Source organism: Lactobacillus sp. IBH004, from assembly GCF_026185255.2.
GTDB classification, from domain to species: domain Bacteria; phylum Bacillota; class Bacilli; order Lactobacillales; family Lactobacillaceae; genus Lactobacillus; species Lactobacillus melliventris.
The window spans coordinates 515,857-573,527 of sequence record NZ_CP110217.2 but is presented as its reverse complement, the minus strand read 5'-3'; the positions used below and the strand labels follow the sequence as shown (position 1 = coordinate 573,527).

The window sequence follows — 57,671 nt, the reverse complement described above, 5'->3', positions numbered from 1 at the left end:
TTCATCTACAATCCAAACTACTTGGCGTGAATTAACAGCAACATTTTTTTCCATTGTTAAGGCACCGCCACCGCCCTTGATGCCATCAAAATTAGCGGCTATTCTGTCTGCACCATCAATAGTTAAATCAAGTTGATCCACAGTTGCCAACTCATCAACCTGGAAGCCATAGCTTTCCAGCTGCTTTTTACTTCTGCTTGAAGTTGTCACCACTGCTGCTAGCTCAAGGCCTTCTTCTTTTTTTCTTCTGCCTAATTCAGCAATTAAAAAAGCAACTGTAGAGCCGGTTCCGACTCCCAATTTCATTTTCGGCTTAACTAATGCAGCAGCCTTTACTGCAGCCAGTTTTTTCAACCTATCCTGTTCTTCTTTATCCATGATCTGTGCTTTCTAAAATTAAATTATTAACCAGTAGTTCAATTTCATTATAGCAGAAAAAGAAGATATAAAAAAAGCAGTCCTAGACTGCTTTTTGCAATTGACTTAATTATTCAGGATCAATTTCAGGAGCTTTGTTAATTTCGCCTGACATCATCCAAATACGTTTTTCAACATCTGAGTGGAAGCCAGTCAGCATATCATTAGTTGAGTAGTCTCCCTCTTCATCACTAACCTTGATCCCTTCCTCATAAAGTTGATCGAGATAATGGTAATCAGAAATAATTTTTGCATAGCGCTCATCAATAGTTTCATCCCAATTACCTTTTTCATCAGGAATCTTAGTTTTAGCTGCTATTTCGCTTAGTGTAGAAACTGGAGAACCATCGAGGGTAATTAAACGTTCAGACACTTCATCCAGTTGGTCAGCTAGTTCATCCATTACCTTGTCTAAGTATGGGTGTAATTTCAAAAAGCGGTTACCACGCATATACCAATGATGTTGGTGAACAACCATATGTAATTGGGTCAAATCAGCGACCAATTGGTTTAAAACTTCTTTAGTTTTTGGATATTTCATAAAAAATTCCTCCACAATTAGATAATACGACTACACTTTTATTATAACGAGTAAGCGCTCTTAATACTAAAATATTGTTTAGTATTTTGTTAATCATACATGAACAATTAACAAAAAATCTGCCTCTTACAAGACAGATTTTTAAAGACTAACTAATATTTATGCGGCATCTGGAGTGGCGTTACTCTTTTCATTCTTGAGAGTGACGTTATCAAAATGCTTAATGAACGGATACCAAATCAAAAAGGCTACTATTGCACAAATAATTGAAACTAAGCCACCTTGCCAGCTGGTAGTGGCAAGATAACCACCTAAACCAACAGGTGTTGGCCAAGGCTGTTGTACTCTAATAACTGGAACAATTCTTAGAGCGATTGCTAAATAACCTATGAGCCCTGAAGCCATCGGGGCACAAATAAATGGGATAAACAAATCAATATTATACACAATTGGCAAACCAAAAAGAATTGGTTCGTTGATATTGAAAATAGCTGGCACAATTTCTACTTTACCCAGTTCTTTTAATTGTGTTGAACGTGCCCGTAGTACCAGCCAGATAGCCAAACCTAAGGTAGCACCAGAACCGCCAATTGTAACAAAGGCATTTAAGATTTCACCAGCAAAAACGTGGTGAGCACCTTGATTAACATTGGCTTGCATATTAGCTAAGACAATTGGGGAATAGAAGGAGCTGATAATCGTTGCGCCATGAATTCCAAACCACCATAAGAAGTGAATAAGGAACAGAATGATTAAAAAGCCCCACCAAGTATCAGCAATATCGCTAATAAATGAGAATGGAATAAACAGTACATTGAATAAATCGGTCCCAGCCATAACTAACGCAATATTAATTGTAGACATTACAACTGCAATACAGAAGCCTGGAATCATCGCACTAAATGAGTTGGCAACGCCTGATGGTACTGAATCCGGCATTTTTATTTGCCAGTTATGCTTGATAGTAAAGCGGTAAATTTGTACCGTTATCCAAGCTACAACCAGACCGATAAAGATTCCGACCGCACCTATTCTATAGATACCAGCAGTTGATGCTTGATAACCACCAGCTACCATTTTATTTTTTGTAAAAACTTGTAAAAATTCAACTCTACCGTTTTTCCATACTAATTCAGCTACAGTAATGAAGAAACCCATTAAAAACATCATTAACCCATCAATAGGAATTAAATTTAAGTGCTCTTCATCACGATAAATTTTGGTATAAGAATAAGCAAAAGTACCAGAGAAAACCAGCGCAATAATACCCATCGTGGCGTTGTAAACGGACTGAAACAGGTTGGTAAAACGTCCTATTGTCCCCGCATACCAAGCAGCAAATCCGGGAACAGGTATAGCTTGTGGCAACACTGTCAAAATTAAGAAAATGGACCCAATAATGGAGAATGAAATCACACTATAACCGGCATCCATAATAGCCCTGACGAATCGCGTGGCAGCAAACTTACCCGCCACTTCAGCAATTCGATCTTTTATTGGTTTTTTATTTGGTTCAGCCATAAAAACTACTCCCTCTATATAATTATTAATCAACTATATTTAATTGATTATAATAGCTATTGTAAGCGTATTCAATAAAAATGTAAACATTAATCATTTTTAAATGCTTTAATTGCCTTTAAATATTTATCTTTTCCAATATTAATATTATGTATTCTGCGCTCACAAAAATAAGCCAGCAAAATACCCGCTAACAGAAACGCAACCATAAAATAGACTGAATTCTGATCAGTGATAAAGGGCATAATTTGTTTTTTAAAAGGTATAAATAAGCTGCAAGCCAGCAAAATATTAACGATAATTTGAAGCCATAAATAAATCCTGGTAATCGGTACATCGCTTTTGCGGTTATGCATTTTAGTCAGCTGTTCGATGGCAGCAATCCCAGACAAAATAGTCATTAGACCGGCTAAAATTATTCCTGGTAATTTTTGGTATTCAACTAAAATTAACAACCAAAACAGATTGGCAAAGAGAAAGATGACTACGCTATAACGAACCATTAAATAGCGGCTAAAATAAAGATATTTGATACTATCTTCATGTTTTTTACGCTCAACATCACTTTGATTAGAAGATTTGCTTGTCATATGTTTCAGTCCTTTACGATATTATATTAACAATTATAGCCTTATTTTTTGCAATAAAGCTAGTGTTAATGTTACTTGAAGATTAAGTAGCAATTGTATAAAATATAACTGTTAACGCTATCACAAAAATATTAAAAAGGAGATAAAAATGTATTCAGCAAAAATGCCAGAGGGATTTTTATGGGGCGGTGCCGTTGCTGCTCATCAATTAGAAGGCGCCTGGAACGAAGATGGCAAGGGGATGTCAGTTGCCGATGTCATGACTGTTGGCTCTGCCACTAAACCTCGCGAAATTACTGATGGGGTTATTCCCGGCAAGAACTACCCTAACCACAGTGCTATTGATTTTTATCACCACTATAAAGAAGATATAAAATTAATGGCCGAAATGGGCTTTAAAGCCTTTAGAACTTCAATTGCCTGGACCAGGATTTTTCCTAACGGTGATGACGAAAAACCTAACGAAGCAGGCTTAAAATTTTATGATGATTTGTTTGATACCTGCCACCACTATGGTATTGAACCGGTAATTACTTTATCTCACTTTGAAATTCCCTTTAATTTAGTGAAAAAATATCATGGTTTTACCAATCGCAAATTAATAGATTTCTTTGTCCGCTTTGCAACAGTTTGCTTTAAGCGCTACAAGAATAAAGTAAAGTACTGGATGACCTTCAATGAAATTGATAATCAGTCTGCTTATAACGAAGACTTTTTAATGGCAACAAATTCAGGAATAATTTTTAATGGCATGACTGACAAAGAAAAAGAAGCCGCTATGTATCAAGCAGCCCACTATGAGTTAGTAGCTTCCGCTTTAGCTGTTAAAGTTGGACATAAAATTAATCCTGATTTTCAAATTGGTTGTATGATTAATTACTCTCCTGTTAGACCGCTAACTCCATCTTCAGACGATGTGTTGTTAGCTGATAAGTTTGAACAGCGTCGTGACTGGTTCTCTGATGTTCATGTCTTTGGTGAGTATCCTAAAGAAGTTGAAGCATATATTGAACGAAATGGTTATCGTCCTGACATTACTGATGAAGACAGAATTGTTTTGCAAGAAGGCACTGTTGACTACGTAGCTTTCAGCTACTACCAAACAACTACTGTTTCAGCTAAAAACGTTAAGCCGGACGAATTAAACGACTTATCTAAAGCAATAACCCAAAACCCAACTTTAGAAAGAAGTGATTGGGGCTGGGAAATTGATCCAGCTGGATTAAGGATTGCTCTAAATCACTTAACTGATCGTTATCACAAACCTTTGTTTATCGTTGAAAATGGTTTAGGAGCTTATGATAAAGTTGAAGCAGATGGCTCCATTCATGATGATTACAGGGTTGACTATTTAAGAAAGCACATTTCTGAGATGGAAAAAGCAGTTGCGATTGATGGTGTTGACTTAATGGGCTATCTGCCATGGGGACCAATCGATCTTGTATCTGCTGGAACTGGTCAAATGGATAAACGATACGGCTTTATCTATGTTGATAAGAATGATGCTGGTGAAGGTACTTTGAAACGTTCACGTAAAGATTCATTCGACTGGTATAAAAAAGTCATCAATTCAAACGGTCTAGATTTGGATTAATTTCATAGTAAAGCACAATAAAATACACGATGCCAATTTGTTGGCAATCGTGTATTTTTTTATTTTAACATTTAAAAGTTAAACTATATTCTTAATTTTTATCAAAAGCTACTGAATAAGTGATCAATTTGCTGATATTCACTTGAAGACAATTCAACTTCTAGAGCTGCAGCGTTACTTCTAACTTGAGCAGCATTACGAGCTCCAGGAATTACAACACTTATTGCTGGATTGGCCATGTACCAAGCCAATACAATTTGCGTAACAGTTGCCTGATGATCTTCAGCGATCTTTCTAATCCCATCAATTCCTGTAATTGCTTCATCATATTGTTTCTTGTCAAAATTACCTAGTAGTTTACCACCATCACTATTTTTAAACTTGTCCCAGTCTGCTAAAGCATATTTACCCGTTAAAAGTCCTGATGCCAGTGGGAAAAATGGCACAAAGGAAATATTATTTTTCTGTAAATACTTTAATTCTTCTTTAACTGGAGACTGGTGAACCAAGCTGAATTGATCTTCAACAATATCAACTTTACCGTTTTTATTGGCTTCTTTAATTTGATCCAATGAGAAATTAGAAACACCAATTGCTCTTATTTTTCCAGCTTTTCTTAAATCGGACAAAGTTTCGACTGCTTCATCTTTAGGCGTTTCTTTATCCGGAAAATGCAAATAAAAAATATCAATGTAATCGGTCTTCAGTCGTGATAATGCTTCGTCAACTGCCTTTTTAATAAACTCGGCACTGTTATTGATGGCCATATCTTGCGACTTATCTTGGGCAGCTTTAGTGGCAATTATAACTTTTGAACGATCATAATCTTGCAAAACATCACCAATAATTTCTTCTGATCTACCAAGACCATAGACATAGGCTGTGTCCAAGAAATTAATTCCTAGATTTAGGGCTTCTCGCAGGAGGTCATATCCATCTTTTTCGTTTAAATTATTAAACAGATTATGTCCTCCGACCTTATTCGTCCCTAAACCTAACTTACTGGTATAAACGTCACTTTTGCCTATTTTTACTTGTTTCATATTTCACTCCAAATAATAGATCTAAAATGCGCAATGTAAAAAAGTACAATTATAAAACCTACCTAATAAAGACAATGATGCAAAAATTGATCACGATTAATTAACCGCGCCTTGTTTTTCAAAAACAGTATCGTTTATAAATTCATCAATTTGCTTTTGTTCATTAAGTTTATTCGTCTGCTTCTTTCTTTAATACATTCGCATTAAAGAGCTTTTCATAAAGATCAACCATTTCTCCAGCTAAATCTCTAAATGTAATAGCATTCATCAAATGGTCTTGTGAATGAACAACAAGCAGAGTAACTTTTGTATGGTCTCCTTGAGCTTCTTTGGTAAGCATTCCAGTTTGAGAATTATGTGCTTCGTTAAGAGATTTATCAGATTCTGCTAGCTTAGCTCTAGCACCTGCAATGTCGCCTTTTTTAGCCAGTCTGATAGCTTCAAATGCAAGACTCTTAGCATTACCACCATTGGCAATAAGGCCCATAGCTGCTTCTAAAGTTTCTTGCTCTTTCTGTTCTGGTGTTTGTTTTTCTGCCATGGTTATCCCCTTATCCGTTAATCAAGTCTTCAGCTTGTTGCAATACTTTTTTACCGTCCATCATGCCGTATGAACGCATATCAATAACTCCAAGAGGAATATCGTTACCATCTTTTCCTTGACCTTTTACTTTATTCTTAAAGTCATCTTCCATGTACCGAATTTGTGGTCCAAGTAAAATGCAGTCTGGATGATCTTGCTCAATATGTTGCGAAGCTTCTGAAGCTGGGCATGCAAAAATATTTGCATCAATACCTTGATCCTTTGCAGCTTGCTGCATTTTGGTAACCAATAAAGATGTACTCATTCCGGCGCTGCAATTAAGCATGATAGTTTGTTCTGCCATAATAATAATTTCCTCCTAAAATGTATCCTAATATTTATTTCTTCTATTATAGCACTTTTAAAATAGCGCTTACTAATAAGTCTATTAATTTTTCCACTATTTTCAGAAAATTTAATGAAGGCTTACTTTTTGTCTGAAAATAAAATATACGTGGTCGGTATATCTTACCGACTACGTATATTACATAATATAGTTCAATTGTATCTATTCAATTTCACAATGATAACTGTTATAGCCTTATTTAAAAACCTTTAAAAGCTAAAACAATTGCAGCGATACCAACAATTAACAATGATAAACCAATAACTAAAGAAGTCCACATTGCCAGAGGCATAAAGCCATTATTAGTACCCTTATGTAAAATTCCGTGGATATAAACGACACTATTAACTACTTGATAAGACCCTAAAGCCATCATAATCGCAGCGATAATCATTAAAAATGCTGCACTTGTTAAAAAGCTTGCCATTTTAACACCCTCTTTTAAACTAATAACTATACTATACAATGATTTTACCACGTTTTTAAATTAAAGTGGATAATAACTTATAATTTTTTTCTATTCAAAATTTAAAAATGATAGAACAAACAAATAATTCCACCACAAAATAAAACAAGCCCAAAAAAGAAAGCAAAAGCAATTGCCAAAATTGAAAAGCCATTACTAGTCCCATTTTGGAGAATACTTCTAGTATATTTATAACTAGATACTAGTTCAAAACCAGCTAGCAAAAGCAAAACGACACCCATAATTTTCTGGAATATTATGCCGTTGAAAAAGTTACTCATTACTATCGCCTTCTTTAATTTTAAAGCCCTTTCACTTTTATTTTGCCTAATTATAAATCCTTTAATAAAAAAAGTATAGCAAAATTGCTATACCTCTTTATTTTAGAATTCATCATCTTGGATAGAAGATTTTATTCTTTGATAGCGATAAACACCACTTTTACCGGCTTCAATTATTGCGGAAAGTAATTGTTCCTTTTCTAATTGATCACGATTGATAAACAATTCAAGTAGCATTGGAATATTCACACCAGTAATGATTTCTATTTCTGGATATTTCTTTAGTAAGCCAACTAAAGTATTAAACGGTGTGCCTCCTTTTAAATCTGTTAGGCAAATAATTATCCCTCTCAGCTGATTAATTTCCTGAACCAGCTCTTTTTTTAGCTGGTCTAAAGACTCTCCGTTTTCAAAATTCACAGTCAGACAGTTTTCCTGTTTACCACAAATCATTTCTGCTGATTTTAAAATTTCTGGGGCAGAACTGCCATGCGTACAAATAATTACTCCAACCATTAGTTTACGCTATCTAATTAATAATCTAAGCAGCGGTAGTAACGCCGAATATCCATTGGATGACGGTTAAGGTGCTCTATATGAACATCAATTCTATTATTAATTGCATGGAAAACAAATGGTGACAAAGTGCCACGATATTTTTCTGAAAATCCCGGTAAATCATAGTCTTTAGAATCTATAATGGTATAGTTGCCACAGATTTCTGGCAAAAACTTTGCAACACGTGCACTAAGTTGCCTTTGACTGTCTTCGCCAACATAAACTGTAACAGGAGTGTCACGATCAACCACTTCAAACATACCGTGGAAAAATTCTGCTGCTTCAACAGCTCTAGTTCTAATCCAGTGCTGTTCTTCCCAATAACACATAGCATATGAATAAGTGGCGCCCCATTGATTACCAGCTCCGACAAAATAATGAATTTCATCATCATGATGTTTTTCAGCAAATTTTTGAGCAAATTCATCTGCATTTTCCTCAATGTCTGCGATGTCTTGAGCAAAATGAGCATCCATTTCCTGATAAAATTCGTCATAATCAGAGAATTCACCATTTAAATACATTAAACGGTCTCCTACCATGAAAAATTTTAGCTGTTCGTTTTCAGGATAAGAAATACAATATGTTAACATTGAAGCTAACTTAGCCTTAGGATCGTCCATAAAGCCCAGAATTGTAGCACCAGTTTTATTCAACTTTTTTACTGCATCAACCATCTCTTTAGTGTTGCCAGTAACGGAAGAAATGATTACTAAAGTTTTTGTGGTAATTCTTTTATTACCTGTAACAACATATTCAGCTGCATTTTGATAAAAGGTTTCTAAAGCACTCCTTTCTTTCATGTGAATGTTAGCCTGCATTCCAGAAGCATAAGTGCCTCCAATTCCCAGCCAACATATATTATCTATTCCTTTTTTAAATAATGGATCAATAACATTGTTAATTTGGCTTCTTAATTTAAGAGCTCCGGTCATACTGTTAACTAATTTTTGCTTGTTAAATTTACGCATTCTTTAAATCTCTTTCTTGCTCAACAATTTTAATTCCTGCACTTGCACCCATTATTGATGCACCAGCGTTTAAAAAGCCCATTGCTTCATCGTAAGTATGTATACCACCCGCAGCTTTTATTTTTATTGCAGGATCCAGAACTCTTTTCATAAGTTTTACATCTTCAATCTTAGCTCCGCCAAAGCTTCTTCCAGTTGAAGTTTTTAAAAAGGCCGGTTTAACCCGATTTGCAATTTCACAAATTTTTTCCTTGGCGGCATCATCACCATCTAATTTACACATCTCAACGATTACTTTGTCGCGAATATTGTGTTGCTTACAAAATTGGGAAATTGTCGACATTTCCTTTTCTATAGCGTCAAAATCTTTATTTTCAACGTTTTTTTGGTTTAATGGATAATCTACTTCTTCATAATTTTTGGCAGCATAATCTTCAAACCGCTTCATTTTCTCATCAAGTTCCATTTTGCCTTCAGGAAAATCTATCGCACCAGCAATAATGATGTCAGTATCTTTTAACGATTCTTTAGCGATATCATATTCATTTTCCGGTTTGGCAAAGATTGCTCTAAAATTATATTTCTTTGCTTTCTCCAAGTATTGTTCAAAAGTATCATTTGGATCATCAATATAGTCAATTTTCTTATTAATCATTTTCATACCTCAATTTTTAAATTAATTTAAACACCTAATACTCCCCAAACAGTGAGTAAAACTCCAATGATGGTAGCACCCAATAATTGCCACAAAACATTAATTTTCTTTTTGTTCAGGACATAAAATATATAAAGAACTAATAACGAAAGCACGCCTGGTAATATGCCATCTAAAACACTTTGCAAAGAAGTTGCTGTTTTTCCCGTACCAAATTTTGCTACGACTTTAACAACTACCATGTTTTGAGTCATTGCTCCTATGACCATAACCCCGAGAATACCAGCAGCCTCCTTAAACTTATCCATCAAGCCTGATTTTTGAATTTTATCAAGATAGCTGGTTCCCATATTGTATCCAGCCTTGACTCCAAAATACCTAACGAGGTATGCAGGAATGTTGTATATCAGCAAAAATAAAATTGGTCCGAGAATACTGCCTTTCATCGAAAGAGATGCAGCTACACCAACTGCTAGAACTCTCAAAGTGCCCAGAAACAGAGAGTCTCCTATTCCTGACAATGGACCCATCAATGCAGTTTTAATAGCACTAATAGTAGAAACATCAAAATCTTTATCTTCGGAATTCTTTTCTTCCATTGAAGCCACTATGCCGCCAATAAAAGGAACTAATTGTGGAGTACAATTAAAAAATTCCATCTGCCTTTCAAGTGACTCGGTGTATTCTTTTTGATTTTTATGATAAAGCTTTTTCATTAAAGGAGCCATCATATAAGCAAAAGCCAAGTGCATTTGTCTCTCATAGTTCCAACCAAATTCCATCGGTAAGGAACGCCACATTATCTGTCTTAAATCTTTATTAGTTATCTTATTTTCTTTAGAAATCGTCGTCATAGTCCGTATCCTCTTTTGCTGAAGTAGATGTGTTTAAAACAGTCTGTTTTTTATCTGAATGAAATTTAACAATAACAATAATTAGCCCGAATAAAGCAACACCTAATACAGGTACTTTCAGATATGCTGAGAGCAAAAATCCTAGAAAGAAATATGGCAATATGGTTTTATTAATAATCATTTCTAACAAGATAGCAAAACCGATAGCGGGCAACATATTTGCTGCTACTTGTAAACCGTCAATAATGTTTTGCGGAATGACGTTTAATAATGCCTTCATTCCTGCACTTCCAGCATAATAGCCTAAAAAGCACAAAATTCCACGACGCGTACACTCAATCAAGCCAATTCCCCACATAGAAGCTGTTATACCGCCAGGTTTCCCTTCTTTTGCATATCTATCACCAATATGGGCAATTGCTGGAAAAATTACACTTGTTAAATTCCCTATAGCTAATGAAAGCATTGCAATGGGCATGGCAATGGCGATTGCTGCACCAACGCCCTTTCCCAAAGTAATTGCAAAAGCTGTACCTAAAACTCCACCTACAATTACATCTGGAGGTAAATATGCCCCAACTGAAATAGCTCCCATAAATACCAGTTCTAGGGATGCTCCAATAATAATACCTTGAGTTAAATTTCCTAATACTAGACCTACCAAAGGGCCTAAAATAATCGGTCTATTTAACATGTTAGAACCGATTGCAAAATCTAAAGGACCAATAAAACCTACTAGTCCAATCAGTAATGCAGTACCTAAATTACTCATTTTTTCTCCCATCTTTTACTTTAAAAAAGGACTTAGAAATGCTAGTGACTTTCTTTCCACTGCTGCAGGGTTCAAAAAGTATTCAGATTGCCCAAATTCAAATGTAAAATTCCCCTGATAATTATTTGAATTAAAAACCTGAAAATCGTCACCAGGATTTCTTTCACCCTCACCCCAACAACGATGACCAACTGGGTTGCCGTCAACAAAATGACAATGGATGACTTTAGAGCCAAAAGCAGTAAAATACTGTAAAATGGTTTCCCTATTTCTAGCCATTGCTCCCAAATCGATGTTTACTCCAACATTATTTTCAGCAACATCGTCTAAATAGGTTTTCAGATCAACGATTGAATTAACCAAATGAGACTCATCGGGTTGTAAAGCTTCAACAGCAATTTTAATTTGACAACTGGCAGCGTATTCAGCTACTGTTTTCATCATTTCCACCGATCGCTCCCAGGCTTTTTTAGGGTCTTCATCATAAAAGTCCCAACCAGAATTTAATGCAATCATATGAACACCCAACTCTGCTGCAGCATCGATTAAATTCTTAAAATATGCAATGGATCCATCCCTTAAGTGCTTACTTTTTGCAGCCAAATTATATAAATTGGGATTACTCTGTTGTGGTGTTAAGCAAATTATTTTTAAATTATGATCGGCAACATTCTTTTTTATTTGAGAAACATTTTGATATCCTGTGTCCTCAATCCAAAAGTGTTGTGGGCTTGTCCAAAGTTCTATCTGAGTTAAACCGTTTTGGCTAACCGAATCTAAAAAATATTCAAAAGAATAATTTCTATAATAATAATTCATGGCTGCCAAACGACTCTTTAAAATTTTATTATTCATTATTTAGAACCTACATCATTTCCTTGTATAATTCTTTTTTATCATTTGGCACTTGCCTAATCTCTATTTCACAACCTTGATTTACCAGCTCCTTTAATTTACTCTCATCCTCATTTGTGACATTGATAGCTTTACTTATTTGCTTTGTACCATCTGCCGGTTTTGTTCCTCCTAAATTGATATGATCAATCTGAGGATATGCAGTAGCTAAAGAATAAGCATCTGCAACAGATTCAACAACAATAAATAATTTGTATTTATCGGTCACGCCACTTTTTAGGGCTTTAATTGAATCAGAAATATTTTTAATCACCAATTTAACTCCTTGGGGTTTAGCAAGTTTCATGGCTGTCTTACGGATCTCGTTATTCGGGACATCATCATTAGCAATCAAAATACAATCAACTCCTAGTTCCTGAGTCCAAGAAAAAGCTACTTGCCCGTGCAGCAACCGGTGATCGACTCGCAATAATTTAATCAAATTAATTCCTCCTTATCTGAATATTGTCCTTACACCAAACTATTAGCAATTAATGTGCCAACTAAGTGTCAAAAAAAAACAACCGCATAAGGTCGCTTTTCCGCTTAATTTTGAAGTATTCTTTGACAGTATTTTTAAATAATTTATTTCTGTCAAAAGTCTTCGGTATTTGTAATCTCCAAATTACTGTTTTGGGTATCAAAAATTAAATCATAAATGTATTTAATTTCAGTAATCGGAATTTTGATATTATATATCTTTTCTAATAGTCGCAGTGATCTTCTAATATTTTTTATAGTTTCCAAGCTTTGAGCTGTTTCCTTAAAATTATTGGGTGGTGTTTCTAACGTTTGGTTACGAATAATTCTTTCAATCATACAACTGATATGAACGAATAAGGCCATCATAGTTGTATTAGAAAGTGTTACGTTTAGATATTTGTCCATTAACTTAATACATGAATCAATATTTTTGATGACTTCTTTTGTATCTAAAATTGTTAATGAATTAATAACGCGTTCAATAGTAAAATTTCTTAGAATAGACTCATTAAAGTGATCAAGATCTTTATCAGACAAGATTCCCTTCAATATTCGTTTTAAAAATGATAGTTTTGATCCACTTACTAATTCTTCTAAGGAAATATAAGGAATATTGCAGTATTTTGGGTCCGCGGTTCCAATTACGACTAAAACGTTATATTTTCTCTTGAGAGCATTTTCTTGATCCTCTAATTTTAGCCAATTATAGGAGCACGACATTACTTGAACTTTACTTCTCAAAGGTAGACTTTCCTCAACCATTTTTTTAATTTTGTTTGCAGTGCCTACACCCGTTGTACAGCATACTAAAATTACATTTTGTTTAACCATCTTAGGATAAATAATCCGGTAATCATTATGAATTGTCTCATCCATTTTATTGATAATGGATTCAATAGGCTTTCTCTCTTTTATATAATTAGCTACAAATAAGGCTAACTGTGTGGAGACATTATTTAATATGACTACTGGAAAATTCAAGTCCATTTGCAGTAGTTCAGGAATTTTTTCTAAGGAACCCATATCCACCATTAGAATTAAGCCATTTACCACATGTCTGACATGGATATAGTTGGATACCTTTTTTGCTATCTCCTCCGGTAAAATATCAATTGGCATATCAAAAGAATCAAGTAACGGTTCACCGGCAATTTTATTAACAGTATCAGCAATACTGCTTGCTGTCGAATAACCATGAGCTAGAAGAATACAATGAACTAAGTTTGAACTCTTTTTTCTTTGTGCCCCACTTAGGTAAATAGCTAAAAATAATTTATCAACATCATCGGTATACAAGTTAAGCATATTATTTACGACATTTAGAATTGTATCTAAAACTTCACCTGTATAATTTACTTCATTAATTTCGCTAACAATTCTTTTTATTGTTTTACTTTGATCCTGTGATAATTGCCAATGTTTTTCCTGGCGAAAATAAAAATAATAAGAAATAGCTACAATAATATTGCCATTAAAATCATTTCGTAAATCATCTTGAAGATAACCAACTTCTTGATTAAGCATTTTTTTAATTAGATTAAGGGGTAATTCACCTTTGTCCATTGTTTTTTTCTTAAAAATAAGATAATCACACAAGTTATTTAATTTTGCAAAAGCCTTTGAGATAAAAGAATTATAAGAAACTTTGTCATATAAAGACAAAATTTCATTCATTGTCTTCTCTATGTAGTTAGTGCTTTCGTAATTATCAACAAAATCTTGAATTTTACTATTTGGCTTAATCAATATATTCTTTTTATTTAGAGACCAAATTTCTTTTGAGAAGGAAATACCAGATAATAAAATTTTCTGTGGTAAGTCTGCTAACTTAACATAAATATTATTTTGATCATTTTTTTCTGCTTTACTAAGAGCACTTGCAACAGAAAGCAAGACATCATTTTTTAATTGACCGATATTACTTTCATATTTAGTATTGGCCAAAGTTAAAAGCACGTGGTTATTAACATTGATATTTTTCTTTATTTTTTTTGCATGTAATATAAAGAAATATATTATTAAAGACCTAATCTCATTAGTTGTTCGATCAGAAAGTGGCGGCATTGTAATTTGAACTGGAATTCGACGAATAAAAGTGGCTAAGAAGCTACTCTTAATATCTTCTGTAGTAGCACAAATTAGTCTTACATTTAGCGATTTCTTTTTAGCTGCTTCACCTAATGGTGCTATTTTTCCGCTATCTAAATAAGAAAATAGTTTTTCCTGTCCTTTAGGATCCAATCTATGAACTTCATCAAGAAATAGCATGCCATTATTTGCTTCATCAAAAAGACCATTGTGGGCAGTTTCAGCACCCGTAAATGAACCTTTAGCATAGCCAAAAAGCGTACTAGTCAATAACTCTGGATTATCAGCATATTCTGCGCAATTAAAACTAACAAATTTACCATTTGAAGGTATATATCCTTCAGCTACGCAGTAATCAAAGAACTTTCTTGCTATGTAGCTTTTACCTGTTCCTGTTTGACCATTAATCAAAACGGGAAGTCTGCCTGGGTAGGATGCAGCTGCTTTTAGTTTCCTAATCTGACCATATAATGATTGATCATGTCCTATGACACTGGAAAATGTATCAGTTTTTCTTAAGCTTTTAGTTAAGTCCTCTATACTGTCATATTCTTGCTTTAATACTTTATTTGTAGTCTTTTTAAGGTTTTCTCGATCTAAAAAAATCACAGGTCTTGTTTTAATCTTAATAATTTTATTTTCATTGACTAACTGGTTAAGGTAATGACTAACTGTGTTCCTTTTAACTCCTAACTTATCAGCCAACTTAGAAGTTGAAAATTGTTTGATATCTTCATATTTTGCCTGATGTATTAAGTTAAACAGCTCTTGTTTTAAATTCATGACAACCCTCCTCCTTTACTATTAAAAGTTATGGTAACGGTTTTACAAAGTCCGTTCAAGAGGAAAAAATAAGTCTTTAAAACTATGATGAAAACTAAAAGACTAACTCCGATTGAATATCGAAAGTTAGTCCTTAGTTATAAGCGTCCTAATTTTAGGGTTCACATCACTATTGTCTGTTTTTGGTCTGCTAAATTTTGCAGTCAAAATTATTTATCTTTTTTATTGTTCTTTCACAGCTAAAACTAAATTCTTTTGAAATTTAACCACTAAACAAACTACGGCTAGCATTAGTGCCAGCAAACCGCTTAAAGAGAAAACATTAAAGCCTATATGACTGACTAAACTAGTCAAAGGATTAATTATCAGCGGACTAACGACCCCACCTACGGAATAAATTGCAACATAAATTCCTAGAGCCATTGAAACACTGTTATCATCAACAATTAAGGAAATCAAATAAGGAAATTGTCCCATTGCAATACTCATCGCTGCTCCTACTATAAAACTGCCAATAAAGACAATTAACAAAGAATGAAACAGACCAATTAATAAGTATGCAATGCCATAAAAACATAATGAAAGAGCAATTGAAGAGTAGCGAAGCCTTTTGCCAATTTTACCCACAAATAAGCCACAGATCATCCCACCAACAAGAGAAATAGTAGATGTTAGAGCTGCTTGTGCAGTGGCACCAAGATTTTCTCTCACTACAAACAAAGAGATATTATTATTTAAAACATTATTAAGTAACATTATCAAAAACGCCCAGAAGGCACTATAAAACACGAATTTGTTTAAATGAATTTTAGTATTACCTGCTTTAGTGTCATTCTGAGAAACGGTTCTGTTTTCAAAGGGCAGAAGAAGAAATACAATTAGCAGTATTAGCAGTGAAAACAAGTATATCCAGTAATTATTAATCCAGCTGCTTGAAGCTGCCAGTTGACCTCCGCCCATGATAAAGACCATGCCACCAATATTAATAAAAGTTGTAGATAACCCCATAGTAGATTCACGTTCACTTTGAGGCAGCAATTGTGCGATTAAAACTTGAGTTAAATTGGTGCAGGCTCCTTGACCTAAGCCCACTAAGCATGAACAAAAAAGTAAAAACGTAAAATTCGTGTGCAGCATTAGTGGCAATAACCCACCAATTGTGACCAAACAAATTGAAACAAGGGTCAACACTTTTAAATTAACTTTATTTGCTGTCAATTTACCAATGATTATTCCCGCAAGCATCATAAATAAATTTGGTAAAGATGTCAGCATTTGTACACTAGTATTATTAAGGGTAAAAAATTTAGCAATGGCAGCGTAAGATGGAGTAATAGCTAAAGATGCCATGCCAATCATACTAACCGCTAAGATACCTATACGAGTTTTTGAAACAGAAACTCTTTTAGCACTATTCATTGATATTTACCGGATCTTAGTAATACTTTGAACGGCATTTCTACCTGAAAATACAGCATACCCTGCTGTACTTCCTGGTAAAGTGACAGCGTAAGTATCACCAACAAGCATTCCTGCAGCATCATTGCCAACAGCATAAACTCCGGTAAGTGGATAACCATAGGAATTTAAAACGGCATTATTATTATCAACACGAATACCACCAATTGCACATGCCATACCAATACCCAATTCTACTGCATAATATGGACCATCTTTTAAAGCTGTCATGTATGCGGGAGCTTTACCAAAATCGGTATCAGTTCCTTTAGCCACTAAGTCATTATAACGCCCAATTGTTTGCGGCAAATTGGGCAAATTCAATTTTTCTGCTAATTCAGCCAGAGTGTCGGATTTGGTCAAGTACTTATCACCATTCTGTAAGTCACACGTAATTTCTTCTTGTAAATGTTCGAATTTTTCAGGTGAAACCGGTGAATTGCTTACTTCCTTGTAAAGACCGACATTAGTTAAATGGTCAACCGTTTCTTGATTAAGGATTGAAAAGGTTCTTGATTGGGTTAAAAGAGCGCTGCCGGCATGACACATGTTGTCATTGACATCTTCATTAACAAAGCGTTCACCTTGCTCATTCACCCATAAAATTGCCTCCTGAGTCGCTGCTGCTGCCAATTGTTCAGGCATATGAACAAAAGGTGGACGGGTTTTATCCAAAATGGCGCCGCCACCATATTGAATAGCACCCATTTGATAGTGTTCAGCTCCGGCCTGCCATGCTAGTTTCATACCGTCTCCGGTAGATTTGCCATCACTAACTGATAACAAGCGTTCAGTCGCAGGAGCCCGTTTCTTAATTAAATCAGGATTATCCACATAGCCGCCTGTAGCTAAAATTATGTTATTTGCAGTTAATTCTCTTAACTGTCCTGTAGCCTCATTTTTAATAACTAGACCACTGACATGACCATTATGTTGTAAAATTTTTTGCGCACTAATGCTAATCACAATTTCTACGCCAAGAGCTTTAGCTTTAGGTATTAACTTTGCAATCACAGCATGACCACCACCGGCAAAAGTGTGAATAGTAGGCCAGCTCTTGCCTTGAGGACCAACTTTACTAAACTCAACTCCAAGAGAATGAAGCCAGTCAATTACTGAACCACTTTGACTAATATATTTTCGTAAATGAGGGGCACTGGCTTCATAGTGCGAATAGTTCAGTTCATCTTGGAGCAATTGGGTAGGATCAATCTTAATGCCTTTTTCTTTTTGCAAAAAGCTGTCGACTCCCATTGCGCCTTCAACATAGTTGCCGTCACCGCCAAGTGTCCTGCCTTTTTCAATTACCAAGGTCTTAATACCCTGCTCGCCAGCACTGACAGCGGCTGCCAAACCGCTAAGGCCACCACCAACGATTATTAGGTTATATTCGGAATTTTTAGGAAACATGAATTTTTTCTCCTACTTCAAGCCGACTGAAACACCGCCATCGCTTAAAACGGTTTGGCCTGTCATAAATGTGGCTTCACTAGCTACAAAAACAAAGACTTTAGCAACTTCGGCAGCGGTTTCTGCCCTCTTCATTGGTACAGTCGGTAAAACTTTCTCCAAAAAGCCGCCTTCGTTAAGTGGGGTTTTAGTTAGGCCGGGAGCAACACTATTAACACGAATATTTTTATCAGCATAATCAATCGCCGCAGCTTGAGTCATACCAATAATGCCATTTTTGGCTGCATTATAAGCGCCCATACCACCAGGATTATAAATGCTGCCTAAAGCACTGGTATTGACGATTGAGCCATAACCTTGCTTTAAGAAAAGTTTGATTTCTTCGCGCATACATAAGAAGGTCCCACGCAAGTCCAAATTAATCGTATTATCAAAATCTTCATCAGTCAGTTCGGCAAATGGCTTCAAAACACCACCGCCGGCATTATTCATCACGTAATCAATCTTACCGTAATCGGAAACGATAGTTTGTAAACCGTTCTTGATACTGTTTTTATCCATGACGTTCAAAATCAAGCCGGTAATCTTACCGTTGTATTTCTCATTCATTTCAGCAGCAACATCCAATACTTTCTTGTTATAGTCAGTTAAAACGACATCACTACCTTGCTTGGCAAACTCTTCACTAATAGCGTAGCCAATACCCTGAGCAGCTCCAGTAACAACAGCAACTTTTCCTTCTAACAATTTACTTTTCCTCCTGATTTAAACTCTTAATTGCTTCTTCTGCAGCAATCCAGCCAGAGACAAAGGCAAAGCCATTAGCAATACCTTCATAACTGGGGTAGCCATCAGAATATAAACCGTTAACATTATTACCAACAATATATAAATCTTTTAGTGGAGTGCCATCTTCTTTTACCGGCTGACAGTTGCGGTCAACATTGACACCGTCTAACGTTCCTAAAATCGCACAATGTTCAATTATTGCGTAAAACGGTCCTTCTTGAACGTCAAACAATAATTCAGCAGCCGGCTTTAAGAAAGTGTCGTCCTCTTTCTGCTTAACGGCCTGGTTATAGGCATTGACACTCCTTGTGAGTGAAGAATAAGGCAGTTGTAACTTTTGGGCTATTTCTTCCAGGGTATCTGCTTTTACTACTTCACCCGTTTTAACCGCTTCGTCAAAGTCTGTTTGAATATTAGGTAAAGGCCCCACAGTTGTTCTAGGCGTTTGGCCCACATCACAGAACTGTCTTTCAAAAGTGTCTTCAAGATTAACCTCTTTTTGCTTAAAAGTGTCTAAAGTCTTTTGGTCCAGTAAAACGTAATACATACCATTAACGTTATGGGCAGCATTGCCCCACATAGCAAAATCATAAACAACGTCCTCGTTTACAAAACGATTAGCGGTCTGATCCAGCCACAGCAATGGTAAATTGGTTAGAGTTTCAACAGCACTATCTCTTTTCATAGGATTAATACTCATGCTCGGTGCACAGCCATGGGCAAAAAGAACTGGACGGTGACGACAATCTGCTCCTAATTTATGCGTTAATCTAATTCCCGTACCCGTAGATTTGCGCTCTCCCAGGTTCAAAAGTGCTTTAGTATCTGAGAAATTGGCTGTCATCATTTCCTGACTGCCGCAATAGCCGCCATCAGCAAATATTACTTTTTTAGCAGCAATTCTAATCTCTGCACCAGCTTTATTTTGGGCAATAACGGCTTTTAAGCCATTATCATATTCCAGATCGACGGCTGCAGTTTCCAACATTACCTTATTGCCAGCTGCGGTAAATTTATCCGGTAATTTATCCCAGTTAGTCATTTTCTCTTTAAAATTATTAAATTTATGGTAAACCAGTGGATCATTTAAGTGTGCTTTTTGTTCGCTTTGTTCCACAGTTACCGGTAAACCCATTTCTGCTAAACGATCGATATTGGCACCTGATTTTTTTAAAAATCGCGCCAATAGTTCACCATTAACAAAGAAGTGGTTGTAATCTGTTAATCCGTTAAAAGCTTCACGATAGCCATAATTTACGTGCCGCTTTTTTTGTTCAGTGGAATTAATAGCAAAAACTCCATGAGCACCAAATTTGCCGGCACCTCCGACTTTGTTACCTTTTTCTAAAAGTACAAATGGCACATGCTTTTGATAAAGCTCAAAGCAAGCTGAAATTCCAGCCGATCCTGAGCCAACAACTACGACATCAGTTGAAAAAGAATTCAATGTAACTTCACCCTTTCTGATATTTTGTGATTCTTATTACAATTGAATTCTATGTCATTTTTAATAAAAGCGCTAACACATAAAAGTTATTAGCGATAAGTTAAAGTTGTCACATGCTTAAGCATTTTGCTAAATTTAGTTGAAACCATTGGATTCATTGCTATTACCACATTAAAAGTTTTTTGCAATTGAACTGGCGATAAACGCTCAATATTATTGCAGTTTTGCGGTAAACTAAATGATTCCGGTACGATTGTGATGCCACCATTAAAGTTTACATTTAAACATCCAGCGGCAAAGCTGTTGACCTCAGACACTTCTTTATATTTCCAACCATTTTGACAGTAGATTTTAAGCATAGCAAGCTGAATATCAGTAATACCAGTTGATTTCCAGTTTTGCATATAAAGCATACTGTTCTCAGCGAGCTGCTGCTCATCCCCGTGATATTGTCTTAGTTCATCTTTATTTAGCAGTAAGTCAAAACTAGTTTTCCTAAAAGGTAGACAGTCTATTTTATTATTACCGGCAAAAGCTAAGTCAAAGCCAACCAGTATGTCATAATTACCATTAATCAATCTTTTGATGCAAGAATCAAAATTTTCTTCGTCAAAATTGGGCTGACAAATATCTGGTATTTTTGAAGCAAATAATGCAGCGTCATTTTCAAAGCCTTGCAAAAAATGTACACGTAACAGCTTCTCCGGGTTAGGATCCGGGTGGTGCCAAATTTCACTGTACAAATTAATAATTTCTACGCTGCGTTTATAAAAAACTTCTCCTACTGGCGTTAACGAGAATTTACCAGCAGAACGGTTAAGCAATTTTTGACCCAGCTCATCTTCTAATTTTTTAATAGCTGAACTGACAGCTGTTTCTGAAACATAGTTTCTCCTCGCTGCTGAAATAAAGCCGTGAGTTTGAACGACATCAACGAAATATTTTACCGGCATTAAGTTATAATTCATTTTGCACCTATGCTATTTAACACAAATTACTTTTTTCACATTTATCATATAAAAAATAAAGTCAATTTTAAACCGTATTCTATAGAAAAGAAGCATTAATTATCAAATATACCTTAACTGTTGGTAATTATGGCAAAAGTAAAGTAAAATGTTTAAGGATTAAAAAAGGAGTGGCATAATGTCTAGACTTGAAAAGCCTGTAGTGATTGGTATTACCGGTGGTTCAGGCAGCGGGAAAACTACCATTGCGCAAAAAATTGTTGCCCAAATGCAAGAGAATGAACACGTTTTGATTATGACTCAGGATTCATATTACAAAGATAATACCGGGATTCCTATGAGTGAAAGAAAGAACATCAACTATGATCACCCAGATGCTTTTGATGTTCCTTTGCTTAGAAAGCAGTTGCAAGACTTATTAAATTATCGGTCAGTCGAGATGCCGGTTTACGATTTTAAAGAACATACCCGAAGTCAAAAGACCATTCATACTGAGCCTGCCGATATCATTATTCTTGAAGGAATTTTAGTTTTAGCAAACCCAAAAATTCGTGATTTGATGGATATCAAAGTTTACGTTGACACAGATGACGATATTCGTTTTATTAGGCGTTTAGAACGTGATCTAAATGAGAGAGGCCGGTCCATTGACTCCGTAATTGAACAATATTTAAGCACAGTTAAGCCGATGTATCATCAATTTATTGAGCCTACCAAGCGCTATGCAGATATTATTGTTCCAGAAGGCGGTAAAAATGATGTGGCCATTGATATGCTTACAACTAAGGTACACTCAATTTTAAGTAAAAAAGAAAAATAAAAAATATGACCCCCGGAATTAAGACAATTTGAAGTGCAACTAAAAAGTTAGACATTTTAATATTACGCAAGACTCAATGCACGATTTCGATATTTGATCGGAGTCGTGTATTTTAGTTTGTTTGATCTTCTGATATGGTTGAACCAGTAAACGTAATCGCGCAGTACTGCCTGCATTTCTGCTAGTGAACTGATCTTAATGCGGTTGAGCTTCTCCCGTTTCATTAGGTTGAAGATGGTTTCGCCCGGTGCATTATCGTGGCAGTTACCCTTGCGCGACATGCTTTGCTTAATCTTCATTTGCCTTAATTTAGCTTGATAGCCGCTGTGGCGGTATTGAAAGCCCTGATCTGAATGCAAAATAGGCTGGGCTGTTTCAGGCAGTTTTTGCTTGAGCTCTGCCAGCATGTCATAAACCAGCCTCATGTTAGGCGAATAGCTGACTTGACAAGCCAGTATTTCCAGTGAGGCCTCATCAATGACCGGTGAAATATAAACCTTTTTGCCTGTGGTCATTGTATTCGGTAATATCCGTGTGTAAGACGTGGTAGGGTCTGGTTTCATTAAACCGCTGCTTTAAAATGTTTTCCTTGATTACGCCTGCAGGGCCCGCATAAGAACTGTAGCGTGCAGTGCGCCTGCTGTAGACTCTGGTCTTTAGTCCCAGCTGCCGCATCAGCTTGCGCACGGTATTGGGCGCATAGCTAAAGCCTTGATCTAAGAGTGCACCATGCATACGTCGATAACCGTAAGTCTCATCACTTTCTTGGTAGAAGATAGACTTGATTACGCCTTTAACAGCAGCGTATTTATCTAATCGGTTCAATCGGTGACTGCGGTTGTCGTAATAAGTTTTGCGGTTAAGGTGCAGCTTGGCAAGCAAAAGCTTTAACGGCACCTCAGGTCGCTCAGCCCGAATCTCCACGGCTATTCTGGTTTTTTGCCGGTTGGTGAGCGTGGATATCGGGCAGCCACTTTTTTTAGGATTAAGTTATCCAATTCTAAGTCGGCTTTTTGTGCCTCTAGCTCAGCGACCTGACGACGCAATTGTTCTACTTCGGTTAGCTTCTTAGTGGGTTTAAGCTTCTTCTGACGCTTCTTTTTAGTCATGGTTGGTGGTCTCCCCTTGGATTTTGGGAGCAGCCCAGAGTAGCCTGCAGCCTGATAAGCCGCCAGCCATTGTCTTACTACTGACCGCGAAAGATTAAAAACTGCGGCTACCCTGAGTACTCCCATGTGATGTTCATGATAGAAGCGTACCACATTTAGCTTGAATTCAGGCAAATAAGTTTGCCGGGTGTGAGTAACCTTTAAAGCGGCTAAGCCATGTTTGCGGGCACGTTCTGCCCAGGCCCTAATCTCGGTATGATCAATGCCGTATTCGCGTTCTAGTTTAGCTAAAGAGGTTTGGTGGGATAAGTATTTACTGCAAATTTCCATTTTCAAAGCAGTTGAATATTTAGTCATGAAAAAAGTGCTCCTAATAGTCAGATTAATGTCTAACTATTATGGAGCACTTCAATTTCGGGGGTCATATCATTACTTCAAGAGCAATACTCCTTTTTAAATATTTAAGCTATTTTTGGCTTTAATGCTTTATCAAATAAATTCGTAATCAACTTAACTAAAACGCCATCAAAAACCAAAGCAGAAATGATATTGGTAATAAGCATTACGATTTGCACTTGCATACTAAATTTGCTCCAGCCATATAAAATATATGAGGGAATAAAACAGCCAAATGAAGCAAAAAACGCACCAGTTAAGACGCTTTTCCAAGTGAAATTTTGATAACGTTCTTTTTTAGGGAAAAAGCCGATTTCATTAGTAGCGCCTTGAATAATTCCGGAAAGAATCGTAGTAGCGCCCCATTGACCACCTATGGCCATTTCAACCACAGAAGCTAATAATTCACCAATCGTACCGGATCCTGCAGTAGGAACAAAATACATCGCTAAAGGTCCAGCCATAAGCCATAAACCTGTAAAAACAGTATCAGTAACCGGTGCAAAACCTGTCGGCACCAGCAGCATTTTGATTAAATTAAAAGCCCAGTTAAAGCCATATGTATAAATGACTCCCATAATAATTCCAATTAATGCAATTAAAATAATCGACTTTACATTCCATTTTGAAGTTCTAGTAAACATAAAAAAATACTCCTAACTTTACATGTCAGTAGGAGTATCATTATTACCTAATTTTACACTTCCCTAACGCAGGTATTGTCCCGATCAGGTTCAGAGGGTATTTCTCAGCTTTTTGGCACCCCTAGTGACTGCTATTCAATTTTTACTATTATATCATACTTTAATTAAATTTGTTGCCTATTTTAGACGATTACTGTAGTTAATGCCATTAAAATTGACTAAAACTTGCCAACTTTTCTTTAGTTAAATCACGAATAATAGCAAGCGTCAAAGCAACAGAGGCTTTAAAATCTGAATAAGCACTAAAACAATAAGGAGAGTGTTCATAACGAACTGGAATACCAATCACAATGGTTGGTGCGCCATTTTCATAATAAATTGCTGCTCCATCTTGGCCACCGCCAGTGCGAACAGAACGAGTATACGGAATGTTATTCTTATCAGCTAAATCGCAGGCATACTGTTGAAATTTAGGATTAGGCAAAAACGAAGTATCCATGTCACGCAACATCGGTCCCCTTTTCAGTCCGGTTTGTGACAACCATTCTGGGGTAAAAGTATCATCTGCTGGACAAGACTCAAGCACGACTGCTACATCAGGCTTTACTGCACGCGCTGTCACATACGCTCCGCGCAGACCGACTTCTTCCTGGCTGGAAAGTGCTGCAACAACGTTAAATGCAGTTTGTTCATCTTTTAAATTGTCTAAAACGTCAGCCATAGCAGCAGCGCCAAAGCGGTCATCAAAATCTTTGCCGAAAAACAAACCAGACTTTTCATTGTATTCACATTTAACATCCACAAAAATAGGACAACCCGTATCGATTTGATAATCATTAATTGTTTCGGCACGTGAATTGGAACCAACATCAATTGACATATCGGCTACGTCCGGTACATTATTTTTTTCGGCTGCAGTCATAAAATGAGGTGGTTTAGTAGCCACAACACCGGGAACATATTCACCTGCACGATTTTTAATTTTTACACGCAGAGCAGGAATATTATATTTAACCCACCCGCCAAGGGGCACGAATTTAATCATGCCATTAGGACGGACAGCTTGGGTAATAAAGCCAACAGCATCTGAATGTGCATCCAGTTGAATCACTGGCCGACCTGGTTGGTTATCTTTTTTGCTGGCATACACATTGAGCATACCGTCAACCTTCACGTCAGCAAAATCTTGAACAGTATCGGTAAATAGTTTAACAAATTCTCCTTCAAAGCCAGAAGTAGAATTGGCATCAGAAAATGCCTTGAGCATTTTAATTTCTTGTTGTTTTTGCATTTTTTTACCTTTCACTAAAAATACTTATGCATTAATTTTACCAAAAACTGAGGTTACACGTTAAAAATTTAAGCAAATCGAGAATTATCTTACTGCTTTTAGCAATATAGCTACTTTTTGTACGTAATTGACTGCTAAAAAAGTGAAAATAGTTGAAAATGGTCTGTTTTTTTAGCAAAAAAATGATATAATCGAAATATTAGGAATTTAAATTGTTTTACAATGAAGGGTAGATAAATGCCAAAAAACGACAATATTAATAGTATTATTGATCATAAATTGTTTAGTGAAGAGGACATTCACCAAATGTGTGTTAAGTTAGGAAAGCAGCTTACCAATGATTATGCTGGTAAGAAACCGTTAATCGTTGGTGCTCTCAAAGGTGCTGTTTTCTTTTTAACTGATTTGGTTAGAGAAATGGACGTCAAAGCTGAAATTGATTTTCTCGATGTCTCAAGCTACGGTAATGAAATGGAGTCTTCCGGGAAAGTTAAGCTAGTTTCTGATTTAGCATCTGATGTGAAAGATCGTGATGTTTTAATCGTGGAAGATATTGTTGACACTGGTCTGACTTTAGATTTTATGAAAAAGTTGCTTGAAAAACGGGGAGCAAAAAGCGTTAAATGTTGCGTTTTACTTAACAAGGAAGCAAATCGTAACGTCGATGTTGATGTCGAGTATTATGGTTCAAAGGTTGGTAACGAGTTTGTAGTAGGCTACGGACTTGATTTCATGAATTATTATCGTAACCTACGTTATATTGGTGTATTAAAGCCCGAAATTATTAAACTGGTTAATAATAAATAAAAGAGTTGTCTTGATGATGTGAACCCTAAAATTAGGACACTTTATATTAGCTGCTAACTGAGGACTAACTTTCGATATTCAAGCGGAGTTAGTCCTTTTAGTTTAATTTTGATTCTTTTCTGATTGTAATACTCAATGTAGTCTCTAATCGCATCTTCCAGTTCAGTGAGATTCTTAAAGTGCTTTTCAAAGCCATAAAACATTTCTCGCTTGAGTATCCCGAAGAAGCCTTCCATTAGCCCATCATCAAGCGAATTGCCCTTGCGTGACATTGATTGGCTAATGCCATGATTTTTGAGCCACGCTTGAAACTGACCATTTTGGTATTGCCAGCCTTGGTCTGTGTGAAAGATCAAACCATTCAGTGCCGGATGTTTGCGCCAAGCTTGCCTTAACATGTCCATGGTCTGCTTAAGATTAGGGCTGCGGGAAATAGTATAGGAAACAATCTCTTGGGTGCAGCCATCAATGATCGGTGATAAATAGGTCTTTTGCCCCTTGAGCTTAAACTCCGTCACATCTGAATACCATTTGTGATTGGGATAAACCGCACTGAAGCTGCGTTTAATCAGGTCAGGCTTAATCGGACCCTGAGTGCCGCGATAGCTGCTGTATTTGTGCCAGCGTTTACTGACTATGCCAAACAATTTCAGCTTGTTCATTAGGCGCTGCACCTTTTATGATTGACTAATAAACCGCGACGCCTAAGCTCTGCAGTAATGCGGCGATAGCCATAGCGGTGCTTGTGTTCTTCATAGATAGCTTTGATTTCAGCCATTATTTCTCGATTGTCCCGCTCTTTGTCCTTCTTCTTTAAAGTGTAGTAATAATTACTGCGGGATAGATGGGGCAGATTGGGATTGGCATTAATGGCATCAAGAATAAAAGTTACGCTGACTTTAAGCTCGCGTCTTAGTTGGGTAACTGCCTGGGCTATTTCCGCGGCTTGCGGTTCTTGGTCCGCTGGTCGACTAAGACGCTCAATTTTTTTACGAATTCGTTCTCGATTTTCAGCTTCAAGTTCTGCTGGCGTAAGCGTTCGTTTTCTTGCTTGAGCCGATGATTTTCCTGTTTGATCAGCTGTTCTCTTTTGGTCATGGGGCGGTCGTCCTCTCTGCTTGTTAACGATATTATACCCATTTTTACGGTATTCGCGCAGCCAGTTGTACAACATGCCACTACTTTTTAAGCCCAAGTCAATAGATACTCGACGGGCAGTCTCATGTTCAACTATGATTCGCCTAAGGGCCTGCTCCTTAAAATTACTTGTATAAGTAGTGAAAGGCTGATCTAAAATAGCTAGACCGTGACGGCCAATTAAAGCTAACAAGTAATTAATATTAGATCTGCCAACCCGATAACGCTGACTTAACTCAGCAGGGCTTATTTGATAATCGTGCCAAAGATGATAGATTTCAATTTTATCTTGTTTAGATAATTTAGACATAAAAATGACCCCCAAATTTGTCCTAAATTTGGGGGTCATATCATGAGGACAACTCTTTTTAAATGCCTTTATTCTTCTTGAGACTCTTTTGCTTTTTCGTTAATATTTTTAACGATAAACCAGCGCATGAAACCCTGTTCAATATCATCCAGCTTAAATTCAAAGCCCTCTAATTTAACTTTTTCGCCCTTTTTTAAGTCTGGATAGTGTTCCATCATATAGCCACCAATGGTGATAATATCACTATCTTGGAAACTTTTTAAGTCAGTTTTAAAATATCTGGCAAAATCATATAGGGTCGTTTTGCCAGATACATGAATATTACCTTGCTCGTCTCTAATAATATAATCATCAGAAACGTCATCTATTTCATCTTTAACCGTACCGAATAGTTCCTCATAGATATCCTTATCAGTAACTATTCCACTAGTGCCACCATATTCATCCACCACCAAAACGATTGGCGTGTGCTTTTTAATCATTAACTGCAAAATATCTTGGATAGGCATGGATTCAGGTACTGTAATCATTGTTCTAATAATACGTGTAACTGGCACCTTGTCGTCAATCTGGCTCTGTTGAATAACATCAAAGGCATAGATGTAACCAACAATATCATCTTTGTTATTATCCCGAACAACCGGAATTCTACTTGAACCTTCATCCAAGTACAACTTAAGAGCTTGCCTGATAGAATCAGTCGAATTGATAACCACTAACCGCGTTCTATCCGTCATAATATCTTTGGCTATTTTATCATTCAGCTCAAAAGCACGTTTCATATATGTCAGATCATTTTTATCAAGCGAACCACCATGAACTGCTTTCCGCGATAATTTAATGATTTCTGATTGCGAGTAAACCTGATTTTCTTCATCAGCCGGCTCAAAACCCAGCATTTTAAGTAACCCATTTGAACTGGCATTAAGCAGCCACACAAAGGGATAAACCAAGGTATGGAAAAGCTGCAAAGGGGTCACAATTTTAAGCAAGATTTTTACTGGCATGTCAATCGCAATATTCTTAGGTACAATTTCTGTTACTACAACTTCTAAATAAGTTAACAAAATTACACCTAAAATCGCACTTAGTGAACGAATTACCGCATGATTAAGTTCTAATAAATTAAATGCTCTTTCAAATATTGCAGCCAAAGTATCCGCTGAAAACCAGCCCAAAACTACACCAACTAAAGTAGTTCCAACCTGTGTCGTTGAAAGGTATTCATTTAAATTATGAGTCATGTGCAAAGCGCGCTTTACTTTGCGATGGTTGCCAATTTTATTAGACAACATATCTTCAAGCTGGCTGGGCCTGGTTTGAACCAAAGCAAATTCTGCAGCAACAAAGAATGATGCAAAAACAAAAATAACTAAAGTTGCTATTAAATTAGTAACTATTTGGGCTGTACTCAAAATCTATATCATCCTTATCAGTATAACCGTGAAAATTTCCTATTAAACATTTTATCATTAATAGCGCTTTATTTAAATTGAAGTACTTGTCTATTTAACTAATTTATATATTTTTTTGAATGGCAGACGATCAGGATAAAATTTGGGATCATTAACCTCAGCTGCATTATCTTGATATCCTAACCCAATTGCCATACCAATAAGCTCATCTTCTGGAATTTTGCCATATTTACGCACTAAATCGGGATAAGACACCATTGAGTGCGCCGGCATAATTGATAATCCAGCATTAAGCGCCAGCAACATGATACTTTGAGAAAAAATCCCTAGATCATAAACTGACCAAATGGGGGAATTTCTAGGAATCGTAAGAAATGCCACATCTTGAGCATTAAACATGTTGTTATTTGATTCTGTAAATAAGTCCATTTTATTATTGAAAAAATATGGTTGTGAAGCTCCAACTGCAGCCATATTTTGACTGGGATATGAATCCCAATTAAGTGACAGCATTTTGACAAAATCTTCATGAGGCTCAATATTGTTCTTTATTTGAGATTTGACCTCTTTTTTTAAACCAGCAAGTGCATCACCAGTTAACATATATACCTTCCAAGGTTGCGAGTTAAGCAGTGACGGGGATAATTGTGCCCTTTCAATAATATTAGCAAGTAACTTTTCGTTAACTTTTCTATTAGTAAACTTGCGAGTAACTCGTTCATGGTTATAAACTTTATCAAATTCCATTACGACTCAAATCCTTACATACAAATAGCATTATCAAACACTCTACTTATTAAACAAAATCTCTCTAAAATTTTAAAAACAGGTAGAACTAATCAAAAACACTCGTTTTTTGCGATACTCACTTGTTTACACTTTATATAAAGCTATAAATTAAAGTATTACTATCTAATAAATTCAATCATATAAACATTAATTATATTAATAAATTATACACAATATTGCAAAAGTATTCAGTAAGATTAACAAAATATTTCTAGTAAATTGTTCTAAGAACAACTTTTGTTTAAAACATAAAATTTTTCGTGCTGCTTTTACACTATATAAGTATTACTTAATTATATATAAATGAATAAGCAAAGTGTTGATAAGTTGCTAATTTTAAAACAAATGCATAATTAAAAAACAGTTCAACTAGAAAACTAATTAAACCGTCCTTAAATTTTATATTGCCTGCGTAATTCACGCTCTTGATCGCGCTTCTTAATGCTCTCGCGCTTATCATATTTTTTCTTTCCTTGGCCAACACCAATAAGAACTTTGGCAAAACCATGTTTAAGATAAACCTTCAAAGGGATAATTGCAATCCCCCGCGTAGATTGGTCTTTAGCAAGTCGTTGAAGCTGCTTTTTATGCAAAAGTAATCTTCTTGAACGAAGAGGTTCATGGTTATAACGATTACCTTGTTTATATTCACTAATATGGACATTCTCCAGAAAAGCCGAACCATTTATAACTTGTACATAGCCATCGCGCAAGTTAATACGTCTTGCCCGCACGGATTTAATTTCTGTACCTGTTAAGGCAATACCGGCTTCATATGTGTCCTTAATAAAATAGTCATGATGTGCTTTTTTATTCAGAGCAATTAAATTCTCATTTTTTTCTTTTTTCAATTTTTCAACCTAATGTTTATATCTACTTAAATGTGGATGATTGCCATTTTTTTGAAAATTGTTACGGTAATGTCCTTTATGTGCGTGATCATTGCGAAAGCCCCGATTGCCCCGCCTTTCAGTTTTAACGCCGCGATTATTATGAGGCTTTTTAGGGGCATTGGGATCATAAATTTCAAAGTCAAGTTGATGTTGTTCAACATTGGCATTTGTCAAAGTAACCTTAAGCGGCATCCCTACGTGGAACTGTTTATGAGTCCCACGACCAGTTAATGTCATGCTTTTTTCATTATAATTGTAAAAATCATCTGTTAAATTGGAAATGTGAATAAGACCCTCTACAGTGTTTGGAAGTTGAATAAACATACCAAAACTGGTAACGGATGACACTACAGCATCAAAGTGATCACCCACTTTATCAGCCATAAATTCGGTCATCTTTAGATCATTAACTTCTCTTTCAGTATCAACGGAAACTCGTTCCTGAGTTGAAGTTTGATCAGCTACATCTGGCAAATAGCTTGCAAAATGATCCTGCGTTTTCTTGTCAGTCCCTTTTTCACTGTAAGCATGAATCATTCTGTGAACCATCAGATCCGAATACCTTCTGATTGGCGAAGTAAAGTGGGTATAAAACTTAGCTGCCAAACCAAAGTGTCCTAAAGGTTCTTCTGAATAATGTGCCTGCTTCAAGCTGCGCAGCATCATCATTTGGACTACGGCTTCTTCCGGAGTACCAGTAGTTTTAGCAACTACTTTTTGTAAATCAATTGGTTTAACATGGTTTGGATCAGCTGTAATATGTAAGCCAAATGCACTGCAAAACTCAAAGAAGCTCTTAATCCGCTCACCATCAGGAGTTTCATGCACGCGGTATAAAAACGGGACATGCTTACGATAAAAATCTTCCGCAACAGTTTCATTAGCCAGCAGCATGAAGGATTCAATCATCTTTTCAGCTATTCCGCGATCGTGTAACACAATATCCGTTGGTTTACCCTGATCATCCACAATAATCTTTGCTTCAGGTTCTTCAAAGTCAATTGCACCACGTTGATGCCTCTGCTGGTATAAAATATTGTGCAGTTCAGCCATATCCTGCAGCATAGGAGCAAGCTTAACATATTTTTCTTCAAGCTCTTCATGATTATCAGGATCTAAAACTTTATTAACATTGTTATATGTCATCCGGCCATGTGATCTCATTACCGAAGGATGAATACGATAATTAACCCTCTGTCCTTCCGGGGAAATTTCCATTTCACAGGATAATACTAAACGATCTTGACCTTCGTTGAGGGAGCATATGCCATTTGAAAGCCTAAAAGGCAACATTGGAATAACACGATCAACTAAATAAGTACTGTTGCCTCTGGTAAAAGCTTCCTTATCCAAAGGAGAATTTTCTGTCACATAATGAGCAACATCAGCAATATGAACACCTAAATGATAGTTACCGTTAGGCAATTTCCATAACACGACTGCATCATCAAAGTCTTTAGAATCTTCACCATCAATTGTAACAGCAGGCTGGTCCCTAATATCCTCACGGTTTGCCATTTCAGCTTCAGTTACGTGATCCGGAATGGCGTTAGATTGAGCAAGGGCATCATCGGACCATTCAGTTCTAACGTCATGCTCTGAAACGATTGCCATAATGTCAACGCCCGGCAAATTTTTGTTACCAATAACATTGGTAACTACACCAGTCATTGAATCAGGATTGTTCTTGTCAGGATAACTAGCAATAGCTACTTTAACAATGTCCTGCTTTTGCGGCTGTAAACCGTCTTGGCTGATATAAACCCGATAATTAGCCAGCTTTTTATTTGAACTTAAAACATAACCAATAAAATGACTAATTTTCACTTGGGCATCGGTCATTGGATAAAATTCACCCACAAGTGTCTTGGTCCCCCGCTCAAGAATTTGCTCCACTTGACCTTCAGGGCCTTTACCATTCCAGGGATTGCCACCTGCAGTAATTTTAACCTTCACACTGTCTCCGTCAACAGCGTATTCAGTATAGTCGCGGGCAATAAAAATATCATCAGCATCTTCATCATCAAGTTTGACGAAGCCAAAGCCTTTGCTATTTGCTTTAAAAATACCTTCGACTTCAGTATTTTCCTGTGCTAATTGGTAGTGACCCTTACCATCAGTAATTATTTTCTTTTTTTGCTCTAAATAAGATAGTGCTTTGACCATATCAGAAAAACTGCCAAGTCTGTCTCGGCGTAACATACGGTCAATTTGTTCTACTTGATACTGTTTTTTAGGATTACGACGAAAAATCTCTAAAACATTAGCTAAAATGCTCTCGTTTTGTGCCATGCACTTTTAACTCCATTTCATTATTAAAAAGATAAAAAAAGTCCTCCCATCACTTGATCGGGAGGAACCATTAGTTATTTTGAAGACAAATAAGCTAATACAATAGCAAAAGCGAAAAAGAGAACCAATAAAACAGAGGTTACTTTTTCCATAAATGCCTCAAAACCACGTTTCTTCGTTTGACCACTAAAAACTGCACCGCCAGAGAGTGCATTCAATGCATCTTGCTGCTTTTGCGGCTGCATCATTGTCGCAATAATGATTAAGATTGAAACAATAATTAGTAGCGTCATAAATAAATTGTACAATGCGCTGCCTCCAATATACAGATACGTTACTGGTAAATTTTAGCACAAAATAGATTTAATTTCGAGTTTTATTTTTCGAGCTCTGGAGCATCAGTTTTAAATTTATTTTGTGTTGTTTTCCGGTGGTTTTTATACCACAGAGAAGTCTTATTTTTTGAATATAGTTTTTTTAGAGCCTTTTGTTCATTATAGTCGTAATCTTGCGGTTTGACCTTTTTAAACCATTTAGGATGGTAAAAGCGTAACAGATTGCCGGCGATAACACGGTCAGATAATGAAAGCTGCGTTGTTACTTTGTTTGATATTGCCACCAATTCAGTCTTTAATTTTTTATCTGGCTTAATTATTTCTGCACCTGTCTTAGTATCATAATAGGTACTACCAACTTTAGCATATAAGGGCGTGATGAAGTCACCGTTACGTTGTGCAACTATCTGTGGTGCATTTTTACTTAACAAATCATGACCAAACTGAATCGTTTTCTGGTTCTTAATTCCAAGCAAATTAAGCAGTGTAGGTAGTACATCAATTTCACCACCATAGGTTTTTTTGATGCCTCCCTTCAGGCCCTTCATATGAAACATTAATGGAACCCGTTGGAACTTTAAATTATCGAAATTAGTAAATTCATCTTGGTTAAGAAGTTCTGCGCTAGCCTTGTGGTGATTACCAGAAATACCATAATGATCGCCATAAAAGACCAGCAAAGTGTTTTTAGCTAAACCTGTTTTTTGCAGCCACCGCATTAACTGACCAATCGCCTGGTCGAGATAATGGGCAGTTTGAACGTAACCATCAACCGTTTCATCACCAGTTTCAGTCTTAGCAATTGACTGATTTTTCTTATCTAAATCATAAGGATAATGATTGGTGACCGTTATTAATTTAAGATAAAAGGGTTGCGGCAAACGTTCGATATATTTAATAGACTGGGAGAAGAAAATCTTATCTTTTAAACCATAGCCGATGTAATATTTGGGCTTATTCTGATAATAAGAAAGCGGCATGAAGTACTCATAACCAAATTGTTTATAAGCATTATTACGATTCCAAAAAGAACCGGCGCCGCCGTGCATAACCGCCGTAGTGTATCCACCTTGCTGACTTAAAATTGCAGGGGCGCTCTCAAACGTATTTGAAGTACCATAACTGGACATTGCTGAACCAGACTGTAAACCAAAAAGAGAATTTTCCAGCATCATTTCAGCATCCGATGTTTTTCCTTGTCCAACTTGATTGTAAAAATTGGAGAAGCTAAGCGTATTCTTGGCGTGATAGAGTTTATTTAAATTAGGGGTGACCTCTTTGCCTTTCCATTTGTACCCTATTAAAAATTGCTGGAAGCTCTCAAGGTGAATAACCATTACGTTTTTGCCCTTGGCTACTCCGGTATATGCACTATTGGGTTTGACATAATTAAGCTTCAAGTACTTTTTGACTGCTTGCAAATCAGAAACATTTGCCTTAGCCATTTGTTCACTTGTTTGTGCAGTCTTAAAAGCATCATAAACGGCATATTCATTCATACCCAAATATTTAACAATGTAACTGTTGTCAAAAGTTCTCGTCAATAGCCCTGGACGGTCTTTTTGGGCCATCATCAAATTGATCCCTATCAGCAGAACTGCGATACCTTCAAGCAAAAGATTAAATTTAAGCTTTAATGGGCGTAAATCGTACTTAACTATCTTGCTAACCATCAAAATAATGACAAAAGCAATATCAATAAAAGTTAAAAAATCAGTTGCTCGGGTAATCCCTACAATACTTTTACCTAAATTATCCGCGGTTGAACCGGAAGTTTTAATAATTGATAACGACAAAAAATTAGAAAATTCACGATAATAAAGGATGTTGGCAAATAACCATAAACTGAGTACCAAATCAGTTGCAATCAGAATCCAATATGATTTTCTGCCTTTAAAGAAAAGACTAATGCCTAATAATAGCAAACCCGCTGGTAAAGGATTTAAAAACAACAGAAAATTCTGCATTGCTCCTTCAGCACCGAGATTAAATTTTGTCAGATAAATAACGTAAGTCTTTAACCAAAAGGTCACTAAAACAATAGTAAAAAAGCCTAGTTTGGTTTGTGTCAGCCATTGTAGAAAAGACTTGATCCGTGTCATCTTATTCTCCTCTCACTAAGCTTATATCTTACCCTTAACTGCAATTATAAGCAGGGATTTTAATAAAAATTAATTATTTGACGGGCTCACTACTTTTTTAGGCTTAAAAATCCAGCCAAAAATTCCTAAGATCATGCCAAAGAAATAGGTCACAAACCGCCACAAAAACATCCCTACAATTAAGGTACCATTAGCCGAAATAAAGGTAGAAAATAAAGTTTGAAAACTGTATTCAGCTCCCCCAGATGCTCCCGGAATTGGTATTATCGCCATAAACATAATAATCATAATATTCATTTGCGTTACGCTCGCCCAATCGGCTGGTACGTTTAACGTAACTAAAGTCATGTAAGGAATGGAATAAAAACATAATAATTGTAAAACGGTCAGTATGCCACATACAATTAACTTCTTTTTTTCCTTTTTTAATTTTTGGCTCTCATCATAAAAAGTATCAATCTTTTCAAGCGTGTTTTGGCGCCAAACACTGACTCGATCTTGCTTAATAAATTTAGCCAGCAAATTCATAATCCAGTTAGCAGCGTTTTTGGTCCAGTTATAGGCAAACAAAATTGCAAGCAAAAAGATGATTGAACCAACATGAATTAAAAAGCCAATGGCAATGAAAATGGCTAAACCGGCAAACTTAGTTGCGACCATGTGAAAGCCGGTAATAATTGTCGTGACATATGCCAAAAACACTACAATTTGATAGATAATGAACTTCATAAGCAAAAGTGAAGTTGCGCGCCCCCCTTCAATACCCATTTGCACCATCGCAGCTAATTGCGAAGGCTGGCCTCCAGTTGACATCGGAGTGATCGCATTAAAAAGGGCCTGTATTAAAGGAATTCTGAAAAAAGACCATTTCGAGCGCTGGGGTTCATTTTTACGTTCACTTAAAACGGCTAAAATACTGGCCTCAAAGACATAGGAAAGAAGCATTAAGCCGAACACCAAAATTAAAGCAATAACATTGATATTACGAGTTGCCTGTTCTAACTGGGCAATGGGAGTCGATCTTAAATCAACGTATAAAACAATACCACTGATTAAAAGAACGACGGCAACGCCCCACAAGTGCTTTTTATTCATTAGCGAATTTGTCCTAATTTCCGGCCGATTTCATATTGCTCGTGGTAAAAATCATCCCAGATCCGTGCCAGATTGTCCTCTGAATATTTGTCACTAGCCTCAGCAGATAACTTGCTATATTGATTTAAAATGGCTGGATCTTGGGCTGCTGCCTGCAACTGATTATTCATTTCCGTAAAATTATGCCCCTTCATGTAATAGCCACTAATTATTGCCTGATATAAGTCAAGATCTCGTAACAAGACTGGCGTTCCACAACTAAAAGCTTCAAGTACAGACATAGGAAACAATTCGTCATAAGATGGCAAAACAAATAAATCCGCTATATTGAGATAATCAACGAGTTTTTGCCGATCAATTATTCCAGTAAATTTGAGATTTTGGGGTGGATTATCTACTAATTTTTTAAAATGGTCGTAGCCGTCTGTTATTTTCCCAAAAGAAAAACCACCAGCCCATATAAACTGCATCTCTGGGTTGGCCACAGCCAGTTTGGCAAAGTCATCAACCCCTTTGCGTTCCTGTACTTGGCCATCACCAAAAACGACAAATTTATCAAGGGGTATACCCAATTGATGGCGAAATGCGTTCTTTCTTTCTTGTCTTTCAGGATAAAATTCGTCTTTAGCTACAAAGTTAGGAATATATTTAACGTTTTCGCGTTTAATACCATATTTAACTAACTTATCTATAAAAATAGGATTGACAACGACTATTTCATCCATTCGTTTATAAAAATCAATCACATATTTGTAAAAAACTTTTTTTGCTAACGGTGGCAACTTTACCGAGCCTTCAAGGGTCTCAGGCAAAAAATGCACATAGCCAATTTTGCGTCCGCGTGCTGGTGAGAAACTGTTAGCAAAATAAGTGGGGTTCACAGTATGATAATGAGTCAGATCGCTTGCACCATATTTGTTATTTGTAACATAAAACTTATCGACTAGGTGCGTTCTAAGTAAGTGAATTAATTCTATGTACGCTGAACCAACTCCCTGCCCTTTTACAGATGCAGCCTGTGAAAACATATTAATTCTAATCATTTGACTCCTCTTTGTGATCCTTTTGATAATCTAAAATGACATCCTGATAGAATTGGTAAACTGCACTGGCAAATTTTTTAGCCGATATTTGATCCATTTTAGCGGCTAATTTTGCAGGCGGAATTGGCTTGCGCCCTTGTCTTAAATAAAACAATATTTCGCTTAGCATTTCACCAGGACCATTAAAAACTTTGCCAAGTTCGTCATCATCAAAAACATGTTCAGTATAATCCGTATCATAAACGACGCATTTTGTGCCGGAAGCTAAAGCTTCAATGTAAGTTAAACCCTGTGTTTCAGTATCACTGGCTGAAACAAACAAGTCTGCCATTTTATAGTACGAACCTACATCATCATGAGGTACATCACCTGTAAATATTACATTATCTTCTAATGTTAATCGTTCTACCTGCTCTTGCAAAACTTCCATATCAGGGCCGTCGCCGGCAATTACTAAACGAGTTTCAGGAAATTCATCAATAATCTCCGGCATAGCATTCAAAATACGGTCAATCTTTTTTTCCTCAGCAACTCTACTTAAGGTCAATAAAACCGGAGCATCAGCAGGTATGCCTAATTCTTGGCGCATATCATTATTAGCTGTCTTATTTAGGCTATTTACGTCCACTCCTGTTGGAATTACTCTCATAGGTATGTTTACCTTATAGCGCTTCAAAAGGGCCTCTACGCGCTTACTAGGGGCAATAACGCCATCCATATTTTTTAAGTAAACGTTAGTAAATTGTTTAACGTGATAAGGCCTTAGCAGGTGCCCATTTAAAACATAATGTAAGTAATCTTCATACATAGTGTGATAAGTATGAATTGCCGGAATTTTCAATTGGTGGGCAACATATTTGCCTATCATACCCAAGGCAAACTCAGTTTGAGTATGAACAATATCAAGTTTAACTTCCCGTGCGACCTTTGTAGCTTCAAAAAAGCCCCTGAATGCGACACGGCGGTCAGTAAATGAAATAAAGGGAACACTACTAAAGCGAAAGACATTAGCTTCAACTGTTCCTTTTTTTATATGAGGATCAGTAGTAGTAAAGATAAATACATTATGACCTTGTTTTTCAAGAGCATCTTTTAAAGTTTTGATTGATGTGGCTACACCACTTAATTGCGGAAAATATGAATCGGTAAAGATACCTATATTCATCTGAAATACCTCCATAAAAGGTATTATAAAGATTACACAAAGCTTGTGCAATTTTTATATAATATATATTTACTAAAATAAAAGCAGCTCTCTTATGAGAGCTGCTCCAACAATAGCGGTGATCGGGGTCGAACCGATACGTCCTAAACGGACACCAGATTTTGAGTCTGGCGCGTCTGCCAATTCCGCCACACCGCCATATCAATAATTTAAAATTAACAGTTCAATGAGCGAACCGATAAAGGCGGGGATCGGATTTGAACCGACGATTAAGGTTTTGCAGACCTCTGCCTTACCACTTGGCTACACCGCCATCGAATTTTATTAACAATAGATTGGGATAGCTGGATTCGAACCAGCGCATAATAGAGTCAAAGTCTAGTGCCTTACCGCTTGGCTATATCCCAATGCTAGGGCGGAATATGGGATTCGAACCCATGTATGCCGGATCCACAAACCGGTGTGTTAACCCTTCACCAATTCCGCCATGAAGGTTAACAGGGATAGTAGGAATTGAACCCACACTAGCGGTTTTGGAGACCGATGTACTACCTTTATACGATATCCCTATTATGGAGGAGGGTGGATTCGAACCGCCGAACTCAGAGAGAGCGGTTTTACAGACCGCCGCGTTTAGCCACTTCGCTACTCCTCCAGACTGATGGCGCGGGACGGAATCGAACCGCCGACACAAGGAGCTTCAATCCTTTGCTCTACCGACTGAGCTACCGAGCCATCCTACTATCCATATCAGATTTGAACTGATGATCTTCTCCGTGACAGGGAGACGAGATAAACCACTGCTCCAATGCACCATATTGCGGGAGGTGGATTTGAACCACCGGCCTTCGGGTTATGAGCCCGACGAGCTACCAGACTGCTCCATCCCGCGATTATAATAAAGGAGGATGTGGGATTTGAACCCACGCACGGCAAGACCGTCTAACGGTTTTCAAAACCGTCCCCTTAAGCCACTTGGGTAATCCTCCAATTGTAAATATACCAAAGAATGGTAATGACCCGTACGGGATTTGAACCCATGTTACCGCCGTGAAAGGGCGATGTCTTAACCACTTGACCAACGGGTCATATTTATCGTTCTTACGTCATAAGACGCTTAATTATAATACCGAACTTATTACTAAAAGTCAACTATTTTTTTTTTTTTGCTTCTGTAAATCCTTTAAGTTCTTGAATCACAACGTTATTAATAATACAGGATTATGATTCATCTTGCAAGAGTTTTGTGCAAAAAGTTGAACAATTTTAGCATAAAACTTTTTTATTGCAAAGCCTAGAAAAATTAAAACTTGTTGCTCAATAAAACCTTAGTAATAATTGAAATTTACCAATCAAAAAGACCGCTAGAAAAATCTACGGCCTTTTTATTATATAGCGGAGACTGAGGGCGTAAATAGTAAAAATTGATAGGTATTGTAAAATTGATTTCCTTATTTATTAGTAATTTCCAATAATTTTTAAGAAGGTAAAAATTGCTAAATATGAGGTTGGCGAACATTTTAGCGAACATTGACAAACATCAAGTTATCTTATCTCAATATGGTTAATATCGCTAAGTTCTACTTCTGTATTTCCAATAACAATCTTATCTTTATTATATCCTTTTACCAGTCCAACAATGTCAGGCTGTATCTTCTTGTCTAACGTTTTTTCTTTAAGCTGAACTGAAACTAATTTATTATTTGCAAAGGCTTGCAACAATACCTGGCTAACCTCAGTTTCAGACATTGTATCTTTTTCGGTATATACTTTAGCTTTTTCTTCCTTGTCGCGGTTGAGAGTTGCTATGTGGTCGCTAAGCATGAAGCCTTGCCATTTCTTCATCCCACGATCCTGGTAATTTTTAAAAAAGCTGTTGACTGTGTCATTAAAATTGTTCTTCATAATAGCCACCAAACATTTGTTTGCATTAATTATAAAATGCTATTGATGAGAGTGCAATTTTGAAAGCTTCAAACATTTTTTAGACAAATAAATAACCGTCCTAGCGGTTAACTAGAACGGTTTTATATAGTTTCGTTTTCTTTTTTAAAAATCTCGAGAAGATCTCTAGACTTAATCTTCTTTCTTAAAAAATTAGGATAAGTTTTTGCAACTTCTTTATCAAAGTGTTCAATGTCCATGTATTCTGGATTACCTATTTTATCTGGATCGTTGACGGGGAAATAGTCAAAATAGATTTCCTGACCGTTTTCCATCACCTTCCAATATGCCCAAACTTCAGTATTTCCAAACTCGGCAATATCTTTTTCTAATTCATTAATTAAACTTGTTGAGTCAAATGAGTAGTACATTGATATTACCTGATAGCATCTGTGTATTCATCGATTAGTGAAGATAGATTACTATCGTTCAAGTTTAGATCACGAGTCCATAACTCGCTCATGTCGAACTCTTCTGGCAAGCCGTCACCTTCAGTGTTCATTTTGAACGTAACGTCAACACGTTGACCTGAAGGATATTCTTTTGAATTATCATCGAAAATGGTAATTACGTCATATTGTTCAGCGTCATTTAAACCATAATCTGCTACGTAATTATTAATCTTCTCTGCGTATTTCTTACTAATTGTTCTTAATTCTGAATTTTTCATTTTGAAATTCCTTTCTTATTACTTCTTTTACTTTATAATTTTATTATACACCTAAAAGGGTACATGTCAACTAAAATTATCATCTTTTTGAAAATATTTTTTCCTTTCTTCAATATATTTTTCCATATTATTGAGATCGTCTTTAGTAGCTAACTTAAGGATAAAGTTCTTAGCCGCAGACCGCTTATTAATATAAGCTGCTCTCTCGCGGTGATTAGCGTCCCATTTCTTATTAGCTTTAATTCTCGCTTTGCTAAGTTTTCCCATTAAGCCATCTCCTAATTTTTAACAACTAAAACTAAATTATCTTCGCTGATCATTTTTTGTTGTTCTTTAGCTATTTCTAATGCATCATCCCAAGTTTCCATGTCACCATCACTTGCCATATCATCAAACGGCTCTTTAGCATCTGCAACTTTGAAATATTTCTTATCCAACACAACATAAGTGCCGTAATAGCCATCGAAGTATTGCCAATTTTTGAGAAACATGCAGTGGTTTCGATCAAGTTTAAGAACGTAGTTTCTCCAGCCATTATTATAGTTAATGTAGCTGAAAACATTGTCACGGTTAATTCTGATTAGAACTTTGCTTTCATCATCATTAACTTGATCTTTGAAATCCCAATACTTGTGAGATTGATCTTGATATTCAAAACCTTTAAATCTGTATTCGTTAAAACTTGTTGTAGACATTTTAAAGTTCCTTTCTTATTACTTCTTTTACTCTATAATTATATTATACACCTAAAAGGGTACATGTCAACTAAGAATTGATATTTTTTTCGAAAAAAGTTATCATATTAATGAAGTTGCTTTTCAACTTCTTTTACTTATGGTAGCTCCCGTTTGGGAGCTTTTTTATTGCACAAAAATAAGCCACCCAGAACTTAATCTGAGTGGCTTATTAATTAAATAAAAAATATGTGATTATAATTATTATTTACGCAAAAAAAACAATGCGACATTTACAGCTATTCCTAAAATAGTTACTGCTATGGATATTCCAGAAATAATCCATGTGGTGCGTTTATTGCGGGCATCAATATTTTGATTAATCTTTTTTTCTGTATTATTTATTTGACTAGATAAATTTTTATACTTTAAATCTATTTTCTGATCAAGTAATTTATAATATTTATCAATCTTTTCATCCTCAATGGCCTGAGCATCATCGATATCTTTTTGCCTAACTTCCTGAGTGGATGCATTCTTACTATTACTCATACTAACATCACTCTTTCTCCGAATATTTTTAATTATTTGCTGTTTAGGGCTTGTTGGGTTAATAAAATTTTCTGAATTATTTACCAATGGAACCGATATAATCGTAAAAAAAGCCATTGTTCCGACTGATACAGTTAATGAATGACCACCTTTATTATTTTTTATATTTACCCCATTTATTCCTTGGTAATTCGAAATATTCTCTTCCATAATTATTTAGTTTTTATTATAGTAAACGTTCCTTTTCCCAAAAAGATTTGCTCTTTATCTTTATTTTTAATCTCAATAGTAGCTTCATAGTCTCCGCCATCTGTTTGCTTAAATTGTGCATTGTCCAGATTAATATTAATGACCGTGTTATAAGGATCAACATGTGCAAGCTTTTCTTCTCTCGATTCAAATATAGAGTCTCCATTGTCCTTACGTATTAATTTCACCTGAAAAGTTTGATCAGGATCATTATTTAACCCAGTAATAATAAAAGTAATACCTAATGTTATTAAAGTTGGCATATATGGTGTTGCTATAACTCTAAAAGGATTTATTAGGGCTAAACCGTTTGGGGCAGGTTGAATAACACGGGAAAAATAAGTAGATGATTCTATTTTGGTAGTCATAATTATTTTCAAACCTCTTAAATGACTTAAAAATTTTCTAAAAGTAAAGTAATTTAATAAATAAAATATACAAAGTTTCTAAATATAAGTGATAAATTTTCAACTTATATATATAGTTTAAACATAAAATGTATCCAAAACAATACATTTCGCTTATTTTTTTATACTTTTACAAAACATTTATTAAAAAAGACCACTCAGAGATTAATCTGAGTGGCTTAATTAATATTATTTAAATTGTCCCATTGCTTTGCCGTATTTGTCCTTGCCCACGATATAACCAAAGCCATTAGCACGTGGCTGTCTTAGCCATAGCCGCTTAGAACCTTGCAATACTGCATCGTATTTAATTGCACTGCCCTTTGGCAATTTAGCAATCGCTTGTGCGTTAATATGCGGTGAGGTATGCAGCTTCAAAGCCTTACCTAGAACAAAGGTACCAGGTTTCTTAACCCAGTTAGATTTTTTCCCGGTACTTTTAGCTGGTGCTTTTGCTGCAGTAGCCTTACCGCCTATACCATGAGCAACGTCGTGCGCAAACTGTGCCTTGCTAATCCCGATACTTGAAAGATAGCCATAAGGGTCGCTGTGGTCTGTGTTCCCCAAATTATGTGTTACCCAGTTATGCGTTTTAACCCCACGCCTAGCGGACGTATCAAGCGTCAACGGAATACCGTATTTTTTAGCATACTCACGGATTAATCCAACGTAATTGCGGTAGGCTTTTTTTGCTCGAGCTTTATCACTGAATTCGCAAAGTTCAATTTGCATAGGTGAAAGCTGATTACCGTAATAACCACAACCCCAAGCGACATAGCCTAGACCACCAACTAGGTAACACTCTTTGTCATCAACAACCAAATGGACATAGGTCTGTGCGGTGTTAATGCCAGCCTTCATATTATGGGCAATCGCCCACGCTTCACCATTTGGCGTTGCGGTTGAGTGAGCCACAATAATATCTCTTTTAGCCAGTGTTGAGGCACCCTCATTGGCGGACAGTGCATATTTCTTATTTAGCTTCATTTTTTGCAGCTCCTTCCTGGTAAGCTTTTTCGATCATGCCTTCAGCTGTTTCTTTCGTTATATTTGCCTTAGATGCCTTGGCTTGCTCTAGCAAAGCATCAGTTGCCGCCTGCTTTTTCTCTGCTCCAGTGATATCGGTATGTGTTGCTTGTTGCGTAACGATATATTGGGCCACGTCATACAACCATTCCATTTTTTTAGCAAAATCAGGATTATGCACTTTTGCATATTGATAGACAGCTACAATACCGACTGCTCCTAAAATTAGGTATGGTAATAATGAATTTAATAGATTAATAATTTGAGCCATTTTTTTATTCCTTTCAACAAAAAAAGAACACTACTAGGTGTTCTCCAACTTCTTTTTTAATTTCTCGTATTTATCTTCTAACTCTTTGCGTTTTTTTCGCTCATTTTCGTAATCTTCAGCTAAATTGTCCCTTTCTTTCTGGAGCGTTTTAAACTTATCACTGTAATCTTCATGGTGTGATTTATGCAAGACAGCAAAAAAAGTGGCAAATGCACCTATCAGGGCTGTTAAGACTTGAATTGTACTGATTAACTCATGCACTTAACCACCTACCTAACTTTTATATGCTGCTCTAATTATTAAGATAAAAATAATCACGTCTCCGATAACTGTATGTGCCATTCGCATTTGATCTGCTAAAAAAGCATGCCATAATTGCGTGCAAGCTAACATGCATACTACTGAGCCACATAGTATTAAAAATATGTGTTGCCATGCCTTACTTTTATTACCAGTAATAGCCATCAATATTAATGCTAAGCCTAAAACTGTGATAGTAATATCTAGTCTCTGGTCGTTCATAGTTGCAGTAAGCTCAGGTGGCCAAAAGAAATAATCTCGATCTAGCCAAAGAGAAGCGCCAATTGTAATAATTGACGCTCCTGCTAAAGTTTGCTCAAAGTTTTCATTGATATTAGCTAGCAGACGGTGCCACATAGTCATCACCTGTAATTCTCTTGTACGCCGCCTCATCAATGGTTTTACCAACATACCCGGCAATCGTTGCCTTTGTGTAAACATTGACGCTTAAGAGGTATTGATAGAGCGACTCAAACATACTCATCATATCCATTATTTAGCACCTCCATCTGTTGTAGTGGTATCTGTTGTGCTATCAGCCTTATTATCAGTGGTTTGACTAGCCGCTTGTTGTGCGATAGCACTTTGCGATACCAGTCCTACTAATGTGCCGATCTGTTTGTTAATGGCTTCATCGCTAATCTTACCGCTAGCCACATCGTTCTTTAATTTTTCCAAACTTTGAGACATCTCTGATATCTGCTCGCCCTGGACTTTACTGTCAGATTCAAACCAACGATAATTATTCCAATCAAACATTGGAGACTTGAATTTAGGATCCGGTGCCGTCTCTACAAATGGATAACTTACCTCTGCATCTTTTGGGGCAAACCAGACCTCAAAAGGTACTTTTGCCGTCGACTTATAGACTTGTTTAAAGCCATTATTATTACTTGTTGTTTCTGTCATTTATTTATTGCTCCTTTACTAAATTAATAAATTTTTTAATTTCTAAATTACCAGCTGTATTAGTATAGATACAATATATATTGTCATGCTTATCGACAATCACTTTTCCGGGTAAAGGCATAACAACATCTTTGTAAGAATCTAAAACTGGAAATTCATTATCAATCTGCCAAATCTTAGTTCCATCGGAACTAATTTTTTTTAGAAAAAAGTCTTTTTTGGAAGTTGTATTTGTAGTAGATGAAAAACTATAAATGTTATTTTGCGAATCAATAGCTAAACTGAAAGCATACCCATTGGCAATCCAAAGCTCTTTACCACTCTCTCCCTCTGCCTTCATTACAGTAGCATCAACAGCTACTATAAAATCATCATTATTATCAATACTTATCTGGATGGGGCTACCGCCTGCACCAATCTTATAATTAAAAACAACATTGTTATCAAAATTATTTTTAGAATATCTAATAATTTTTCTTTTATCATCGCCATCTAATTCATAAAAACCAGCATATAAATAAGGGCCATTGTTTGTCGAGATTATTGGCAATGATTCCAAATTATTAAGTTCTTTTTTAGAAACAATGTTTCCATTGTAGTCCATTTTTAGAATATATATTTTTTTCGGTTCAGATAAACTGATAGAAATATATATATTTTCATCATCGAAAGTAGCATTGCGCATATCAACACGACAATTAAATATTTTTTCAAATTCATAATTAGCAATTTGCTTACCATTAACATCAATAACAAGACATTGGAGTTGACCTACTGTAGTGCCATTAGCCAAGACAAATATACAAAAAATTTTATTATTTGAAATCTTTAAATCTACGTCAGTCCAGTCAGATATATAACTTTTTTGCCAAATAATATTGCCATCAGGATCTAATTTAGAAATATAGCCACCGCTAGTAGCGATATATAGATTATTATCCAAATCCGTTGTAGCTGCTCTAAATGTTCCCATATTATAATTTTTAGTAAATAGTTTTTGAAACGTACTAGGCAAAGTTTGCCAACCATTACTCTTGTATAACAAGGCATCACGATAATATGCTCTTTGGACTACTTTTTTACCAATAAAAATGTTTGATAAATCCATTATTTCACCACCACCGCATAACTACTAATAATGTAATAGATTGTATCCGAATCATGTTTTGGCAGGCTTTGATATTGTTCCAGGGTTCCAATCCAAGTTTTCATTGTTATTTGATCTAGAGCAGCTATATTGCTATTAATATCAGTCACTCTTTGGTCGATCTCGGCATTAGTATAGCGACCAGTCTCGACGTTGCCATTCTTATCTGGCGCAATACCATCAACCGTTTTAACCTGGCCGGCATTTTCGATCTGTTTTTTAATATCCTTGGCAAAAGCGGTCAGATCCTTGTCAGTGGTTAATTTTTCAAAATCTTCTACAGTCTTGCCACTATTATCAACATGACTACGTAGATAGATCAAAGTGCCGTCACCATAGTTGCAAATGTAGACAATCTGCTGGTATTCAGTAGCTCCGTTCCATTTTGGTATATTAAAAATCCAACCGTATAGTTTTTCTGTTTCTTGTTTAAAACCGGCCATCTGACCACTAGATTGTAATTGACACCCTAGAAACTTATTAATCCCAATTTTAGAATAAGTATCTAGATTAATCGTTGTATTGTAGATGTTATTACCATCTGGTGCGTTTAAAGCAGCTAAATCTCTAATATCCTTATTAATTAAACTTTGCAAAATATCGAGGTCGGCTTTGGTGGCAAAAACCTGGAGTCTTTCTTCCAACTTCTTATCCGTAACAACGCCATCTTCGACTACTTTGACAGTAACATTATCCGTTCGGCCAACTACCACATACATTGTTAGATTGAACTTAAATAAAACCTCGTCCTGATAGTCGGGCATTGTTTCTGGCTCAACTGCCGTAGTCAAGCCGTAAAGGATCTCTTTATCACTTCCTTCTTCCTTGGCGTAAAGTGCAATCGTATTCAGATCATAGCTTTGTGTCAGATCTTGATTATTAAAGTAAAGCCCCACTCCAATGACAACATTCTTATCTTGTGTCGAATCTGCTACATCTACAATCTGACCATACTGCACAATGTTGGGTAGCTCTGTTAATTCCTGCAATTCATCAATTTTTTTGTCTGCTAAATTATCAGCCGAAGCAGCTGTTTTAGTGATTGTAAATTTAGCTTTACCTCTGGCAGCTTTGATCGCTAAATCCAGGCCAGCATTTGTTAATACCGTTTTATTATATTTTGACATCCATTATCACTTCCCTTTGTTTTCATATTGAGTCATATCAGCCAATACCAGAGCGTCAACTTTGTACCATTGACCAATACCACAGTTAGTTTCATTGCTAATATCAGATTTAGTATTAGTGATCTGGTCAATATAGTCAGAATTAACTGGTGCTATTAGATGTGCTCCTAGTATATTACCAATACAGATTTTTAGTTGATCAGAAATCTTTACATCTGGTAACTTGATTTGAATTTGATAGATCATATTGGCCGGTAAATAGACATTGAGTATGTATTTCACGTTATCTATCTGCTTATTAGTGATCTCACCCTGGTTAGCTTGTACAATCGCTTCACGTTTTGGATGAATGACATAAACTTCGGCGGGTATCTTCAACGTTTTAAAAAGTTCGCGTAAATATCTGATCGTGATCGGTCGTGGTGGCAATAGTCGCATTAATACCCGGTTCTGCCTATCCTGCAATGTATCGCCAGGCTCAGGTATCACGCCAATCTGATCTTCAAAAACCGAAATACCACGCAAATCCGTCTGGATGACAAACTCATTAAGCAGTGTTCGCAATTGCCCGTCATCCATCTCATCTAGTACGCCACCCTGAGCGTGCATGATAGCTTCCATTTCGTAAACACCGTCATAGTAGTCTGGTAGATAGTCCATTAGATTGTTAGCCATCAAGTACCACCTCTCCTAAAATTGGAAGCTCTGAAGTCTGATTATTGAAAGTTAGTGTAATGTCTCCGTCTGTGCCGTTTAAAACAGGCACTGAGGCATTAATTACCCCTTCAACGCTCATAATTTGCGATAAGATTTTAGATCTGTACACGGTTTGGGAATAGCCTCGGCCAGTCTTTGGATCAACCGTGTTCCAACTTTGGCGTAGCAGCTGGAAGTAGTTTTCTATTGCCTCTTTAATCTTGGCTTTTACTGAATCCGCATTCTGTTTACTATCAATGGTTACTGTTGACGCTACATTAACCGTTAAAATTGAAGGTGCCACTACTGTTACTTGATGGTCAATCGGTGCCAGACCATAGCCCAATGCTTCACGATCTTCCGGATCAATGATATTTTTAACTTTCTTAACCAAGTCGGCACTAGCTGGCATTAAGTTATTGTCAACAATCACGAGCTTAACGGTACCTGCACCATTCCACACTGGATAAACCTGTCCTGCTCCCACTTCGCTAATTTTGCTGAGCATTGATAAGTAGTCGGCTACATTGCCGCCATAGGCTACCCAATCATCTGCTTTTAACAAACGGTCACGCAAGTGGTCGTCTGTTTCTTCGTCTCGAGCTGGAGCAACAATCTCAGTTATTTCTGCCCAGGATAAGCTATCATTACTTGTTACTGGCAATATCTGACCAATATATGAGTTGGCTGTCGTCCCTGGATCATCTGCCGTTAATTCACCTGTTAAGTCATCGTTGATTTTTTGGACGGTATAAAAAATAGGCGTTTCGCCAATACTGGCAAACTGATCGCCTATCTGTACGTTGTTAATCGCATTACCATCAGAATCTAAGAACTTAGCCTTAACTTCGGTTTGCGTGGCGGCATATCTGGCTGTGCCATGCTCCACTGCCCGGTAGTCTAAAAACTCACCCTGAGCCGTTTTAATGTAGCTTTGCCTGATGATGTTGGCCATAGCTAGTGACTGCTGTGCCATCGCCATTGCTGTCGGAGCCAATGCATCGAAGACAATCGAGCCTTCTCGTTGATCAATATCGTCTGGCACGTTGTCCAGCATCTTATCTAGCCAGTAATCATAGTTCCGACTGGTATATTCAGCGGCGTATTCTTCAGGATTCATCGACACTCACCTCACTATCTATCGCAATTTTGCCGAATACTGTAAAACAGGTACCCGTAACCACTAGGGTATCTTTATTTTTCTGGTCAATTGAATCGATTTCAACATCTGTTACTCTATCGTCTGCTAGCAATGCTTCTTTAATCATTCTTTCAGTTTCAACTTTGGCGTAACCTATGTCTTTACCAATTAAATCGTTTAAATCATTGCCATATTGGTCGGAGTATATGGGATAGACTAGACGCTCTGTCCTTAGTATTTTATCCACTGCTTGCACCATTGCCGGCAATTCGTCAACTTTGCCACGAATTCGGCCATTTTCAACTTTAAAAGTCAAAGTCGGCTCATCGTCTAAGTCTTCATCATCGTCAACGTCCAGATCTTCATCATCTAAGTTCGGATCTGTAACTTCGTCATCGTCTTCAGTGACAATAATATTGTCGTCATCGTCCATCCTAAACCTCCTCCCGTTCGAATAGGTAAAATTGCTGGCCGCCGTCCATCCGGATCATAGTCACCTTGTCGCCCTTTTTAAGGCTATTGTCAAATTCCATCTCCTTGAAAGTAATCTTCTCACTAACCGTGGGCCTGTTGCCTGACACGTTGCCGATTTGGTCGCTGTGCGATTGAACCTCAATGGTAGCCTTGCCCGGTAGCTTGAACTTGCCAATATGCTTTCCTAAAATAATAAAATTGTCGTCAATCACCATATTGTTAGATAGCTGCACCTTCAAAGGCTCAATGCTAATAACGATACCGTAAACAACATCCGCATAGTCACTATCTTTACCACCACGACTTTTTAACATCTTAATTAAGAGGTCTCCAGCCATTCTGCACCTACTTTCATTGTCAAATGACACATGTAATCAGTGCCAAATTCATGTTCAGCTTTCAAAATTGGACAATTTTTCAACGTTTTATTAATATCGCTAATCTTAATTGTCACGGCATTGCCTGCTACCAGGTCAACATTACCGATACAATCAATTGTTAGTTCCTTATTGGCTCTATTACGCTTGCGCAGTTCATCCTTCGCCTGCTTAATCATCTGCGCATGATTAGCTTTATTTTTCTTATTAACCGTTACTTGCAATTTTCCCCACTGTTTGGTCGAATCACCTTTTACACTAACTGATTTAAAGCTAGTCCTAGAAGCTTCATCCTTTTGACTAGTTTTAGCCTTGGCACTAGTTGTTTTCTGACTTTTACCGTTAGCCTGTTTCTGCTTGGCAGTAGCTGACTTAGACTGGGACTTTTTAACATCTTTCTGAATCACCTTAACTACGTTGGCAACGTTGTTGATATCAACGGCATAAGAAAAGCCGGTCATAGCCGACTTACTGCCTATAATCATTTTTAACTTTTTATATGGCGCTCTTCTAAGCTCAACCGTATCGTAATTGCAATACACATAATACATGTGCTTAGTAGCTGTTTGTGTCTTGGTAATGGCACTTTTGAGCATGTCAAAATATGTTTTACCGTCACAGATTTCAGCTGCAACTTTGTGTGTAGGAGCATCAACCACCTTGTGTTTAATCCCGGCACGTTTGCAGACATTATTAAAACGATCAGCAACGGTGCCAGCCTGCCAGACAATCGAATCTTGATTTTTAAGGTAACGCTCTTTATCGTAACAGGTGACACTCAGGATATTGTTTTCTTTGATTTTGTAACCAAAAACATAGCCGTAGAATATTTTATGGTGATCCCAGCGAAATTTAATAATATCACCGGTGTAGGGTATTACTGGGTGGCCACTTTGGAAAAGATCGAAGTCTAATTCGCCAGCGCTAAAGTTAAGATCTGTTATCCATTTGGGATTTGACGCTAAAACATCACGCAAATCATAGGTGGTGCTCTTACCCCTGCGTTGCAATTTGAAAGTTGTTACCGTCATGCTTTAACCACGTCACTTTTCTTGACCCAGCCACGAGCAATACCATTAATACCCACGCAGATCGGATACTTGCGTCCTGGGGCAATATTAACTATTTCACGCTTAGCTTTTTTCTCATACATTCCCGGGCCGGATCCGTAAGAATCTAAGTGTAACCGCCCAGTGACAATGACATTTGAATGAATTCCGAATTTTTTAGGTGGCGCAACTCGCTTCTTGCCCTTCTTGGACTTATGCTTTTTCTTTTTTTTCTTGACTTTCTCAGCCTTAAAACTGCGATACTGCTTAAGTTCAAGGGTATAAGTGTATTCCTGATCGTAAGAATTTTCAAAACCATAAATAAAACTGGCGATAGTCATTGCTAAACTGATTTTAGTATTATTAACCACCAACCTAACCAGACCCTTTGCTTTTTGGATCTTTCTGATCCAGTTAATGTAGTAGTCTGGCTTTTTCAGATCCAGGACAGCTAGGTAGGTTGTCATGTTCAAAGGGAACGTACTGGCAATAGTTACTCCGGTTAGTTTAAGATCACCAACTCGATTAACTTCACCTAAATCAACGATGATCTCACTGTGGTCATCCGTTTCATATTTCAGCTGTAGTTCTTCCGGGTTAACTGGCAACTGAATAGTCTGATTATTTTTATAGCTGGTCAAAAAGACGCCAAAGCCGTCCATTGTATCACCTTCTTTATATTAATGATTTTTCACTTTTAGCAATTAAATAATCTTCAAATTTACCAACAAGAGTTTCGAAGTCTTCATCCTCTTTGCCTGTGCTATTAATCTGGATAGCGCCATTCTCAATCGTGATTGTCGAACTACGATTGTCGTTACTAGTGGCACTGTTGCCAAATCTGGCATTTGTCAGACCACCTGATTGTCCTGGACCGCCTACATTTGCATTGTAGTCAATTCCTGGAACATCTGGTGTAGCAGTGGCAATCATGGCATCACTCGCACTAGCTACAATACCTTGGGTATTGTTCATACCTAAAGCCATACCTTGACCAATGAAGCCACCGATTTCAGCAAAAAGCCTTGATGGTGAGTGAATCTTAGCCTTAGCACGTGCTGCTCTGTCAGCCTGTGCCACCAATGCATTAGCAGCTGCTGCAACAGCGCCGACTTCAGACTGCATCCCCGCTGCTAAACCTTGTCCAATCATGGCACCAGCACTATACATAGGGCCAGCACCAGACCGTGCAATAGCGGCTGCTTGATTAATGGCTGAGTGAACACTTGCCAAGAATACACCTGTTTTAGCTCGGCCCATCCTTGGACCTGGAATAGTCTTAATTTTTGGCATAATTGGCTGTGGTACTTTAGGTCTTGCTACCTTAACATGGATAGTTTTAACCTTTGGTGATTTTGGTGTCGGCACCTTAGGTCTTGCAACTTTAGCATGTAATGTTTTAATCTTTGGTCTTTTTGGTGTTGGAATCTTAGGTCTGGCTACTTTAACTTTAATTGGTTTTGATCCAATCTGAGACTTCAATTTTTTAGTTGTAATAGCAGCTGAAGAAGTATCAGCCTTGACTTTAGTTTTTAGCGGTTTATTACTTATGCTTCGTTGTAGCTTATTAAGAGGATCTCCAGCGTTATTGCCCATTGTAGTAGTAATTTTTGCTTTTAGAGGCTTACTGCTTAGTTGCTTTTCAATTTTTGCATTTGGATTTGCATCAAACTGATAGCCTACTTTCACTTTTTTATTATCAAGTTGTAACTTATTGCCCGCAACATTTTGCATAGCATTAATTTTGGCATTTTGCTGTACAATATTGGGCATTTTGATTTGATTTAAACTTGACTTAGTGTTTTTTGCTTGTAAATCAATACCTTGTAATGCAGCAACTGTCTTGTCAGTAACTGCATTGTCGTCTAAATGACTGAGAGCTTCAGAAACGCCTTCAATATCTTTAGTTACACTGTTGGCAGCGTTTTTAGTATTGCTAAAACTCCAGTTTCCAGTAAATACGTCTTTTGCTACATTGCCTACAGTTCCCAGAGCATCAATAATCGTTCGAATAACATAGACACCAGCTGTTAATACACTTATTAGGTGTCTAACTTTATCAGCCAAACGGGCTAAAGACAGCGCAATATTATTGATTGCTTCCACACTAAATCCGGCAATTATATTGCCAAAAACAGATAAAGCACCACCTGCAGGCTCTAAAGCCTCGCCTAAACCACTAAAAGCAGCTTTCAAAGGCTCAAGAACTTCGCCCAAATTGCTAAATAGGTTTTGAATATTGTCTCTAAAATTAAAGAGATTATTCTGCCAAGCGCTAACTGCTCCGCCAATTAGAACTGTTATTCCGGCAATAACCCATCCGACTGGACCCAGAGCTACAGCGATAACATCGCCAATACCGCTAAAAGCTGCAGGTAAGGTAACGGTAACTAAATTGATAACACTACCAATACCGCTTTTAATTCCATTAAAGAAACCTGCTATACCTGAGAGGGTATTAAATGCTGCAGAAGCTACTTTAAAAGCCACAAAGGCTGTGGCTAAAGTTGTTATAGCTGTGGCTAAGTGTTGCAATTGACCAGGGTCAAGTCTACTAATTATCTTTAATCCGGCCGCAATCGCCACTAGTTTTACGCCATTGACGCCAAACTTTAGTGCTACAAAGGCAGCCGCCAAAGCTTTAATCGCACTTGGATCCATCTGTGATATTGCTGTAGCTAAGTTAGATAGACCGTTAGCCATCTGCAAAGCAAATCTACCAACGCCTTTGCCCATATCAGCTAGTGGGTTTTTCCCTGTATTTTTGTTAAGACCCTCAAACAATGTGTTAAAGCTTTCAGAAATATCGTGTGCTGTTTGCTTAAATTGCGTCATTCCAAATTCACTTGCAAAGCCTTTAGCAAAACTACTAATTCCTTTTTTAACGCGATTTATATCATCAATCAGCTTATCTGCAAACTTTCTGAAATTAACTTTGCCCAGCTTATCAGTGAATTTAGATATTTCTTTTATGATAATATCACTAAGCTTTTTAAATTGTGGCTGAACCTTGTTAGCCAGAGTTTCTTTCAAGCCATCTAAAGCCTGCCCAACGGTTTTATACTGCGTAGCCATTTTTGAAAAGTTGGCATTAGTACCGGTTTTAGCAATCGCATTCAAGAACTGATTAGTCTTGATAGTGCCATCTTGTACCTGTTTTACCAGCTGTCTTGTCGACATACCCATTGACTTAGCAACGGCTGCCATACCTGCCGGCGTCTGCTCTAGCATGAGTTTAAAGTCTTGCCACTGCACCGTTGGTTTTGCGGCCATTTGCGTTGCCTGTTGGCTGAGCGTCTTCATCGCTTGCTTAGGATCAGTAGCCGCAGCTGCTAATCCACCAAAGCCTTTAACCAGTTGAGTAGTATTCTTCGTACCAACGGCAGCTAACTGACTATATGTCGAAGCCATGTCTGACGAGGAATAAATGGTGTCTTGTGCAAATTTTTGCAGTGATTTTTTGGCTGCATTAATCTCTGCCGGACTCTTACCCATCTGTTTCATATTGCCTTCAAATGTTGACCAGGCGACTGTGGACTCATTCAATTCACCAACAAAGGATCTCATCCCATTGGTTGCAGCACTAGCCGCGTTACTTATCATGCTTCCGAATGCTGAGCCCGCTATTATTTGGCGCAAACCTACATTAGCCTTATTCGCACTGTTGCCTAGAGCTGTCATACCGTTGCTGCCACTGTTAAGTGATGACTTTAGGCGATTACTAGCAGCCACACTGCGTTGGATTCCTGAATTAAACCTATTTAGGACGTTGCTAAAGGCATCATTTAACCGTAATGTGCCACTAATTGTTGCCATTTTTATCCTCCTTTCTATCTGTTATTTTTAGCTTCACGTTCGGCTTCTTTTTGAGCTTTTTCCTCAGCCTTAACTCTAATGTCAATTGTGGCCTGTACTAGAGCTTTCTCCTTGAGTGACAAGCTTGCATACTGTTTAGGCGTCCAGTGATACTCATTGATGCAGTAGTAACAATAATTAAAGTCCCTGTTGGACTCAATTAGTTTTTTGCTCGTTCAACAAAGTCGCTCAATTTATCAATCTCAAAACCGGATATTTTCTGAATGTCTTCCAACAAATCGCCATATTCTCCAGCTTTCAGAATCATTTTTCTTAACATTTTTGCAGGCTCGGCTAGGCAACCCCAGCTCTTTTGCAGCTTTTCATCATGTAAATCAGGTACGACTACGGACTTCTCAATTAACAGATCTACAAATTTTTCATTATCGGTCTTTTCTATCTCTTGATAAGTCTTTTTGTTGATTAACTTACGAGTTGCTTGTTTTTGCATCTGGTCGAATTCTTCAGATGTTACGCTTTGGATGACAAAAGGCTTTTTGTAGCCCGTGATTTTTACTTCTTTTGTGGATCTTTCCTGCTTTACATTTTCAGCTAAAAAGTCGCTTACGTTATATTCTTTATTCATAGCCATTTTCTATTTCCTCCTAATTACAAATCGAATCCATCAAAACCGGTAACTAAGTTTACTTGTTCAAATGTAAAGTCAGATTTCCATTCCATTACTCCATCGTCTGCTTTGAAGTCTGCAAATGGCACATCGTCCAGGTTTACTTCGCCAAGGTGAATAGTTTGTGTACCTGCTCTACTGGTTGGGTCGTTAATGGTAAAAGTGATCTCAAAATATAGATCTTGGCCGCCTTGAATATATGGCAAAGCGTATTTTGTCCAGTTAGAACTGATTAAGTAGCCGCCTAATGATCCTGTGCCTTTTACAGAGGTAACCTTTGTATGTTTCCACCGACTTCCTAATGTTTGAACATCTTCTTTGTTCTTTTCTAATTTGGCACTAAACTCATTGCATTCGATTAATTCGATCACTTTACCTTTAATTGTGATATAGATTTTCGCATCTTTGGTTGAGATCGTATCCCGACCATTTAGAAAACTGCCTACTGTGCTTACTGTTTCATCCATGTTTTAAAAACCTCCTAATTATTGAACGACCATGGTCATGTAAAGCTTCTCCATTGAATCCAATGGCGTAATTGCTAAGTTAACCACGATTGAGTCGCGGTCATTTCCGGGCTCTACTGAGATGTCGTCTTCACTAAATCCTGTGATTACACCACCGTCTGCTAAACCTTGCAGATAGCTGACTCTGTTAGCTTTAAATAAATTGCGGCCTGCCTCATCGTTGGTTACTTTACCGATGAACATATTTTCAAATGTTTCCTCAGTGTTTCTAACTACTGTATCCATAGTCCGCACGACTCTGTTTTTGCCGAAGAATACCGGCTTTGTTTCGGTGAACGAGGTTAAAGAGTTGATATCCTGCTCAATAATTACTGTCTCATTGCGCTTTGTAGTGAAGACGATTTGTCCTTTTTCCAAAGCCTGGATAGTCCGGTCGTTGTTAAACTTCGGATATGCACTAATTGCATCCGGGTATTCTACATAGGTTAATGACTTAGCAGCGTCTGCTGAACTGGAAGCACCAGCAAAAAAGCCAGCTGCTACTGTTGCGCTC

General features: G+C 36.9%; 61 protein-coding genes, 10 tRNA genes, 2 pseudogenes and 1 riboswitch (2 of these 74 only partly in view). Of the genes and pseudogenes, 3 read left to right on the top strand and 70 right to left on the bottom strand.

Going from position 1 to position 57,671, the window contains the following annotated elements; genetic code table 11:
- From rpiA to LDX54_RS02980, 4 genes are all read right to left on the bottom strand, one after another.
- Window positions 1–378, bottom strand: the 5' portion of a protein-coding gene (gene rpiA / locus LDX54_RS02995; RefSeq protein ID WP_265666906.1) for a ribose-5-phosphate isomerase RpiA. 315 nt of this gene lie to the left of the window's left edge; only the first 378 of its 693 coding nucleotides appear in the window; the start codon lies at window positions 376–378; the stop codon falls past the left edge of the window.
- Between the two features lie 109 nt (window positions 379–487).
- Window positions 488–958 (bottom strand): DNA starvation/stationary phase protection protein, encoded by a 471-nt coding sequence (locus tag LDX54_RS02990; RefSeq protein ID WP_265666907.1) that lies wholly within the window; start codon window positions 956–958, stop codon window positions 488–490.
- Window positions 959–1,117: 159 nt separating this feature from the next.
- Complete coding sequence (gene celB, locus LDX54_RS02985) at window positions 1,118–2,479, bottom strand: PTS cellobiose transporter subunit IIC (protein ID WP_265666908.1); 1,362 nt, start codon at window positions 2,477–2,479, stop codon at window positions 1,118–1,120.
- Window positions 2,480–2,568: 89 nt separating this feature from the next.
- The gene (locus tag LDX54_RS02980) at window positions 2,569–3,069 is read right to left on the bottom strand and encodes a PTS cellobiose transporter subunit IIA (RefSeq protein ID WP_265666909.1); all 501 of its coding nucleotides are present in this window, start codon (window positions 3,067–3,069) and stop codon (window positions 2,569–2,571) included.
- Window positions 3,070–3,217: 148 nt separating this feature from the next.
- On the opposite strand from LDX54_RS02980, the gene LDX54_RS02975 reads away from it, so the two are divergent.
- Complete coding sequence (locus tag LDX54_RS02975; protein WP_265666910.1) at window positions 3,218–4,663, top strand: 6-phospho-beta-glucosidase; 1,446 nt, start codon at window positions 3,218–3,220, stop codon at window positions 4,661–4,663.
- Between the two features lie 101 nt (window positions 4,664–4,764).
- Here LDX54_RS02975 and LDX54_RS02970 read toward each other — a convergent pair whose 3' ends face one another.
- The 18 genes from LDX54_RS02970 to LDX54_RS02885 form a co-directional block, all read right to left on the bottom strand.
- Window positions 4,765–5,706 (bottom strand): aldo/keto reductase, encoded by a 942-nt coding sequence (locus tag LDX54_RS02970; protein ID WP_265666911.1) that lies wholly within the window; start codon window positions 5,704–5,706, stop codon window positions 4,765–4,767.
- Window positions 5,707–5,875: 169 nt separating this feature from the next.
- Window positions 5,876–6,247 carry a PTS lactose/cellobiose transporter subunit IIA gene (locus tag LDX54_RS02965; RefSeq protein ID WP_046324496.1) on the bottom strand — a complete coding sequence of 124 codons (372 nt, stop codon included), beginning with the start codon at window positions 6,245–6,247 and terminating at the stop codon, window positions 5,876–5,878.
- A 10-nt stretch (window positions 6,248–6,257) separates the two neighbouring features.
- Window positions 6,258–6,593: a PTS sugar transporter subunit IIB gene (locus LDX54_RS02960; protein WP_046324495.1), complete on the bottom strand. Its 336-nt coding sequence runs from the start codon at window positions 6,591–6,593 to the stop codon at window positions 6,258–6,260.
- Window positions 6,594–6,834: 241 nt separating this feature from the next.
- Window positions 6,835–7,062 carry a hypothetical protein gene (locus tag LDX54_RS02955; protein ID WP_046324494.1) on the bottom strand — a complete coding sequence of 76 codons (228 nt, stop codon included), beginning with the start codon at window positions 7,060–7,062 and terminating at the stop codon, window positions 6,835–6,837.
- A gap of 101 nt (window positions 7,063–7,163) precedes the next feature.
- Window positions 7,164–7,382 (bottom strand): hypothetical protein, encoded by a 219-nt coding sequence (locus LDX54_RS02950; RefSeq protein ID WP_265666912.1) that lies wholly within the window; start codon window positions 7,380–7,382, stop codon window positions 7,164–7,166.
- A 102-nt stretch (window positions 7,383–7,484) separates the two neighbouring features.
- Window positions 7,485–7,898 carry a PTS sugar transporter subunit IIA gene (locus LDX54_RS02945; RefSeq protein WP_265666913.1) on the bottom strand — a complete coding sequence of 138 codons (414 nt, stop codon included), beginning with the start codon at window positions 7,896–7,898 and terminating at the stop codon, window positions 7,485–7,487.
- 17 nt (window positions 7,899–7,915) lie between these two features.
- Complete coding sequence (locus LDX54_RS02940; protein ID WP_110445770.1) at window positions 7,916–8,911, bottom strand: SIS domain-containing protein; 996 nt, start codon at window positions 8,909–8,911, stop codon at window positions 7,916–7,918.
- Window positions 8,904–9,566 (bottom strand): deoxyribose-phosphate aldolase, encoded by a 663-nt coding sequence (gene deoC / locus LDX54_RS02935; RefSeq protein ID WP_202984481.1) that lies wholly within the window; start codon window positions 9,564–9,566, stop codon window positions 8,904–8,906. The genes LDX54_RS02940 and deoC overlap by 8 nt, the downstream gene beginning before the upstream one ends.
- A 26-nt stretch (window positions 9,567–9,592) precedes the next feature.
- Window positions 9,593–10,420, bottom strand: coding sequence for a PTS system mannose/fructose/sorbose family transporter subunit IID (locus LDX54_RS02930; protein WP_265666914.1), 828 nt, complete (start codon window positions 10,418–10,420; stop codon window positions 9,593–9,595).
- Window positions 10,404–11,192, bottom strand: coding sequence for a PTS sugar transporter subunit IIC (locus tag LDX54_RS02925; RefSeq protein WP_110445767.1), 789 nt, complete (start codon window positions 11,190–11,192; stop codon window positions 10,404–10,406). The genes LDX54_RS02930 and LDX54_RS02925 overlap by 17 nt, the downstream gene beginning before the upstream one ends.
- Before the next feature lie 15 nt (window positions 11,193–11,207).
- A complete protein-coding gene (locus LDX54_RS02920) occupies window positions 11,208–12,047 on the bottom strand; it encodes a sugar phosphate isomerase/epimerase family protein (RefSeq protein ID WP_265666915.1) in 840 nt (279 codons plus the stop codon).
- Window positions 12,048–12,057: 10 nt separating this feature from the next.
- Window positions 12,058–12,528, bottom strand: a complete 471-nt coding sequence (locus LDX54_RS02915; RefSeq protein ID WP_110445765.1) for a PTS sugar transporter subunit IIB — start codon at window positions 12,526–12,528, stop codon at window positions 12,058–12,060.
- A gap of 152 nt (window positions 12,529–12,680) precedes the next feature.
- Window positions 12,681–15,440 (bottom strand): sigma 54-interacting transcriptional regulator, encoded by a 2,760-nt coding sequence (locus LDX54_RS02910; RefSeq protein ID WP_265666916.1) that lies wholly within the window; start codon window positions 15,438–15,440, stop codon window positions 12,681–12,683.
- A gap of 222 nt (window positions 15,441–15,662) precedes the next feature.
- Entirely contained in the window at window positions 15,663–16,859 is a 1,197-nt protein-coding gene (locus tag LDX54_RS02905; RefSeq protein ID WP_265666917.1) for an MFS transporter, read from the bottom strand.
- Window positions 16,860–16,865: 6 nt separating this feature from the next.
- Window positions 16,866–18,308: an FAD-binding protein gene (locus tag LDX54_RS02900; RefSeq protein ID WP_265666918.1), complete on the bottom strand. Its 1,443-nt coding sequence runs from the start codon at window positions 18,306–18,308 to the stop codon at window positions 16,866–16,868.
- Window positions 18,309–18,320: 12 nt separating this feature from the next.
- Window positions 18,321–19,055 (bottom strand): SDR family NAD(P)-dependent oxidoreductase, encoded by a 735-nt coding sequence (locus LDX54_RS02895; RefSeq protein WP_187156403.1) that lies wholly within the window; start codon window positions 19,053–19,055, stop codon window positions 18,321–18,323.
- 1 nt (window position 19,056) lies between these two features.
- The gene (locus LDX54_RS02890; RefSeq protein WP_265666919.1) at window positions 19,057–20,544 is read right to left on the bottom strand and encodes an FAD-binding protein; all 1,488 of its coding nucleotides are present in this window, start codon (window positions 20,542–20,544) and stop codon (window positions 19,057–19,059) included.
- An 89-nt stretch (window positions 20,545–20,633) separates the two neighbouring features.
- Window positions 20,634–21,512 carry a LysR family transcriptional regulator gene (locus LDX54_RS02885; protein WP_265666920.1) on the bottom strand — a complete coding sequence of 293 codons (879 nt, stop codon included), beginning with the start codon at window positions 21,510–21,512 and terminating at the stop codon, window positions 20,634–20,636.
- Window positions 21,513–21,690: 178 nt separating this feature from the next.
- Between LDX54_RS02885 and udk the strand changes: the two genes are divergently transcribed.
- Window positions 21,691–22,332, top strand: coding sequence for a uridine kinase (gene udk / locus LDX54_RS02880; protein WP_265666921.1), 642 nt, complete (start codon window positions 21,691–21,693; stop codon window positions 22,330–22,332).
- 62 nt (window positions 22,333–22,394) lie between these two features.
- Here udk and LDX54_RS02875 read toward each other — a convergent pair.
- From LDX54_RS02875 to LDX54_RS02865, 3 genes and pseudogenes are all read right to left on the bottom strand, one after another.
- A pseudogene (locus LDX54_RS02875) lies at window positions 22,395–23,798 on the bottom strand (IS3 family transposase).
- A gap of 104 nt (window positions 23,799–23,902) precedes the next feature.
- Entirely contained in the window at window positions 23,903–24,481 is a 579-nt protein-coding gene (locus tag LDX54_RS02870; protein ID WP_046324486.1) for an ECF transporter S component, read from the bottom strand.
- Window positions 24,482–24,524: 43 nt separating this feature from the next.
- Window positions 24,525–24,614: riboswitch (TPP riboswitch) on the bottom strand.
- A 75-nt stretch (window positions 24,615–24,689) separates the two neighbouring features.
- The gene (locus tag LDX54_RS02865) at window positions 24,690–25,772 is read right to left on the bottom strand and encodes a M42 family peptidase (protein ID WP_265666922.1); all 1,083 of its coding nucleotides are present in this window, start codon (window positions 25,770–25,772) and stop codon (window positions 24,690–24,692) included.
- Between the two features lie 237 nt (window positions 25,773–26,009).
- Between LDX54_RS02865 and hpt the strand changes: the two genes are divergently transcribed.
- Window positions 26,010–26,579: a hypoxanthine phosphoribosyltransferase gene (gene hpt, locus LDX54_RS02860; RefSeq protein WP_046324484.1), complete on the top strand. Its 570-nt coding sequence runs from the start codon at window positions 26,010–26,012 to the stop codon at window positions 26,577–26,579.
- Between the two features lie 53 nt (window positions 26,580–26,632).
- Here hpt and LDX54_RS02855 read toward each other — a convergent pair.
- The 45 genes and pseudogenes from LDX54_RS02855 to LDX54_RS02635 all read right to left on the bottom strand — a co-directional run.
- Window positions 26,633–28,026 (bottom strand): annotated as a pseudogene (locus LDX54_RS02855) (IS3 family transposase).
- 68 nt (window positions 28,027–28,094) lie between these two features.
- Window positions 28,095–29,441, bottom strand: a complete 1,347-nt coding sequence (locus LDX54_RS02850) for a hemolysin family protein (protein ID WP_265666923.1) — start codon at window positions 29,439–29,441, stop codon at window positions 28,095–28,097.
- Between the two features lie 90 nt (window positions 29,442–29,531).
- Entirely contained in the window at window positions 29,532–30,188 is a 657-nt protein-coding gene (locus LDX54_RS02845) for a nitroreductase (RefSeq protein ID WP_265666924.1), read from the bottom strand.
- A gap of 434 nt (window positions 30,189–30,622) precedes the next feature.
- Window positions 30,623–31,081 carry an SsrA-binding protein SmpB gene (gene smpB, locus LDX54_RS02840; RefSeq protein ID WP_265666925.1) on the bottom strand — a complete coding sequence of 153 codons (459 nt, stop codon included), beginning with the start codon at window positions 31,079–31,081 and terminating at the stop codon, window positions 30,623–30,625.
- 9 nt (window positions 31,082–31,090) lie between these two features.
- A complete protein-coding gene (gene rnr, locus LDX54_RS02835) occupies window positions 31,091–33,415 on the bottom strand; it encodes a ribonuclease R (protein WP_265666926.1) in 2,325 nt (774 codons plus the stop codon).
- 74 nt (window positions 33,416–33,489) lie between these two features.
- Window positions 33,490–33,723, bottom strand: coding sequence for a preprotein translocase subunit SecG (gene secG / locus LDX54_RS02830; RefSeq protein WP_046324479.1), 234 nt, complete (start codon window positions 33,721–33,723; stop codon window positions 33,490–33,492).
- 68 nt (window positions 33,724–33,791) lie between these two features.
- Window positions 33,792–35,852, bottom strand: a complete 2,061-nt coding sequence (locus LDX54_RS02825) for an LTA synthase family protein (protein WP_265666927.1) — start codon at window positions 35,850–35,852, stop codon at window positions 33,792–33,794.
- Between the two features lie 69 nt (window positions 35,853–35,921).
- Window positions 35,922–36,947: a lysylphosphatidylglycerol synthase transmembrane domain-containing protein gene (locus LDX54_RS02820; protein WP_046324477.1), complete on the bottom strand. Its 1,026-nt coding sequence runs from the start codon at window positions 36,945–36,947 to the stop codon at window positions 35,922–35,924.
- Window positions 36,947–37,990 (bottom strand): glycosyltransferase family 4 protein, encoded by a 1,044-nt coding sequence (locus tag LDX54_RS02815; RefSeq protein WP_187156396.1) that lies wholly within the window; start codon window positions 37,988–37,990, stop codon window positions 36,947–36,949. The genes LDX54_RS02820 and LDX54_RS02815 overlap by 1 nt, the downstream gene beginning before the upstream one ends.
- A complete protein-coding gene (locus LDX54_RS02810; protein WP_265666928.1) occupies window positions 37,983–39,155 on the bottom strand; it encodes a glycosyltransferase family 4 protein in 1,173 nt (390 codons plus the stop codon). Before LDX54_RS02810 ends, LDX54_RS02815 begins: the two co-directional genes overlap by 8 nt.
- Before the next feature lie 113 nt (window positions 39,156–39,268).
- A tRNA-Leu gene (locus tag LDX54_RS02805) sits at window positions 39,269–39,353 on the bottom strand.
- Between the two features lie 44 nt (window positions 39,354–39,397).
- Window positions 39,398–39,468, bottom strand: a tRNA-Cys gene (locus LDX54_RS02800).
- A gap of 22 nt (window positions 39,469–39,490) precedes the next feature.
- Window positions 39,491–39,562, bottom strand: a tRNA-Gln gene (locus LDX54_RS02795).
- A gap of 7 nt (window positions 39,563–39,569) precedes the next feature.
- A tRNA-His gene (locus LDX54_RS02790) sits at window positions 39,570–39,641 on the bottom strand.
- 12 nt (window positions 39,642–39,653) lie between these two features.
- Window positions 39,654–39,724: transfer RNA gene (locus tag LDX54_RS02785), tRNA-Trp, on the bottom strand.
- Between the two features lie 4 nt (window positions 39,725–39,728).
- Window positions 39,729–39,810 (bottom strand) — tRNA-Tyr (locus LDX54_RS02780).
- Window positions 39,811–39,817: 7 nt separating this feature from the next.
- Window positions 39,818–39,890: transfer RNA gene (locus LDX54_RS02775), tRNA-Phe, on the bottom strand.
- An 83-nt stretch (window positions 39,891–39,973) separates the two neighbouring features.
- Window positions 39,974–40,047: transfer RNA gene (locus LDX54_RS02770), tRNA-Met, on the bottom strand.
- Window positions 40,048–40,057: 10 nt separating this feature from the next.
- Window positions 40,058–40,144 (bottom strand) — tRNA-Ser (locus LDX54_RS02765).
- A gap of 27 nt (window positions 40,145–40,171) precedes the next feature.
- A tRNA-Glu gene (locus tag LDX54_RS02760) sits at window positions 40,172–40,243 on the bottom strand.
- A gap of 457 nt (window positions 40,244–40,700) precedes the next feature.
- The gene (locus tag LDX54_RS02755; protein WP_110445750.1) at window positions 40,701–41,060 is read right to left on the bottom strand and encodes a hypothetical protein; all 360 of its coding nucleotides are present in this window, start codon (window positions 41,058–41,060) and stop codon (window positions 40,701–40,703) included.
- Window positions 41,061–41,182: 122 nt separating this feature from the next.
- On the bottom strand, window positions 41,183–41,470 hold the full coding sequence (locus LDX54_RS02750; protein WP_265666929.1) for a hypothetical protein: 288 nt from the start codon (window positions 41,468–41,470) through the stop codon (window positions 41,183–41,185).
- A gap of 5 nt (window positions 41,471–41,475) precedes the next feature.
- The gene (locus tag LDX54_RS02745; RefSeq protein ID WP_265666930.1) at window positions 41,476–41,769 is read right to left on the bottom strand and encodes a hypothetical protein; all 294 of its coding nucleotides are present in this window, start codon (window positions 41,767–41,769) and stop codon (window positions 41,476–41,478) included.
- A gap of 66 nt (window positions 41,770–41,835) precedes the next feature.
- Window positions 41,836–42,036: a hypothetical protein gene (locus LDX54_RS02740; protein ID WP_265666931.1), complete on the bottom strand. Its 201-nt coding sequence runs from the start codon at window positions 42,034–42,036 to the stop codon at window positions 41,836–41,838.
- An 11-nt stretch (window positions 42,037–42,047) separates the two neighbouring features.
- Window positions 42,048–42,464, bottom strand: coding sequence for a hypothetical protein (locus tag LDX54_RS02735; protein WP_265666932.1), 417 nt, complete (start codon window positions 42,462–42,464; stop codon window positions 42,048–42,050).
- Window positions 42,465–42,707: 243 nt separating this feature from the next.
- Window positions 42,708–43,205, bottom strand: a complete 498-nt coding sequence (locus tag LDX54_RS02730) for a hypothetical protein (protein ID WP_265666933.1) — start codon at window positions 43,203–43,205, stop codon at window positions 42,708–42,710.
- 2 nt (window positions 43,206–43,207) lie between these two features.
- Window positions 43,208–43,612 (bottom strand): hypothetical protein, encoded by a 405-nt coding sequence (locus LDX54_RS02725; protein ID WP_265666934.1) that lies wholly within the window; start codon window positions 43,610–43,612, stop codon window positions 43,208–43,210.
- A gap of 228 nt (window positions 43,613–43,840) precedes the next feature.
- The gene (locus LDX54_RS02720) at window positions 43,841–44,638 is read right to left on the bottom strand and encodes an N-acetylmuramoyl-L-alanine amidase (protein WP_265666935.1); all 798 of its coding nucleotides are present in this window, start codon (window positions 44,636–44,638) and stop codon (window positions 43,841–43,843) included.
- Window positions 44,625–44,948 carry a phage holin, LLH family gene (locus tag LDX54_RS02715; RefSeq protein ID WP_265666936.1) on the bottom strand — a complete coding sequence of 108 codons (324 nt, stop codon included), beginning with the start codon at window positions 44,946–44,948 and terminating at the stop codon, window positions 44,625–44,627. Before LDX54_RS02715 ends, LDX54_RS02720 begins: the two co-directional genes overlap by 14 nt.
- A 33-nt stretch (window positions 44,949–44,981) precedes the next feature.
- Window positions 44,982–45,209 (bottom strand): hypothetical protein, encoded by a 228-nt coding sequence (locus LDX54_RS02710; RefSeq protein ID WP_265666937.1) that lies wholly within the window; start codon window positions 45,207–45,209, stop codon window positions 44,982–44,984.
- Between the two features lie 12 nt (window positions 45,210–45,221).
- Complete coding sequence (locus LDX54_RS02705; protein ID WP_265666938.1) at window positions 45,222–45,611, bottom strand: hypothetical protein; 390 nt, start codon at window positions 45,609–45,611, stop codon at window positions 45,222–45,224.
- Window positions 45,583–45,741 (bottom strand): XkdX family protein, encoded by a 159-nt coding sequence (locus LDX54_RS02700; protein ID WP_265666939.1) that lies wholly within the window; start codon window positions 45,739–45,741, stop codon window positions 45,583–45,585. The genes LDX54_RS02705 and LDX54_RS02700 overlap by 29 nt, the downstream gene beginning before the upstream one ends.
- Window positions 45,741–46,157 (bottom strand): hypothetical protein, encoded by a 417-nt coding sequence (locus LDX54_RS02695; RefSeq protein ID WP_265666940.1) that lies wholly within the window; start codon window positions 46,155–46,157, stop codon window positions 45,741–45,743. The genes LDX54_RS02700 and LDX54_RS02695 overlap by 1 nt, the downstream gene beginning before the upstream one ends.
- Window positions 46,158–46,161: 4 nt before the next feature.
- Complete coding sequence (locus LDX54_RS02690; RefSeq protein WP_265666941.1) at window positions 46,162–47,265, bottom strand: hypothetical protein; 1,104 nt, start codon at window positions 47,263–47,265, stop codon at window positions 46,162–46,164.
- Window positions 47,265–48,431 carry a hypothetical protein gene (locus tag LDX54_RS02685; protein WP_265666942.1) on the bottom strand — a complete coding sequence of 389 codons (1,167 nt, stop codon included), beginning with the start codon at window positions 48,429–48,431 and terminating at the stop codon, window positions 47,265–47,267. The genes LDX54_RS02690 and LDX54_RS02685 overlap by 1 nt, the downstream gene beginning before the upstream one ends.
- Window positions 48,432–48,437: 6 nt before the next feature.
- Complete coding sequence (locus tag LDX54_RS02680) at window positions 48,438–49,106, bottom strand: putative phage tail protein (protein WP_265666943.1); 669 nt, start codon at window positions 49,104–49,106, stop codon at window positions 48,438–48,440.
- Window positions 49,099–50,247 carry a baseplate J/gp47 family protein gene (locus LDX54_RS02675; RefSeq protein ID WP_265666944.1) on the bottom strand — a complete coding sequence of 383 codons (1,149 nt, stop codon included), beginning with the start codon at window positions 50,245–50,247 and terminating at the stop codon, window positions 49,099–49,101. Before LDX54_RS02675 ends, LDX54_RS02680 begins: the two co-directional genes overlap by 8 nt.
- Window positions 50,237–50,701, bottom strand: coding sequence for a DUF2634 domain-containing protein (locus tag LDX54_RS02670; protein ID WP_265666945.1), 465 nt, complete (start codon window positions 50,699–50,701; stop codon window positions 50,237–50,239). Before LDX54_RS02670 ends, LDX54_RS02675 begins: the two co-directional genes overlap by 11 nt.
- Before the next feature lies 1 nt (window position 50,702).
- Window positions 50,703–51,080: a DUF2577 domain-containing protein gene (locus tag LDX54_RS02665; RefSeq protein ID WP_265666946.1), complete on the bottom strand. Its 378-nt coding sequence runs from the start codon at window positions 51,078–51,080 to the stop codon at window positions 50,703–50,705.
- Entirely contained in the window at window positions 51,062–52,150 is a 1,089-nt protein-coding gene (locus LDX54_RS02660) for a hypothetical protein (protein WP_265666947.1), read from the bottom strand. The genes LDX54_RS02665 and LDX54_RS02660 overlap by 19 nt, the downstream gene beginning before the upstream one ends.
- Complete coding sequence (locus LDX54_RS02655; RefSeq protein ID WP_265666948.1) at window positions 52,147–52,830, bottom strand: hypothetical protein; 684 nt, start codon at window positions 52,828–52,830, stop codon at window positions 52,147–52,149. The genes LDX54_RS02660 and LDX54_RS02655 overlap by 4 nt, the downstream gene beginning before the upstream one ends.
- Before the next feature lie 13 nt (window positions 52,831–52,843).
- On the bottom strand, window positions 52,844–55,984 hold the full coding sequence (locus tag LDX54_RS02650) for a tape measure protein (protein WP_265666949.1): 3,141 nt from the start codon (window positions 55,982–55,984) through the stop codon (window positions 52,844–52,846).
- Window positions 55,985–56,183: 199 nt separating this feature from the next.
- Window positions 56,184–56,615: a hypothetical protein gene (locus LDX54_RS02645; RefSeq protein WP_265666950.1), complete on the bottom strand. Its 432-nt coding sequence runs from the start codon at window positions 56,613–56,615 to the stop codon at window positions 56,184–56,186.
- A 17-nt stretch (window positions 56,616–56,632) separates the two neighbouring features.
- Entirely contained in the window at window positions 56,633–57,118 is a 486-nt protein-coding gene (locus LDX54_RS02640) for a phage tail tube protein (RefSeq protein ID WP_110445731.1), read from the bottom strand.
- A gap of 18 nt (window positions 57,119–57,136) precedes the next feature.
- Window positions 57,137–57,671 carry the final stretch of a phage tail sheath C-terminal domain-containing protein gene (locus LDX54_RS02635; RefSeq protein ID WP_265666951.1) on the bottom strand. Its footprint extends 881 nt past the window's final position, so only the last 535 of its 1,416 coding nucleotides appear in the window; the start codon falls outside the window, past its right edge; the stop codon is at window positions 57,137–57,139.

Bases quoted from the DNA above. Each gene is read 5' to 3' on its own strand.
- LDX54_RS02885 (WP_265666920.1), bottom strand. From the start codon at position 21,512: ATGAATTATAACTTAATGCCGGTAAAATATTTCGTTGATGTCGTTCAA.
- LDX54_RS02695 (WP_265666940.1), bottom strand. From the start codon at position 46,157: ATGACAGAAACAACAAGTAATAATAATGGCTTTAAACAAGTCTATAAG.
- LDX54_RS02905 (WP_265666917.1), bottom strand. From the start codon at position 16,859: ATGAATAGTGCTAAAAGAGTTTCTGTTTCAAAAACTCGTATAGGTATC.
- LDX54_RS02645 (WP_265666950.1), bottom strand. From the start codon at position 56,615: ATGGCTATGAATAAAGAATATAACGTAAGCGACTTTTTAGCTGAAAAT.
- LDX54_RS02970 (WP_265666911.1), bottom strand. From the start codon at position 5,706: ATGAAACAAGTAAAAATAGGCAAAAGTGACGTTTATACCAGTAAGTTA.
- LDX54_RS02700 (WP_265666939.1), bottom strand. From the start codon at position 45,741: ATGGATATGATGAGTATGTTTGAGTCGCTCTATCAATACCTCTTAAGC.
- LDX54_RS02705 (WP_265666938.1), bottom strand. From the start codon at position 45,611: ATGACTATGTGGCACCGTCTGCTAGCTAATATCAATGAAAACTTTGAG.
- LDX54_RS02900 (WP_265666918.1), bottom strand. From the start codon at position 18,308: ATGTTTCCTAAAAATTCCGAATATAACCTAATAATCGTTGGTGGTGGC.
- LDX54_RS02740 (WP_265666931.1), bottom strand. From the start codon at position 42,036: ATGGGAAAACTTAGCAAAGCGAGAATTAAAGCTAATAAGAAATGGGAC.
- LDX54_RS02950 (WP_265666912.1), bottom strand. From the start codon at position 7,382: ATGAGTAACTTTTTCAACGGCATAATATTCCAGAAAATTATGGGTGTC.
- LDX54_RS02665 (WP_265666946.1), bottom strand. From the start codon at position 51,080: ATGGCTGGAGACCTCTTAATTAAGATGTTAAAAAGTCGTGGTGGTAAA.
- udk (WP_265666921.1), top strand. From the start codon at position 21,691: ATGTCTAGACTTGAAAAGCCTGTAGTGATTGGTATTACCGGTGGTTCA.
- LDX54_RS02920 (WP_265666915.1), bottom strand. From the start codon at position 12,047: ATGAATAATAAAATTTTAAAGAGTCGTTTGGCAGCCATGAATTATTAT.
- LDX54_RS02845 (WP_265666924.1), bottom strand. From the start codon at position 30,188: ATGGAATTTGATAAAGTTTATAACCATGAACGAGTTACTCGCAAGTTT.
- LDX54_RS02870 (WP_046324486.1), bottom strand. From the start codon at position 24,481: ATGTTTACTAGAACTTCAAAATGGAATGTAAAGTCGATTATTTTAATT.
- LDX54_RS02975 (WP_265666910.1), top strand. From the start codon at position 3,218: ATGTATTCAGCAAAAATGCCAGAGGGATTTTTATGGGGCGGTGCCGTT.
- LDX54_RS02815 (WP_187156396.1), bottom strand. From the start codon at position 37,990: ATGATTAGAATTAATATGTTTTCACAGGCTGCATCTGTAAAAGGGCAG.
- LDX54_RS02755 (WP_110445750.1), bottom strand. From the start codon at position 41,060: ATGAAGAACAATTTTAATGACACAGTCAACAGCTTTTTTAAAAATTAC.
- LDX54_RS02640 (WP_110445731.1), bottom strand. From the start codon at position 57,118: ATGGATGAAACAGTAAGCACAGTAGGCAGTTTTCTAAATGGTCGGGAT.
- LDX54_RS02650 (WP_265666949.1), bottom strand. From the start codon at position 55,984: ATGGCAACAATTAGTGGCACATTACGGTTAAATGATGCCTTTAGCAAC.
- LDX54_RS02955 (WP_046324494.1), bottom strand. From the start codon at position 7,062: ATGGCAAGCTTTTTAACAAGTGCAGCATTTTTAATGATTATCGCTGCG.
- LDX54_RS02750 (WP_265666929.1), bottom strand. From the start codon at position 41,470: ATGTACTACTCATTTGACTCAACAAGTTTAATTAATGAATTAGAAAAA.
- LDX54_RS02990 (WP_265666907.1), bottom strand. From the start codon at position 958: ATGAAATATCCAAAAACTAAAGAAGTTTTAAACCAATTGGTCGCTGAT.
- LDX54_RS02725 (WP_265666934.1), bottom strand. From the start codon at position 43,612: ATGACTACCAAAATAGAATCATCTACTTATTTTTCCCGTGTTATTCAA.
- LDX54_RS02735 (WP_265666932.1), bottom strand. From the start codon at position 42,464: ATGTCTACAACAAGTTTTAACGAATACAGATTTAAAGGTTTTGAATAT.
- LDX54_RS02960 (WP_046324495.1), bottom strand. From the start codon at position 6,593: ATGGCAGAACAAACTATCATGCTTAATTGCAGCGCCGGAATGAGTACA.
- LDX54_RS02730 (WP_265666933.1), bottom strand. From the start codon at position 43,205: ATGGAAGAGAATATTTCGAATTACCAAGGAATAAATGGGGTAAATATA.
- LDX54_RS02910 (WP_265666916.1), bottom strand. From the start codon at position 15,440: ATGAATTTAAAACAAGAGCTGTTTAACTTAATACATCAGGCAAAATAT.
- LDX54_RS02810 (WP_265666928.1), bottom strand. From the start codon at position 39,155: ATGAATATAGGTATCTTTACCGATTCATATTTTCCGCAATTAAGTGGT.
- LDX54_RS02965 (WP_046324496.1), bottom strand. From the start codon at position 6,247: ATGGCAGAAAAACAAACACCAGAACAGAAAGAGCAAGAAACTTTAGAA.
- LDX54_RS02825 (WP_265666927.1), bottom strand. From the start codon at position 35,852: ATGACACGGATCAAGTCTTTTCTACAATGGCTGACACAAACCAAACTA.
- LDX54_RS02720 (WP_265666935.1), bottom strand. From the start codon at position 44,638: ATGAAGCTAAATAAGAAATATGCACTGTCCGCCAATGAGGGTGCCTCA.
- LDX54_RS02685 (WP_265666942.1), bottom strand. From the start codon at position 48,431: ATGTCAAAATATAATAAAACGGTATTAACAAATGCTGGCCTGGATTTA.
- LDX54_RS02980 (WP_265666909.1), bottom strand. From the start codon at position 3,069: ATGACAAGCAAATCTTCTAATCAAAGTGATGTTGAGCGTAAAAAACAT.
- LDX54_RS02865 (WP_265666922.1), bottom strand. From the start codon at position 25,772: ATGCAAAAACAACAAGAAATTAAAATGCTCAAGGCATTTTCTGATGCC.
- LDX54_RS02670 (WP_265666945.1), bottom strand. From the start codon at position 50,701: ATGGACGATGACGACAATATTATTGTCACTGAAGACGATGACGAAGTT.
- LDX54_RS02940 (WP_110445770.1), bottom strand. From the start codon at position 8,911: ATGCGTAAATTTAACAAGCAAAAATTAGTTAACAGTATGACCGGAGCT.
- deoC (WP_202984481.1), bottom strand. From the start codon at position 9,566: ATGATTAATAAGAAAATTGACTATATTGATGATCCAAATGATACTTTT.
- LDX54_RS02930 (WP_265666914.1), bottom strand. From the start codon at position 10,420: ATGACGACGATTTCTAAAGAAAATAAGATAACTAATAAAGATTTAAGA.
- LDX54_RS02680 (WP_265666943.1), bottom strand. From the start codon at position 49,106: ATGGCTAACAATCTAATGGACTATCTACCAGACTACTATGACGGTGTT.
- celB (WP_265666908.1), bottom strand. From the start codon at position 2,479: ATGGCTGAACCAAATAAAAAACCAATAAAAGATCGAATTGCTGAAGTG.
- LDX54_RS02945 (WP_265666913.1), bottom strand. From the start codon at position 7,898: ATGGTTGGAGTAATTATTTGTACGCATGGCAGTTCTGCCCCAGAAATT.
- LDX54_RS02820 (WP_046324477.1), bottom strand. From the start codon at position 36,947: ATGAATAAAAAGCACTTGTGGGGCGTTGCCGTCGTTCTTTTAATCAGT.
- LDX54_RS02715 (WP_265666936.1), bottom strand. From the start codon at position 44,948: ATGGCTCAAATTATTAATCTATTAAATTCATTATTACCATACCTAATT.
- rnr (WP_265666926.1), bottom strand. From the start codon at position 33,415: ATGGCACAAAACGAGAGCATTTTAGCTAATGTTTTAGAGATTTTTCGT.
- LDX54_RS02675 (WP_265666944.1), bottom strand. From the start codon at position 50,247: ATGAATCCTGAAGAATACGCCGCTGAATATACCAGTCGGAACTATGAT.
- LDX54_RS02745 (WP_265666930.1), bottom strand. From the start codon at position 41,769: ATGAAAAATTCAGAATTAAGAACAATTAGTAAGAAATACGCAGAGAAG.
- LDX54_RS02660 (WP_265666947.1), bottom strand. From the start codon at position 52,150: ATGACGGTAACAACTTTCAAATTGCAACGCAGGGGTAAGAGCACCACC.
- LDX54_RS02925 (WP_110445767.1), bottom strand. From the start codon at position 11,192: ATGAGTAATTTAGGTACTGCATTACTGATTGGACTAGTAGGTTTTATT.
- LDX54_RS02655 (WP_265666948.1), bottom strand. From the start codon at position 52,830: ATGGACGGCTTTGGCGTCTTTTTGACCAGCTATAAAAATAATCAGACT.
- hpt (WP_046324484.1), top strand. From the start codon at position 26,010: ATGCCAAAAAACGACAATATTAATAGTATTATTGATCATAAATTGTTT.
- LDX54_RS02690 (WP_265666941.1), bottom strand. From the start codon at position 47,265: ATGGATTTATCAAACATTTTTATTGGTAAAAAAGTAGTCCAAAGAGCA.